Below are 57,671 nucleotides of genomic sequence, written 5' to 3'. Positions count from 1 at the left end.
TTGTTTGATCGAAACCAACACCATCATCAGAAATTTCGAAACAGATTTTATTATTTTCTTCGTACATAATAATCATCGCATTTCGAGCCTTGCTATGTTTTAATATATTATTTAAAAATTCTTGAATGATATTGTAAACTTTAATTTCGAAATTTTGATGATATCTTCGAAGTCCTGTAATATCTGCTTCGATATTTAATTGCGAATTCGAATACTTGTTTGCCAAATCTTTTACGGCGTAATTCAACCCGAATTTAAGTAATACAGAAGAAACCAATGTGTGTGATAAGTCTCTAATTTTTGTTGAAGCCTCTGTAATAATTTGTTGTGTTTTTTCTATTTCTGCAGGTACTTTTCCTTTAAAATTAGATTTTGTTGCCATTAAATGTAGGTTTGCAGAAGATAATAACGCACTTACGTTATCGTGTAAAGTTTCTGCAATTTCTTTTCTTTCGGTTTCTTTACCATCGATGGTAGCATTTAAAATTCTTGCTTGAGACTCCGATTTTATCTTCTCTATATTTTGGTTTTGAATAAGTTGCGTTTGAGATAATTTTAAACTTAAATTTTTTTGTTTTAGCTTATAAAAATTTACCCAATATAAAAGTGATAAAATAATTGCAAAACTAATCGCAACATACAGCCAAAAAGTAATTTGGTCTTTTTCTCGTTTACTTTCTTCTTCTCTTTTTATTCCTTCAACATCGTATTCCATCGATATTTTTTCTACCATGCTTCTAATGTTCTTGTCTCTAAGACCATCTTCTATTTCGTAAGACATTTCTTGAAAATCGTAGGCTTTGTAGTCTTTTAAATTACGCATTGCCCAAGCTAAATTGTAATATAAATTTGCTTTTTCTCGAACTGCATTTTGGCTGTTGTCGTTTTTTATCAACTCAATTCCTTCTAAATAGTTTTTTTTTGCTGTTTTAAAATTATCTAATACCAAATAAATATTCCCTAAATTATTTGTTGCTTTTGCTTGCCCTATTTTATTATTAATGTCTTTATTAATATTTATAGACTTTTTTGCATATTCAATGGCAGTGTCATACAATGAATCCATTTCATAAATTCCTGTCAAATTACTAAAGATAATTGCTTTATACCTTTTTACCTCTTTGTTTAGACTGGGTATTTGCTCTACCTTTTTGTAATAAAATTTTGCACTATCTTTTTGAAATTTTTTTTGAAAAGTACTGCCAAGCCTTAAATAAATTTTGGCTAAACTTTCACTAAAAAAATTGGCATCCTTACTTTCTGGAAAAGTATTCGTAGAATTATTTAAAATGGTTAACGATTGTTTGTAATATTTAAGCGCTCTTTTATGATTGTTGGTTTTATCGTAAATATCTGCAATTAATACAGAAACTGAAAATAAATTATTTCCATTAGCCGTTCTTTTTTCTGCATCAAAAAGTACCAACGCCTTATTAAGGGCTTTAATGAATTTTTCTTTTTCATACAGTTTTAAAACAGCATTGTATTTTTTTTTGAATATAGAATCTTGCTGTACAAGAAAAACTGAAGAAGTTTCAAGAATCGAAACTTCTTCAGCAGCATGTAAATTACTAGGGGCAGCTTTTAATAGGGTTGTACTATTTAAAATACCAATTATATAAATTAGTAGTTTTAATTTCTTTTTCAAAAGTAATATCTATTTTTTATAAGTGGTAAAAATTATTTATGATAATCAGGAAGGTTTTCTACACTTTCTCCATTACCTATGGAAACTCTTGGCTTTCTTCTCAAAACAGAAGCTTTAGAAGCATATTTTGCACTTGACTTATGGTTAACAAAGTCAATTTTTAAAGGTTTTCCATCTTTATTGTTTAATATTCTGCTATAAGCTTTACTTGAAGCTTTACCTCCTTCTAAATGTACTTCGTAAATATTTTTACTTTCGTTATAAACGAAATCTACAGTAACGTTATCATTCACTTTAAAATCTAAAGAAAATGTACCATCTTCATTTGATGCAATACTGTATTCAGAGAGCATTTCTTCGTTTTTCCCTTTTGCTAAAGCAATATTATCGTCTTCAATTAAAATATAAGGGTTGTTATTGGTGTTTGTATCTACAAAACCAACTTTTAATTCGTTTCCATCGACTATTAAATCTTGCGATTCTTTTCTACTGGCACCTTCATTTGAAGAGTATAAATAAACTTTACTAGAGTTTTTCTTTTCGTTTATAATTTTTTCTGTTCTAACGTTGTCTGGTAAATTATAATCTACGGAATAAGCTCCTTTTGCATCTCTTTTAATTTTAAAAGATTTTAAAAGACTGTTAGATGCTGGTTCTGGAGATAAATTTTCGTCGTTAGAGCAAGAAGTAAATACAAATGCTGTTGCTAATACGAAAGATAGTAATTTTAGAGATTTCATAATAATGTAATTAAATTAAAGATTGATATTAAAATATGTTTTTGGTTAAACTAAATTTATAATAAAATAGGGAAGCAATGTATACATTTATAGTATGTATTGGGGGATTACTTTTTAAGTCGTTTAGGGGTAGATAATATCTTTGACTTAAAAAATGGGGGTAGGTTTTATACTATTTTAAATTTTACGGCATACATTGCTAATCCTATTGATGATTTTACATTTAATTTTTTTAATAATTTTCTTCTATATGTTTCTACTGTGTGATGGCTAACATTTAACTGGTTGGCGATTTCACTGGTGTTATATTCTAAGGTTACTAATCTTAATACTTTTATTTCTCTTTCTGTTAATTTTTCAAATAAAAAATCTTCTGGTGCGTCTCCTATTGGAAGTCGCCCTCCTGTAATCTTTTGTAAAAGTAAACTCTGTATATCGTCGCTAAAATATTGCTCGCCAGCCGCTACTTTTTTTATTGCTTGTATAATGTGCCCTCCAGCATTTCCTTTAGAAATATATCCATATGCACCTAGCTTTAATACTTCGTCTACAATTTTAATATCGTCGTAACTAGATAAAATAATTACTTTTTGATCTATTTTTTGTTTACGAAAATGTTTTAAAACTTCAAAACCATCTAATTCTGGCATCGTAATATCTAAAACTAAAACATCTGCAGTATTTCCTTCTTTATCAAACCAGTCTACTACTTGTTTCCCAGTTAAAGAATATCCTTTGATATTTATTTTTTTTTCTGTCTTTATTACAGCAATTAAACCTTCAATTAATATTTTGTGATCATCTGCTATATGAACGTATATCTTTTTATTCATTTTTACATTACAAATTTAACTTACTATTACATACCAAACAATCCCTGAGCTCCGTATATTTTTCGTATCCCTGAGCTCAGGGATAACTATCCCTGAGCTCAGGGATAGTGGGTTTTTAAATTACTGTAAATCAGGTATTTAAAAATGGTATTTTTTTTACTTTTTGAAACCCTAAATTTACATTTTTAAAATTTTATCGATGGAGAAATGCGTAAAAAATCTTTTAAAATAAAAAAACCGAGAAAAATTTCTCGGTTTTTTTTCGCACTAAATATAACTAAGATGTTAGTTTTATCGCAATCGATCTACAGATTTTACAAGATCTTCATCCTTTTTAATCGCTTTATTTGCTAAAACAATAAGCAAAATAGCTAAAATAGGTATAAACATCCCAATACCTTTCTCGGAAACAGCTGTTTCTCCAGATAAATTTAGAGATAAATAAATCGATAATCCTAATAAAATAAGGTTTACCAAAATTGCTAAGCGACCTATAACAAATTGTAATTTTCTATTTTTATATAAGAAAATAGCTATAAATGTTAAGATGGCTGAAACTAGAAACAATATAGGTATAATTTTTAAACTAAGAGAATTAGAACTCAATAAATCGAATGCAAAAACTTCTCTTTTTAAATTTTCCCACAAATCAAATACAAAAATTAGTCCGCCAGAAATTGCAGATGCTAATAGTAAATATATGGTTTGTATTCTTTGAATCATATCGTTTTTTTACAGTCTCACAAAAGTAGAACATTCTTTTTTAAAAAGAAAATTGAGAACTAAAAAAAAAAGCATATATTTGTTATTACAATAAACCGCACAAAAGCTATTTTATAGTACTATATAGGTAGCCAAATTCAAAAAGAAACTCATACAAATCTTATTACAAATTTAAGATTCATTTTAACTTAATATATACATAATGTTCGAAATCTCGGAACTAAAAGCAAAAACTCTTGCCGATTTGCAAGTAATTGCAAAATCTATTGGACTTAAAAAAACAAGCCAACTTAAAAAATTAGATTTAGTGTATCAAATACTAGATACACAAGCCACTAACCCTACTTCTACAAAAACTGTTGCTACACCAACAAATAAAGATTCAGTAAAAACTGATAAACCTAAAAGAAAAAGAGTTAGCAAAAAACCACAAGCGGATCATAACAGCACAGATAACAAAACTGCTGAAGCAAAACCTCAAGAAACAAATGTTCCTGAAGTTAAAAATTCTGATACTAAAACAGAAGAAAGACCTAAAAAGGTAATTAGACCAAGAACTAAAACACCTCTTAAAAAGGAAAACACTTCTGATACGAAAAAAGAAAATGTTGTTAAGAATAATGATTCACAGGAGAAAAAAGCTCCAAATCATTCTCCAAAACAGCAAAAAAACCCAAATCAGAAAAACACCAATTCGAACCAAAAAAATAAAAACACCAATCAAAATAGAGATAAAAACAACTCTAACAGAGGTAATGGAAATAAATCTAGTAACAGATATAGAGATCCAGATTTCGAATTTGATGGAATTATAGAAAGTGAAGGTGTTTTAGAAATGATGCCAGATGGTTATGGTTTCTTACGCTCGTCTGACTATAACTATTTATCTTCTCCTGATGATATTTATGTTTCTCAATCTCAAATTAAATTATTCGGTTTAAAAACTGGAGATACTGTTAAAGGAAATGTTCGTCCGCCAAAAGAAGGTGAGAAATATTTTCCTTTAATTAGAGTTTCGAAAATTAATGGATTAAACCCTAATATTGTTAGAGATCGTGTTTCTTTTGAGCATTTAACGCCATTATTTCCTCAAGAAAAATTCAATTTAGCAGAAAAAGGAAGTTCTTTATCTACAAGAATTATCGATTTATTTTCTCCAATTGGAAAAGGACAACGTGGTATGATTGTAGCACAACCTAAAACTGGTAAAACCATGTTATTAAAGGATGTTGCGAAGGCAATTGCAACGAACCATCCAGAAGTATATCAAATTGTTTTATTAATTGACGAGCGTCCTGAAGAAGTTACAGATATGCAAAGAAGCGTTCGTGGAGAAGTAGTTGCTTCTACTTTCGACGAACCTGCAGACAAACACGTAAGAGTAGCCAATATTGTTTTAGAAAAAGCAAAACGTTTGGTAGAGTGTGGGCATGATGTTGTTATTCTTTTAGATTCTATAACTCGTTTGGCAAGAGCTTACAATACAGTTGCACCTGCTTCTGGAAAAATACTTTCTGGTGGTATAGATGCAAATGCTTTACACAAACCAAAGCGTTTCTTTGGAGCTGCTAGAAATATAGAAAATGGTGGTTCTTTAACCATTATTGCAACTGCACTTACAGAAACAGGTTCTAAAATGGACGAAGTAATTTTCGAAGAATTTAAAGGAACAGGTAATATGGAACTTCAGTTAGACAGAAATATTTCTAACCGTAGAATTTACCCAGCAATCGACTTAATTAAATCTTCTACAAGAAGAGACGATTTATTGTTAGATGCAAATAATGTGCAAAGAATGTGGGTTTTACGTAAGTATTTAGCAGATATGAACCCGATTGAAGCAATGGAATTTATAAATGAAAGAATTAAGTTCTCTAAAAATAACGAAGAGTTTTTAATTTCTATGAACGGATAATTTTTTTAACTTTTTAAATATAACAAAACCTTTTTGATTACTCGAAAAGGTTTTTTTGCGTGTATTTTTGAAAACAAAACCTATTTGGGTATACAGGTTTAAATTGAAAAACAGTTAGTTTTCAAGAAAATTAAAAGTGTTTGGCAAAATTTCTCTTGAAGTTGTGGATTTTACTAAACTAATATTTACCAACTATTTTAGTTTTAAAATACAGCATTCCTAAGACCATTTCTGCACTAAAATTACCATAATAAAACACGCTTTTTTCCTCTTTATTTCAAAATATCTTTTAACCAAAAAAAATCCGCTCACAATGTAAACGGATTTAATATTCTATAAAATGATTCTATTGTTTAGTTAGAAACATACATGTTTGCTCTATTATCTTCAATATCTGAAGCTTCTTTTAAAGCCTCATACATTTTAAATGTAAGTCTTTTTCTTGCTTCAGCAATTTTCTTTCTATTAGAATCGTAGTTTGGTAAAGCTGTTGGTAAGTTTCTTTCTGTAACTTTAAAGGCATACACTCCTCTGCTTCCTGCAATATTGTTATACATTTTATTTAATTCAGCATTATACATTGCTCCTACAACTTTAGGCTCTGCTCCAACACCACTTAAAGTTGGTGTTTTTAAGTTAATTCCGTTTGCAGTTCTAACAGTTACGTTATTGGCTTTGGCAATTTCTTGTAAATCGGCTCCATTAAATTTTTCTGAAAGTATAGCTGCTTTCTTTTCGTTTAACAAAATTGGTCTTACTCTATTGATAGCTTTATCTACAGGCATTAAACCTTTTTCTGTTTTTCCTGTTATAATTGCAACTACGTGACTACCTTCTATATCGAAACGCTTAAAATCTCCTGTTTTTAGGTGTTTCTCAAATGCCCAAGAAACAATTGGTCTTTGATTACCAATACCTGGTACACTCTCGTCTAAAACTTTTAAACCAACTGCAGATCTTAAATTGTAGTTGTTATCTTTTGCAACTTGTGCATAATCTTTATTATTAGAAATCGCCAATGCAAATTGCTCTGCTTTTTGGAATACTTCGTTTTCTGTTTTTTCTGAAGCAACAATTTTTCTGCTAAATGTAGCTAATTTTAAAACTTTTTGTTCGTTTTTAGTTTCATCTATTTTTACAATATGAAAACCAAAAGGAGTTTTTACAACATCTATAGTTCCTTTTTTGTTTGTAAAAGAAAAATCTCTAAAAGCAGGTGTCATTCTATTGTAATTAAACCAATCTAAATCTCCTCCTTTTTCTGCATTCGATTTATCTGAAGAAAATTCTTTTGCTAAATCTGCAAATTTGCTACTTCTTCTTTTTACAACAGTAAGAATGCTGTCTGCTAATTTCTTAGCTTCGTCTTCCGACCTTGTAACATCTGGAGTTGCTCTTTGTGCACCAACAAAAGGTATTAAAATATGGCTTGCTTTTACTGAATCTGGCATTTTAGAAATTTCTACAATTTTAGAAACTTTAAAATATCCTTGATCTTTATAAGGTCCAAATACATCTCCTTTATCTCCTGCAAAAATTTCGTTTGCAATGGTTTGGTTAATGTTTACATTGTACTTATAGTTTTCATCTAAAGGAGTTTCAGAACCATTTTCGTTTAAGAAATCTTTGTTGTTTGAAGTCTTTTTAAAGTCTTCGATTAAAGTGGCTAAATCTGCCTTTATTGCTTCTTCGTCTTCTGGAGTTGCAACAATATCGAACTTTACGTAAGAAATATCACGAGATGCATCCACTTGAAATTGAGCTTTGTGGTTTTTAATATATGCTTTTACATCCGACTTTTTAATTTTAACCAAACTATCTGCTACAGTAGAATAAGGAACATACACAAACTGGGCATTTACTTTCGTGTTCTCTATCATATACTCGTTTTCGCCTTCTTTTAAAGAAGCTCCTAAACCAGCAGTTATTAATTTGTTGTACGTACTTGTTTCTGCATTATCTTTAATTTGGTTCATGTAATTAGACCAAGCAGTCCATAATTGAGGGTTGTTCTCTTTTGTATCTGCTAAGAATTGTTTGAACTTTCCTTCGTCAAACAAACCAGCTTCATTTTGAAATTGAGGGCTATTACTTACAGAAGGAGAATTTATTACTTCGTTCCAAACATCTTGTTCTCCAACAGTAATACCAGCTTCTTCTAATTGGTTTTTGTAAATCTTTTTTCTAACAATGTTATCCCAAACAGATTTTGCTGCTTGCATTTCAGAAACTCTACCACCAGTTTGTTGTTTATATGCTTCTAAAGCGGTTGCAAATTCTTGTCTAGAAACTGTTTCGCCATTTATTTCTCCAACCTCATTTACTTTGCTAGAGTTAAAAAAATCTCCTAAAGTAGAAGGGTCTAGTACAAAAGCAAAAAGTGCTAAACCAATAATAATTATTAAGAACATCGAACGTTCTCTAATTTTTGATAAAATTGCCATACTTAATTTAATTTATTTTCAGTTGGCGAATATACGATTTGGGTTTTAATATTGCAACCCATTTTAAACATATTAATGGTAAGGTAGATAGCAATTTAAAGGAAAGATTTGCGAAAGTTTTTTTTAATCGTCTTCTAATTGAATTTTAAGAGAAACCTCGTCGATTTTAGCACTGCTTGTTTTTAAGATTCTAATATCAAAGCCCTCAATATCAACCACTTCGTTTTCTTGTGGAATATTTTCTGTATGGTTAATTATAAAACCTCCTAAGGTTTCGTAAGCTTCGGACTTTGGAATGTTTAAACCATATTCTTCATTTAAATAATCTACTTCTAATCGTGCCGAAAAATTAAATGTGCTTTCATTTACTTTTTCTTCTAAAAACTCTTGAGAGTCGTGCTCGTCTTCAATTTCTCCAAAAAGTTCTTCTACGATATCTTCTACAGTTATCATACCTGAAGTTCCTCCATATTCGTCTACTACAATTGCAACGCTTTTGCGTTTTTTCATTAAATTGTTTAAAACGTTATTAATCATCATAGATTCTGGTGCAAATTCAACAGGAAGCAAGATCGATTTTATGGTTTTTGGTCTTTTAAAAAGCTCGAATGCGTTTACATACCCAATAACATCGTCCATAGAAGTTTTATAAACTACTATTTTAGACAAACCAGTTTCTATAAATAACCTTTTTAAATTCGATACTTTTTCGTGAATTTCTACTGCAATAATCTCGGTTCTTGGCACCATAACCTCTCTTGCTTTTACATTATGGAACTCTAATGCATTCTGGAAAATTTGAATTTCGGAATCCATTTCTTCGTCTTCATTTCCAGTTTCTAACTGCTCTGTTATGTAGTTTCCTAATTCTTCTTTACTAAATTCCGTTTGTTGCTCATCTGCATTTGTTTTGAAGAAAATACGTAGAATAAAATCGGAAATTATGGTGATAAATTCTGAAAAATAATGAAATAATATATAGAATATATAGGCAGGAACTGCAAAAATCTTTAAGACTTCGTTTGCATAAATTCTAAAAATAGCTTTTGGTAAAAACTCTGCCGTAATTAAAATTACAATGGTAGAGATTATGGTTTGTATTAACAGAATTGTAAAGTCGTTATAACCTTCTATAGGAAGAATTCTTACCAGAAAAGCTCCCATATAATAACTATAAACCACCAAAGAAATATTATTACCTACTAACATTGTGGTAATAAATTTTGAAGATTTTTGGGTAATTCTATTTAAGATTTTAGGAATAAACCCCTCTCTTTTCTTTTCTAATTCTATGTGAAGTTTGTTAGCCGAGACAAACGCAATTTCCATTCCCGAAAAAAATGCGGAAAGAATTATGGATAAAAAAATAATAATCAGCTCAATTTCCATTCAGAAATTTTAAACTATTGTTGTTTGTTTTGGTTGTTTCTTTTTTCTACTTTTTTTCTAAAGTGTCTTTTAAAGAAAAATACTAAAATAATAAAAATAGCAAAGCCTAAAAATAAATAAGATCTATTTCTGTTTAGATTCCATTGCACATATGTTTCTACTAAACAAATAAAAGCCACCATTAAATAGCCATACTGAAAAAATTTCCAAAGTCTGTTCATAATTTTATTCTTCTTTAGTTTCTAATCTTCCTGTTGTTTTTTTGGCTAAATGTTTGGTTAAATCTTCTTTACACTCGAACCCAATTCCAACAATTGTATCTTTATTTTGATACATTGTAAAAGGGGCTTCAGAAACGAAATACTTTGTTTTTTGATCCCAAAAAAGCTGGTCTGTTTCTAATCTCGATTTATCTGTATGATTTATTACAACAACATTTCCTTTTATTTCCGAAATTTCGGTTTTCGAATATGTTAAAGCATAATCGCCAATAACTGTTACAGAATCTTTTCCTTTGTTTTCAAAGTTAATAATTTTTAATCCTTTTGGAAACTCGTTGTAAGGATGTTCTTTTCGATTGCTATAATCTAACAACAAAGGTGTAATTAATTTCGAGGTAATTCGTCCAGAATCTTTATAAACATGGTATGCATCTTTTGCTTTACCAATTGGAAGATTTTTTTCCTCTAAAAAGTTACGAACTTCTTCTGTAGAGTTAGAACAAGAAAAAAGCATTACTGTAAAAACGTATACAGTAATGCTTTTTAATGCTATTTGTAGGTAGTTTCTCACAAAACTATTTTTTTGGAATTGTAACTGTTTCTCCAATCCAACATTTTATTTTAAATTTACCTCCTGGAGTTGCACCAGCTGTAAAAATTACAGATTGATTTGGTGAGTTCGCTGTATAATTTCTAATATATTTCCCAGCAGTAGAAGAAATACTAGGATCTACAGCTGCTGCTCTTCTTGCTTTATTTAAAGCAGCAACATATACCATTCTTTTTTCGAATTCGTTACCACCACAATTGTTAACACTAGAAGCGTATAAACTTGCGATAAATAAATAAGCTCTACCAAAATTTGGATTGAAATTTAATGCTTCTCTAGCTAAGCTTCTTGCTTTGCTAAACTGACCTCTATCTTTTGCTGCATGTGCAAACTTTAATTTATACTTTGCTTTCTTTAAAGGATCTGTTTCTAAATTAAATGATTTCTCTCTCATTTCATTCGCTCCAGAAGAATCTCCATTATCTTCCAACACATTTGCCAAGAAAGCATAAGCCTCTGGAGATGGAGAAGCTTCTGCATACGCTCTTACTAATTTTTGATACAATGGGTCTTTTTGACAACCTTTATTAAACATTCTAGAAACAGCTCTCTTTAACCAAACTGCATTCGATTTATTTGCTTCAAATTCTCTTTCATATAAAGGTACTAAACGCTCGCAAGTAGCTATTTCTGAAATAATATGATCTAAACCACCTTCTACTTGACCTAAAGCTCTTGAATTTCTAGAATAAGCATGAATTAATTTTTTATTTGCAATTGTATCTACAGACAATTTCTTCAATTTAGCTGCATATATATCTAATTTCTTACTAATACTTTCCATTACATCATCATAGGTATCAAAAACTTTTTGTGGGTTTGTATCTTTGTTTCTATCTGTTACCCCTTGGAAATATAAATATAAGTTTTTAACTCCCATTTTTGATGGGTTGATATTGTATCCCTTTTCAAGAATTGCAAAAACCTCTGCCTCTGAAGCTAATTTATTATCTGCTAAATACGTAGCATAATCACTATGTACTTTTGCAGGGTTATCGTTAGGAAAATATTGTAAACGCTGTTCGTAAACTCTTTTTGCTAATGCTGGGTCTTTTCTAATATCTTCTGCTAGAGTAGATCCATACTTGTAAATATTTACAGACAAGTCTTTACATTCGTCCATTAATTTTATCCAATTTACATATGCTTCATCATATTTCTTAGATTTAAAATCACCTAAAAATAAATTGTATTTTTTTGTACATTCCATTTTTGCATCCTGTGCATTTGTTTTTACCATGTTTAAGAACAACATCGCTGCTAATAAAAACGTAATTTTCTTCATTTTAATAGTTTTATAATTAATCAATTTTTCTCTTTATAAACCAACTTTCCGATAACGACAAACTTAATCTAAGGTTAAAATAATTCTCTTGAATTAATTTGTTAGCTGTAGTACCTCTTTTGCCAAATTCAAATCCTAAATTAACATTAGAAAGTTGTTTCATTGGTAAACCTAAACCAAAAGATATGCCAAAGTCGTTAATTGTGGTAAAATTCGAACCTGTTCCAGAACCATCTACAGATAACCCAGTTTTTCCAAACCTAATCCCTGCTCTATAAGTAACTCTATCCCAGTAACTTGATATTGAGTTAATTCTAGGTAAATAGTAACCTCCTAAAGAAAATCTATTAGAGTCTTTATATCTATAAGCTGTATTTGTGTTGGATAGAGATCCTAAAACCTGTATTGCATCTTGGTTCTCGTACTCTAAACCAACATACCATTTGTCAAACCCACCAAAACCTATTCCTAAAATACTTTTTAAAGGCATTCTATATTTTCCTCTTACAGCTTTACTTGATAAGGTTTTTCTTGGAACATCTCCTCCATTAGCACCAATTGTAAGAGAATATAAATATTCGTTTCCTGTAACTCTTAAGTCGTTTCCTAATTTAAAAGTGGCACCAGCATTCCAATATAAATTCTTTTTAAGTATTTTTTGATATTGAGAACCAAATGTAACAGAACCTCCTCTTACAATATTGTCTTCTTTATACTTAGTAGCCAAACTTACATTAGCAATTTGATTTGTTATGTTGTTTTCTATACTTCCAAAACTATAATCTAATTCGATTCCAATAGAAAAATCTTTAAAAATTTTCATTCCAAAGCTTCCGTAAATTCTATTGATACCACCATCTCCTTCGTAAAGTGTAATTGCTTTTAAATCTCCATTTACATCAAAAGAATTATTTTTTAAAGAATATCCAACAGAAGAAACTGGTTGTAATCCTAAAGAGAAACCAGCCTTGCTGCCAATAGGAAATCCTAGAGCGATATATCTTAAACTTGTGGTCGTAGATTTTTGCTTTTCTCCATCACTTTTTATTGTTAAATCGTTATTTAAAACACCAAAAGCATATGTTGTATATCTTAAATATGCATTTGCTGCAGGATTTGTAAAATTTAAATATTTGTAGTGGTTATAAGCTACTCCTATACCTCCCATACTACTTTGTTCTACAGTTCTTGGACTAAACTCGTCTCCTATTCCAAAGAAAGAATATGGTGATGAATTTGTTTTTTGTGCCAATAAAGTTGTAGAAGTTATGAGTAAAAATACTACTAAAATCTTTCTAATCATTTGTATCCGTTAAATATCAATATTTCATTTAATCCTTTATGGAGCAAATTTTGAGTGGCAAATATGCTACTTTTTAATTGTTTTGACAAGAATTTTATGTCTCCTCCTGTTAAAAGTATTGTTAAATCCACATATTTATTATTATAATCTGCAATAATACCATCTATCTCTTTTACAACTCCGTGTAAAACTCCAGAAATTATACTTTCTTTCGTGTCTTTTCCAACAAATTCTTTTAATTCAACAACATCTATTAAAGGCAAATTGGCTGTAAAAGTATGCAAAGCTTTATATCTTAAATGAATTCCTGGAGAAATTGCGCCTCCTAAATATTCCGATTTCTCATTTACAAAATCGAAAGTAATACACGTTCCTGCATCGATAATTAAAACGTTTTTATTTGGAAATTGTTTTACAGCTCCAGAAACTAAAGCAATTCTATCTACTCCTAAAGTAAGTGGAGTTTTATATAAATTGATAAAAGGAAGTTTCATTTTAGAGGAAACGACTTGTAAATTGACGATTTCTTGTAATTTTTTCATCTTTTTTTCTGAAATTGTCGCAACATTTGAGATAATTCCATTAGAAATTGAATGTTTTTTTAAAATTTTTTGAATTTCTGAAATTATTTTTTTTTTGTCAAAAAACATTGTTTCCACGAGGTTATTTCGCTTAAAAACAGCTGTTTTAACTCTTGTATTTCCGACATCTATTGTTAGGTTCATTTGGATGTTTTAGATAAAAATCAAAAGTACAACAGAAATTTTTTAAATTTTCTTTAGTAGATGTAAAAAAACATTTTATATTTGCATCCGCTAAGGCAATGGTACCTTAGCTCAGTTGGTAGAGCAAAGGACTGAAAATCCTTGTGTCCCTGGTTCGATTCCTGGAGGTACCACTTAAAAACCCTGTAAACTTAATGTTTATAGGGTTTTCTGTTTTTAGTTACCCAATCGTTGCCAAAAAATTAAAATTTCAACTGCCTTATACCTTCATTCTAAATCAACTTTAAAAAGTCATTCAATATTAAATTTCCATTTTTTTTATTCCAAATTACGGAAAGCGTTGTTTTCTGAGAAATCATATCTAACTCAATAAACTTTATTTTATAACCTCTTTTCTGTGCTAAAGATTTGGGTACAATTGAAATTCCAAAATTATTTTCCACCAATTTATAGATAGAATCCGAATGAATTGTATTGTGAGAAACAATGGGGGTAAAACCATAATCATCAAAAATTTGCATTACTTTTTCGTAATAAGATGTACTGTATTTAGAATCGAAAAGAATAAATTGCTCGTCTTTAAATTGTGCTAAACTTTTAAAATTTTCTTTATTTATAGCATGATTTTCAGGCAACACCAAACAGAAAAATTCTTTTAAGATGGTTTTTATCTCTAAAGTCCTTGGCACTCTTTCTAAACGAACAAAACCAACATCAATAGAAAAAGATAGTAAATCATCAATTTGTTTTTGATTGTCTAATTCCTTTAAATCGAATAAAATATCAGGATGATTTTTCTCGAAAATCAATAATAAATTAGGAATTACGTCTTGCATGGCAGAACCAACATAGCCAATTCTTAATTTGCCTTTTTTCCCTTGATGCAACAATTTAGCGTTTGTAAATGTATTGGATAACTCTTTTAATTGCAATGATAACTCTTCCTTTAAATACAATCCTGCATTGGTTAAACTCACATTTCTATTATTTCTTTCAAACAAAATCACACCCAACTCTTCTTCCAAATGTTTTATCTGTGTACTTAAACCTGGTTGCGAAATAAATAATTTTTCAGCCGCTTTTCTAAAATGTAATTCTTCTGCAACTGCTAAAAAATATTTAATGTGTCTTAATTCTATTTGATAACTCATAATTATTAATTAACTTAATAAATAGTATTATTAGTTATCAAAAGTAACCATAACTTTGTAAAACACAAACTATACATAACGATGTTTAAATACGGAATAGATACACTTACCACAGATAAAGTAATTGCCATTTCTAATGGTAAATTAAAAGGTTTTATTAATGATGAAGCAAAAGAAAGAATAATTTCTTGTAGAAAAAAGGTAGAAACCATCACTAAAAACAACAAAGCTGTTTATGGAATAAACACTGGTTTTGGCCCTTTATGTGATGTGCAGATTTCTCCTAAGCAAACAAACCAACTTCAAACCAATTTATTAATTACACACGCAGTTGGTGTTGGTGAAAATATTGACAAAAACATCTCTAAAATAATGATGATTTGCAAAGTTCATGCTTTGTGCCAAGGGTATTCTGGTATTCGATTAAAACTGATTGAACGTATTATTTATTTTATTGAAAACGACTTATTGCCAACCGTTCCAAAACAAGGTTCTGTAGGCGCATCAGGTGATTTAGCGCCACTTTCTCATTTATTTTTACCATTAATTGGTGAAGGCGATTTTTGGATTGATAATAAAATTATTCCTGCAAAAGAAGTATTAAAAAACCACAATTTAAAACCTTTAGAATTACATGCAAAAGAGGGTTTAGGTTTGATAAATGGAACGCAATTTATTTTAGCACACACCATAATCGGACTCAAAAAAATGGAATATTTGTTAGATTTAGCCGATGTTTCTGGAGCAATGAGTATCGAAGGTTACAAAGGAAGCGCCTCTCCATTTAAAGAAGAGTTACACAAGATACGCCCTTTTAAAGGCAGTTTAAAAGTAGCAGAAAGAATGAGAATGTTGTTCGAAAATTCTCAAAACATTACTTCTCATGAAAATTGCGAACGTGTACAAGACCCTTATTCGATGCGTTGTATTCCGCAAGTTCACGGGGCGAGTAGAAACGCTTTTTATCATTTACAAGAATTGGCAGAAATAGAAATGAATTCTGTGACAGACAACCCAATTGTTTTAAGTGAAACTGAAGCAATTTCTGGAGGAAATTTTCATGGACAGCCTTTGGCAATGGCGTTAGATTATTGCTCCATTGCAGCATCCGAATTAGGAAATATTGCAGACAGACGTTGTTATTTATTATTAGAAGGCAAATATGGTTTGCCAAGATTATTAACCAAAAGTGGTGGCTTAAATTCTGGTTTTATGATTCCTCAATACACCACTGCAGCTTTAGTTACAGAGAATAAATCGTTGTGCTTCCCTCCTTCTGCAGATAGCATTCCAACTTCTTTAGGGCAAGAAGACCATGTTTCTATGGGAAGTATTTCTGGGAGACAATTCAATGAAATTTTAGAAAATTTAGAGAAAATAGTAGCGATTGAATTAATGTACGCTGCACAAGCATTAGAATTTAGAAGACCCAATACTTTTTCTTCGATTATTGAAAAAAATCATGCAATTATTAGAGAAAAAGTTGATAAATTAGAAGACGATAGGCTTTTAAAAGACGACATCAATCACATGATTCTGTTAGTAAAAACACAAAAATTAATTGTAAAATAGTATTAAGATGACATTTAAAGAACTAATTTTACAAGGAATTCCAGCAAAACTTCCAACTAAAAAAAACTATCCAAAAGACGCAAATAGAGCCCCAAAAAGGAAGGATATTTTGTCGTTAAAAGAAAAACAATTAGCACTAAAAAATGCGCTGCGCTATTTTCCAAAAGATTGGCACAAAGAATTATCTGTGGAATTTGCGGATGAATTAAAGGAATTTGGTAGAATTTATATGTACAGATTTAAACCAGATTACAAAATATTTGCACGAGATATTTCAGAATATCCTGCAAAAACCCAACAAGCAGCAGCAATTATGTTAATGATTCAAAATAATTTGAATCCTGATGTTGCACAACATCCAGAAGAATTAATTACCTATGGAGGAAATGGTGCCGTTTTTCAAAATTGGGCACAATATCTTTTAGTGATGCAATATTTAGCGGAAATGACGGACGAACAAACTTTGCATTTGTATTCTGGACACCCAATGGGTTTATTTCCATCTTCTAAAAACGCACCAAGAGTTGTGGTTACAAACGGAATGGTAATCCCAAATTACTCAAAACCAAATGATTGGGAAAAAATGAATGCATTAGGCGTTTCTCAATATGGACAAATGACAGCTGGTTCTTTTATGTATATTGGCCCACAAGGAATTGTGCATGGAACTACGATTACAGTGATGAATGCTTTCAGAAAAATTTTAAAAAAGGGTGAAAACCCGAATGGAAAAATCTTTTTAACTGCTGGTTTAGGAGGTATGAGTGGGGCACAGCCAAAAGCTGGAAATATTGCTGGCTGTATTACAATTTGCGCGGAAGTAAACCCAAAAGCAGCTACAAAAAGACACGAACAAGGTTGGGTAGATGTTTTAATTAATGATATTGATTTGTTAGTTGAAAGAACTTTAAAAGCACAACAAAATAAAGAAGTCGTTTCCATCGCATTTATTGGAAATATAATTGATGTTTGGGAACGTTTCGACGAAGAAAATATTTTTATTCATATTGGCTCGGACCAAACATCGCTTCATATTCCTTGGACTGGTGGTTATTATCCTGCTGATGTATCTTACGAAGAATCGAATATTCTAATCAAGGAAAACCCAGAACTTTTTAAAGAAAAAGTGCAAGCATCTTTACGAAGACATGCAAAATCCATTAACAATCATACGAAAAAAGGAACCTACTTTTTCGATTATGGAAACGCTTTTTTATTGGAAGCTTCCAGAGCTGGAGCAGCTGTAATGGCAAAAAATAATATCGATTTTAAATATCCTTCTTACGTGCAAGATATTTTAGGACCTATGTGTTTCGATTATGGTTTTGGACCTTTTAGATGGGTTTGTGCGTCTGGAAAACCAGAAGATTTAGACAAAACAGACGAAATCGCTGCCAATGTTTTGCAAGAAATTATGGAGAATTCTCCTGAAGAAATTCAATTGCAAATGCAAGACAACATCACTTGGATACAAAATGCGAAAAACAATAAAATGGTTGTCGGTTCGCAAGCAAGAATTTTATATGCAGATGCAGAAGGTCGTGTAAAAATAGCCACAGCTTTTAACAATGCTATTAAAAATGGCAAAATTGGCTCAATAATTTTAGGAAGAGATCATCATGATGTAAGTGGAACAGATTCTCCTTTTAGAGAAACTTCCAATATTTATGACGGAAGTAAATTCACAGCAGACATGGCAATACACAATGTTATTGGCGACAGTTTTAGAGGCGCAACTTGGGTTTCCATCCATAATGGTGGTGGTGTTGGTTGGGGAGAAGTAATTAATGGTGGTTTTGGAATGTTGTTAGATGGTACAAAAGAAGCCGAAGAAAAATTAAAAAACATGCTTTTTTATGATGTAAATAACGGAATCGCAAGAAGAAGTTGGGCAAGAAACAATGAAGCTATTTTCGCCATTAAAAGAGAAATGGAAAGAACACCAAATTTAAAAATTACTTTGCCTAACTTCGTGGAAGAAAATCTTTTAAAAGAATTATTTTAATGAACCTCCTTTTTAAAAATATCAAAGAATTAATTCAGGTAAGAAAAACACATGTTAATTTTCTCTCAGGAAAAGAAATGAGCATTTTACCCACCATAAAAAACGCTTTTTTATTGGTTGAAAACGGACTGATTTCAGATTTTGGTGATATGAAAGATTGCCCAAAAATTAATATAAAAACGATTGATGCAACAGGAAAAATGATTTTACCTTCTTGGTGCGATTCACATACGCATTTAGTTTTTGCTGGCAATAGAGAAAATGAATTTGTCGATAGAATAAATGGACTTTCATACGAAAAAATCGCTAAAAATGGTGGTGGCATTTTAAATTCAGCAAAAAGACTACAACAAACTTCGGAAGAAGATGTATACAACCAAAGTAAAGTTCGTTTGGAAGAAATTATCCAATTAGGAACTGGTGCTGTCGAAATTAAATCGGGTTATGGTTTAACGAAAGACGCCGAATTAAAAATGCTGAGAGTCATTAAAAAACTAAAAGAAAATTATCCAATTGAAATAAAAGCTACTTTTTTAGGTGCACACGCTGTTCCTGCCGAATATAAAAAAAACAAAAGGGGTTATTTACAAATGTTAATTAACGACATTCTACCAACCATTCAAAAAGAAAATTTGGCAGATTTTATAGATATTTTTTGTGAAACTGGTTATTTTTCTGTGGAAGACACTCAACAAATTTTAGAAGCTGGAAAAAAATATGGATTGACTGGGAAAATTCATGTCAATCAGTTTACAGCTATTGGAGGCATACAAGTTGGCGTGGAAAATAAAGCGCTTTCTGTAGATCATTTAGAAGAAATGAGAGCAGAAGATATTGCAGTTTTAAAAAACACCAAAACAATGCCAGTCGCTTTACCTGCTTGTTCTTATTTTTTAAGCATTCCTTATACACCTGCAAGAAAAATGATAGATACTGGTTTGCCTTTAGCCTTGGCAACAGATTACAATCCTGGTTCTTCGCCTTCTGGAAACATGAATTTTGTTGTTGCTACTGCCTGCGTAAAGATGAATATGACTCCAAAAGAAGCCATAAATGCTGCAACAATTAATGGTGCTTATGCTATGAATTCTCAAAATGAAGTGGGTTCTATTACCAAAGGAAAATTGGCAAATCTAATATTAACAAAAGAAATTAATTCTTATAACTTTATTCCTTATTCTTTTGGAAATCATCAAATTGAAAAAGTATTTTTAAAAGGAAAAGAAATTTTAAAATCTTAATTATGAGTTTTTTCAATAACTTAAAAGTTGATTATTCTGCTGGTAATATAAAAGATTGGACTGGTAGAAAAACAGCTCTTGAAAATCAATATTGGTATCAAAATATTCAAGTTTCAAATATTAAAAATGAAAATTTTAATGATGAAATACATATTGGATTAATAGGATATTCTTGTGATGAAGGTGTTCGAAGAAACCAAGGTAGAGTTGGTGCAAAAAAAGGTCCTGCAAGTGTTCGAAATAAATTAGGAAAAATTCCAATTCATTTCAACAATAGAAATATCGTAGATTTTGGAGACATCATTTGTGTTGATAATCATTTAGAAGATTGCCAAAAAGCGCTTTCAAAAACCATTAGCAAACTAATTTCTAACAATGTTTTGCCAATTGCAATTGGTGGTGGTCATGATATTGCTTATGCTAATTTTTCAGGAATTAAAGATGTTTTAAAAAACTCAACAAAAAATAACATAGGAATTATAAATTTTGATGCGCATTTCGATTTAAGAACTGTTGAAACGCAACCAAATTCAGGCACTCCTTTCAATCAAATTTTATCAGAATATAAAGATGTTTCTTATTTTGCTATTGGAATTCAGCAACAATCTAATACCAAAGAATTATTTGAAATTGCTACTAAAAACAACGTTTCTTATGTTTCTAATTTTGAATGCGAAATGTTTTCCGAGGATTTAAAAAACAAACTGAATTCATTTATCAAAACAGTAGATTATTTATACATCACCATCGATTTAGATGGTTTTTCATCAGCATTTGCAACTGGCGTAAGTGCTCCTTCTCCACTTGGTTTTAGCCCAAACTTTGTGTGCAAAGCTTTAGAATTTTTATTCGAAAGTAAAAAAATAATTTCTTGCGATATTGCAGAGTTAAATCCAGCTTTTGATGTTGACAACAATACTGCCAATTTAGCCGCAAAATTGTTGGATTTTATGGTTTTAAACGCATAAAAAACCTTTTAGAATATCATTTCTAAAAGGTTTTATTATGTATTCTCGACTTTAGCCTGTCTTGAGCGAAGACGAAAGGCTCGAACGGACAATCGTTTAATTATTTTAACATTTGAAGATTACTAACTTCTTGGTTTGTTAATTCTCTCCATCTTCCTCTTGGCAAGTTTTTCTTTGTTAATTCAGCAAAAATTACTCGGTCTAATTTATTTACTTTGTAACCTACATGTTCGAAAATTTTACGAACAATTCTGTTTCTACCTGAATGAATTTCGATTCCGACTTCACTTTTCGATTCTCCATCTACGTAAGAAACAGCATCAATAAATACTTTTCTTCCCTCAATAACCACATCTCCTCTAAGTTTTTCTAAATCTTTTAAATCTAACTTTCTATCTAAGGAAGCGTGGTATAATTTACGAACATTGTGTTTTGGATGCGTTAATTTCTTTGCCAAATCTCCATCATTTGTAAACAACAATAAACCTGTAGTGTTTCTATCCAAACGTCCAACAGGATAAATTCTTTCTTTGGATGCATTTGCTATCAATTCCATAACCGTTTTTCTTCCTCGATCATCATCCATTGTTGTAATGTAATTCTTTGGCTTGTTTAAAAGTACGTACTTTTTTTGCTCTGGAGTAATGGAAGTTCCATCGAATTTTACAATGTCATTCGGTTGAACTTTGTACCCCATTTCCGTTACTAATTTTCCATTTACCTCTACACTTCCATGCTCGATATAGGTATCCGCTTCACGACGTGAGCAAATTCCTGAGTTCGCAATGTATTTGTTTAAACGAATTCCTGCAGATTCATTAGCTTTTGGAGCTTCTTTCATCTTTTTAAATTCTTTTCTTGGAGCACCTGACTCCTTAGAAGTTGTAGTTTTTTTTCTTTTACGACTTAGAGGCACACTTTTCTTGCCTTCTTGTCGTCCTCTCGACGAGTTTCTATCTGATTTCATTATAAAAAATTTTTGCAAAGTTAGTGAAACTTAATTTTTAAAAGTTGCTTTGCAACGCATTAAAAATTATTAGTTGAACGAATTTCGTTTTTTAAAGAGATCTCAAGAAAATATTAAGAAATTTATAGTTGTATTCGTTAATTTTATTAAAACAAAAATCTTAATTCAATCGATTAATAACCTTTTCTAAAAGTAAAGAAGTATCAATAAAAATTAAACATAAAACCCCAATTAATAAAAGCAATTTTAAAGTATTATGTAGTATTCTATATTGATTTTTTGAATTTGATTTCCACAAGTAAAAACCAACGAAAATTAAAATAATTAATGCGAAATAAAAATAATATTGCATATAACTTAATGAGGCATAATTCAATAAAATTGCGATCGGAAATACAGTAAAAATTAACAATAGAATAGAAAATTGTTTTGTTTTTTTTTCTCCATAAACCACTGGAAATGTTGCATAATTGTTTGCTAAGGCTCCTTTTAAGTTTTCTAAATCTTTAATTAGTTCTCGTACCATAATCACTAAAAACAAAAAAATTGCATGCAAGAAAATTATTTTTGAAAAATTACCATAATAAACAAATACTGCAAAAAATGGTAGTATTGTTAGAATAGTCGCAGAAATTACGCCAATAAAAGGGTGTTTTTTTAACTTGTGAGAATACAACCAAATTCCAAAAATATAAATTGAAAAAAACAATGCTGCTCTCCAAGAAATTAAAATTCCAAAAGCAAAACCTGTAAAATTTAATAAGAAATAAAGCCTTAATTTTGTAGACTGTTTTACATAACTATCTAAACCTGCTTTTAGAGGTCTGTTAATTTTATCGACCTTTGCATCGTAAAAATTATTAATAATATAGCCACCAGCAATTACAAAAACGCAAGCCAATACTAAATATAATAGGTGTAAATCGAAAACAACTTCTCTTAAGGATTTTGATGGCGAGAAAATAAAAATAGCTGCTAAATATTGTGCTAAAACTAAAACTAAAATATTATAACCTCTTACAGCCGAAAATAAACTAAAGAATTTAAATGTAATTTGTTTTGCTTTTGAGATACTCATAAAGACTTTATTTAGAACCTATAAACTAATTCTAATTTGTAGTCTTTTAAACTTTTTTGAGCTTTTTCATAATCTTCAGTAAAACCTAAAATATAACCTCCACCACCAGAACCACACAATTTTAAGTAGTAATCGTTTGTTGCAATTCCATTTTCCCAAACTTTATGAAAAGCAGCAGGAATCATAGGTTTAAAGTTTTTAAGTACTAATTTAGATAATAATTTTACATTGCCAAACAAAGATTTTACATTTCCATGTAAAAAATCTTCGATACAAGCATCTGTAGTAGTTGCAAAATCTTCACTTATCATTTTTCTAAAACCTTCGTTTTTCATCTTATTCATAAAGATGTTTACCATCGGCTCTGTTTCTCCAATTTGCTCTGAATCTAATAAGAAAACCGCTCCTTTTCCTTCTTTTTGAGATGGAATTCCTGCAGGTTCTATATTTTCTTTAGAATTGATTAATATTGGTAAGCTTAAGTAACTGTTTAAAGGGTCTAAACCAGAACTTTTTCCATGAAAAAAAGATTCCATCAAAGAAAAAATCTGTTTTAATTTTAACAATTTATCTCTTGTTAAATTTTCTAAAACTGTAATTTTATCAATGGCGTATTTATCGTAAATAGAGGCAACTAAAGCACCAGAACTTCCAACCCCATATCCTTGTGGAATGGAAGAGTCGAAATACATTCCGTTATCGATATCGGTTTTAAATTCTTTTAAATTAAAAGAAACAATATCCGTTTTTAAAGAAGCTAAATACTCATAAAAACGTTCTAAATTTCCATTAGAAACTTTTGCTTTTCCTCTAAGGTTTTTAGAAGATTTTAATGCACCTCTGTAGGTGTTAAACGGAATTGCTAAACCTTTAGAATCTTTTATAATTCCATATTCTCCAAAAAGAAGAATTTTAGCATAAAATAATGGTCCTTTCATTTTTCTTTAAATAGTATTGCAAAAATACGAATTAAAATCTTAACAGTAAATTAGTTAGTTGTTTTTATAATAAATCTTCCAAACGCCCACTTTTTTACCTTTTTTATATCGTCCTTTTTCTTTAATTTTTCCGTTTTTATAATAGGTTTTCCATGTTCCATCCTTTAAACCTTCTTCAAATTTTCCAGTGGTTTTTAGTTCTCCAGAATCGTAGTATTCAGAATATTTTCCATCTGGTTTTCCACTAACATAATAAACTTCTTTTACTTTTTTACCAGAAATATAGTAATCTATAACTCGTTCTTTTTCGGTTTTATTTTCTGAAGTAACTCTGTAATAAACAGCTTTATCTCTGGTTGTTATATTCCAGTTTACATCGAACCAAATTTTTTCTTGTGCAGAAAAATCTGTCGCAAAAAAACTAAATAATAAAAAAAATAAGATATAAGTAATTTTCATAAACCGATTTTATAAAATTGATTAAAGTTGTTTTGATCCAAAACCAACGGAATCATAAATATACTGTTTTTTTTGACAATAATTTGCCAACTCACTCTCAATAAAACAATTAACAGCTTCTTTTTCTAAAAAAGGATATAAAACATGTACATTCGCACCAGCATCTAAAGTAAAACAAATATTGCTGTTATTTTCTTCGCGATAACTCCAAATTTTATTGATAATTTCCAAGGTATTTGGTTTCATTAAAATGAAGTAAGGGTTGCTGGTCATCATCATTGCATGCAAGGTTAATGCTTCACTTTCTACCAAATTTACAAATGCTTTTATATCTCCATTTTGTAGTATTTCTGATAGTTTTCCTAAATTATCATTGGCTTGCACAAACCTGTTTTCTGCATACGGATGATCGGTCATTAAATTATGACCAACTGTACTCGAAACCTGTTTTTCTCCTTTATCTACCAACAAAATAGTGTCTTGATAGTTCTCAAAAACCGAATGTACTTTATGTGGAAATTTTACACCAAATAAATCTGAGCTTCCTTCAATTTCCGGATGATTTCCCCAAACAACCAAAGGCCCTTCTACACTTCTACTTGCACTTCCAGAGCCTAATCTTGCTAAAAACGAAGCTTTTTTATTGATGTATTCTAATGATAAACCCGAACTCAATTCATTTTCTAAACTCATTAAACACATTGCAATGGCGCTTAAACCACTCGCTGAAGATGCAATTCCGCTTGAATGAGGGAAAGAATTCTCTGAATTTATTATCATTTTATACTCAAAAATATACGGACAATATTCTGCTACTCTTTTAAAAAATTCTGCAATTTTAGGTTTAAATTCGTCTTTTTGTTTTCCTTCGAAAAAAAGATTGAAATCTACCAATTTATCAGATTCTGAAACAAGTTCAGAATTTCGCTTGCGTTCAAATTCGATGGTTGTAATTGTGTGACAATTATCTAGCGTAAAACTAATGGATGCATTTTTAGGAATTTGCGGATTGCTTTTCCCCCAATATTTTACCAAAGCAATATTACTTGGTGTTTGCCACGTAAAAGTTGCTTTTTCAATATTTTTTAAAGCTGATTTTGGAATGAATTGTGCTGTGCTCAAAAGTCTTAAATTTGGGGTAAAGATAAAACTATTTCTCAGAATTTTTAACCAACTTTTTAAGTACATTTTCTTTGTAACTTCTACTAATTGAAATTACACTTTTACCAATTTCAACAAATTCGTTTGTGTACGAATTTATGTATTTAATATTTACAATAAAAAACGATAAATTCTCTCGGTTTATTTGCTTTGGTGTTGGGCTTTTTAGGAATTATAATTGGTTTTATTAGTGTTTTTGGTGCCACTTCTAATGCAACAGGCGTTTCTCAATCGGTTTAATTTTGAAGAAAAATAAATACCCAAACAATTTATGAACACCCATATCATTAATTTTGAAATGGGTATTTTTGTTACAATGAAACCTACAAAAGTTTTTTTATTATTAAATGGTGAAGCTCCAAAAGAGCTTCCGAATTTATCTAATTACAGTATTATTTGCGCCACAGATGGTGCTTACCAATTTTTGAAAGAAAACAAAATTACACCTTACTTTATTAGTGGTGATTTTGATTCTCTTACAGATATTCCTAAACATATTAAAGTAATTTCAACTCCAAATCAAGATTTTACAGATTTCGATAAAATATTGCAAATTCTTTTTGACAAGGGTTTTTATACTATTGATGTTTTTGGGGCAAGTGGAAAAGAACAAGACCATTTTTTAGGAAATTTACACACCGCTCTTCAATGGAAAGAAAAATTAAAACTTACTTTTTTTGATAATTATGGATATTATTTTTTAGCTGAAACAACAACAAAAATTGATGATTGTTTAGATAAAACAGTTTCATTATTTCCTTTTCCAACCGCTACAAATATTACTACAAAAGGACTTCAATACCCTTTAAATAATGAAGATTTAGATTTTAGTAAAAGAATTGGCACACGAAACAAAGCAATTGAAAACAATGTAAACATCACTTTTAATAGTGGAGATTTGTTTATTTTTATCAATAATAAAGACATTAATAATGAACAGAAAAATAAAATTACTGTGGGATTTTAGAGGACAAGATGCCAAAGAAACCGCAAAACATCATACCATTCATTTAAAAGATTTTGCGGAAGCAGAAAAACTTCCTTTCTTTGAAATTGACATAATTGAAAAAAATCCAATGTTTTCTTCAGCATTTATAATTGTAGATGAAAGTAATATGAAAATCTACAGAGATGCACTAAAACCACATCGTGGAGAAATTGCTGAGTAATTAAGAAGAACTTGGTTTGTTTGTAATCTAAAAAAACTACTAAAAAAACCTTAAAGAAACAACAGTTTCAATAATTTATAACTGTTGTTTTTTTAATGCGTTTAGCCTAGCTTTGAAGAAAAGTCCAGTTCTTTGTTAGGTGTCTTATTTTTGTATTAAACTTTCAATTGTTTTTTCTATATCATTAATTGTTGTTGAGCCTAAACCAGTGGTTGAGTATACAATTTTAGAGTTTTTATCTATAATAATATGAGTTGGATAGCCTGACACCTTATAATCTATAGCAATCTTTTCGCTATTTGGAATTATAGTATAATAAAAGTCCTTTTTCTTTAAAAAAGAATCAATTCTTGATTTACTATTCGTAGCAAAGCCTAAAAAAACAATGTCTTTATTTTTATATTTTTTTACTAACTCATTTAATTCAGGCATTTCCATAACACAAGGTTTACATTCTATAAACCAAAAATTCATAACAATAATTTTTCCCTTTAGGCTATTTAATGAAAATTCATTTCCATTAATGTCAGTTGCAGAAAAGACAGAAGCATCTGTTCCAATTAAATCACTTTGACTATTTATTTGAGCCTGCATTTCTTTCATCATTTTTTTCTCGTCTTCTGTTGCTATTCTTAAAACAGCAACTTTAATCTCTTTATTACTATCTATATAAAAATCAGGAGTATAATTTCCTGACATCATAGCTTCCATCATTTCATTTCCTCTTATTCTTTTTCCTTTAATATTGTAAACAGGAATGCTTTCTCCATCAAACATAATTTGTTTGTCAGATAGGTCTTTTTCACTAGCCTTGGTTAAGCCTTTTAAATACTCCTTTTTCTCAACTTTATCAGTCTCTTTATTTTGAGCTATTAAGTTTATTGAGCAAAAACAAGTTAATAAAATCGTTAAGACACTAATTTTCAAGATACTAATTTGTCTAATTTTCATACTGTTATATATTTTTATTTACAACAAAGAAACAATGTTATTTTGTTAATGTATATTATGTTAAGTTAATTAATGTTAATGTGTGTTAACTACACCAAAGTTTTTTGTATAAAATTAGTTGCGTTTTTTAAGCATCTAATTTAGTAAATAATAGGCTAAAGGCGTTAAAATTCCCTTGAAAACAAATCATTTTGTTGATATTTTAATCCGAAATTATGCTTTTGGTTTAAAATAATAACAATGCACTGTATTCTAACTCCTTATTTTAAGAAACAGTACACTAAAAAACTGAATACTTTTTCTCAAAAAAAAACTATTCAAAATTTATTAAACTAATAATCTCAACAAATTTTATAATACCTTTGTCGCTAGAAAGAAGTTCTTTTATTTAATTTCATCGTACGATAAGGTTTTACTTAGCTGTAGATTAATAGGGAATCTGGTGCAAATCCAGAGCTGTCGCGCAACTGTAAGTAACATTTAAAGATTTTTATCCTTGTGTTCCACTGTTTTTACTAAAATGGGAAGGACGATAAAAATTGTTACAAGTCAGGAGACCTGCCTTTATCGATATGACTTTGCTTTCGCGATTTGAAGTGATTTGTCTATTTTGATGCCTTTTAAACATTTGGATGCTATTTTTAGCTATCTATATGTATTCACGCGCCATTATTTCAACTCATCATTTTATTTTTCGATAAGCAAAAAGAAGTTTTTAATTGAGCTTTTAAGTAATTATTAATTCATTATTTAAAAGTAAAAAAATGAAAACACACATTTTAGGCTATCCGCGAATTGGTAGCAAAAGAGAGTTAAAGAAAGCTTGCGAGCAGTATTGGGCTGGCAAAATTTCCGAAAAAGAGTTAAAAGAGGTTGGTAATCGTATTAAAAGCCACAATTGGAATCTTCAAAAAGAGGCAGGAATAGACCTAATTTCTAGCAACGATTTTTCTTTTTACGATCAAGTTTTAGATATGTCGCTTACCGTTAACGCCATACCTGAAAGGTATAAGAAACTTGATTTTAAATCGAATTTAGATTTATATTTCGCAATGGCTCGAGGACATCAAAAAAACAATATAGATGTACCTGCAATGGAAATGACAAAATGGTTTGATACCAACTACCACTTTATTGTTCCAGAATTCAAAAAAGACCAACAATTTAATCTTTTTTCAACAAAAATTATTAACGAATACAAAGAAGCAAAAAAACAAGGAATCGATACAAAACCTGTCTTAATTTCGCCTGTTTCTTATTTACTTTTGGGAAAAGAAAAAGAGGAAGGTTTTAATAGAATCGATTTAATTAGCAACTTATTACCTGTTTACTTTAAAGTTTTAAATGAACTGGAAGAAGCTGGAGCAAAATGGGTTCAGTTTGATGAACCTCTTTTAGCTTTAGATTTAACCGAAAAAGAAAAATATACAATAAAACAAGTCTATAAACAAATACAAAAAAAATTTCCAAAACTTAAAATTATTGTAGCTACTTATTTTGAAGGATTACAAGATAATTTAAAATTAGCGGTAAACCTTCCTATCCATACCTTACATTTAGATTTGGTTAGAAACCCTAATCAATTACAAGATGTATTAAACAATACTCCCAAAAATTTATCTATTTCTTTGGGTATTGTAGATGGTAGAAACGTTTGGAAAAACGATTACCAGCAATCTTTAGCTACAGTACAAAAAGCTGTAGAAGTGTTAGGGAAAAATCGCGTTTTAATAAGCACAAGTTGTTCTTTGCTTCATGTTCCTTGTGATTTAGATAGTGAAAATAATGAGGCTATTTTAAATTTAGAAATAAAAAATTGGCTTGCCTTTGCCAAACAAAAAGTAAATGAGGTTGTTATTTTAAAGCAGTTATTTTTAGATGATACAACTGAAAAAAGTAAAAATATCATTTTAAAAAATCGTAAAGACATCAGTAGTAAAAAAACATCTACTTTAATAAACAACCCAAAAGTTAAAGCTAGAGTTGCTACTATTTCTAATGAACATACCAAGAGAGACAACCCATTTTCAACTCGAAAGATACTGCAAAAAAAAGCGCTGCACCTTCCACTCTACCCAACAACAACTATTGGCTCTTTTCCCCAAACCAAAGAAGTCCGTTCTTGGAGAAATAAATTTAAAAAAGGTGAAATTAGCCAAAATGAATATGAAGAATTACTAGAACTAGAAACTAGAAAAGCCATAAATTGGCAAGAAGAAATTGGACTTGATGTTTTGGTTCACGGGGAATTTGAACGTAACGACATGGTAGAATATTTTGGCGAACAATTAAATGGATTTGTTTTTACAAAATTTGGTTGGGTGCAAAGTTACGGGAGCAGATGTGTAAAACCTCCTATTATTTTTGGAGATGTTTCTCGACCAAACCCTATGACTGTAAAATGGACAAAATTTGCACAAAGTTTAACTTCTAAATTAGTAAAAGGAATGTTAACAGGACCAGTAACTATATTACAATGGAGTTTTGTAAGAAACGACCAAGACCGTTCCGTTACTTGTAACCAAATTGCATTAGCCATAAGAGATGAAGTTAAGGACTTAGAAAAAGCCGGTATTCAAATAATTCAAATTGATGAGCCAGCTATTAGAGAAGGTTTACCTTTACGAAAAACCGACTGGCAAAATTATTTAAAATGGGCAATAGACGCTTTTAAAATAGCATCTTCTGGCATTCATGACGAAACCCAAATTCACACTCATATGTGTTATTCCGAATTTAATGATATCATACAAAATATTGCAGACATGGATGCAGATGTAATAACCATTGAATGTTCTCGTTCTCAAATGGAATTGTTAGATGCTTTTGCCGATTTTAAATATCCGAATGAAATTGGTCCTGGTGTTTACGATATTCATTCTCCAAGAGTGCCAAATAAAGATGAAATGGTTTTATTATTAAAAAAAGCAAAAAAAGTAATTCCAGAAAACTTACTTTGGGTAAACCCAGATTGTGGTTTAAAAACTAGAGGCTGGGATGAAACAAAAAAAGCTTTAACAGAAATGGTAACAGCTGCAAAAATTTTAAGAGAAAAAACACTTAGTAATAGTATTTAATTTTATAAAATCCACTTTACAATATTTTTTTGTAAAGTGGATTATTTTAATAATTCGAAAACATCATGACAATAAAAGAGAGAATTGAAGAATCTGAAACACGCCAATTTAAAGCCGTTTTTCCAAATACAACAAATCATTACGACACACTTTTTGGAGGTACTGCCTTGTCTTTAATGGATGAAGTTGCTTTTATAACTGCAACAAGGTTTAGTAGACAAAGAATGGTTACTGTAAGTAGCAACAAGATCGATTTTACAAAACCGATTCCTGCAGGAACCATAGTAGAATTGATTGGTAGAGTATCGCACATTGGAACCACAAGTCTAAAAGTAGAAGTTAATATTTACATAGAACAAATGTATAATTACCAAAAAGAACACGCTATTTTTGGAGAGTTTACCTTTGTAGCCATTGATAAAAACAAAGATCCTGTAAAAATTACTCAGTAATTTTATAAAGACTTAAAGTGTTTTATAAAGTCGTAGAACTTTTAAAAAATTCAATTTAAAAACGTACAAACTTCATTATAAAACTGCTTTGGGTTTTCGGCATGTGCCCAATGACCAGCATTTTTTAATTCCACAATTTTAGAATTTGGAAAATGAGCTTCGATAATTGGTGCTTCGTTTTCTGTAATGTAATTCGATTTTTCACCTTTTAAAAACAACGTTTCTTTTTCAAAAACAGTAAATGGTGGTAATGCTTCCCCAACTTCAGGATTATTTTTTGTGAGCGATTGTAAATTAAATCGATATGCCAATTGTTCTTTTTCTTTCCAATAAATATTTTTCATTAGAAACTGTCGCACGCCAAATTCTGGAATTAATTCTGAAAGCTTCTTCTCCACTAATTTTCTTGTATTTTGAATAGAAAAATCAATCGAATTTAAACCTGCTAAAATAGCATTATGATGTGGTTCGTACATCCTTGGAGAAATATCTACTACCACCAATTTATCAACTAAACCTGGATAGGTAACTGCAAATAGCATTGCCGTTTTTCCTCCCATAGAATGCCCAATTAAATAAATGTTTTCTAATTTATAATGTTGTATATAATTGTGTAAGTCTTTCACTAAAACTTCATAATTAAATGCGTCTTCATGAAAGCTTCGTCCGTGATTTCTTTGATCTATTAAATGTACTTGAAAATCTTCCGAAAACTGATTTCCCAACGTTTTCCAGTTATCGCTCATTCCGAAATAACCATGTAGAATTAATAATGGTTTTCCTTCCCCTTTTATGGATGAATGTAATATTGGATTGTTTTCCATTTTTTTATTTTTCTCGCAAAGTCGCATTTTTTTCTGCTACTGCCACTAAATATTATTCATTTTTAACCACATAAAAATCATAGGTTTGCTACGAACTTTTACTAAAAACTTATTTCAATCGGTGCAAATACATATTCACTACATTTTCCAAGCCTAAATACAAGCTTTCTGCAATTAAAGCGTGTCCTATAGAAACCTCGGCTAAATGCGGAATATTTTCTTTGAAAAATTTAATATTATCTAAACTTAAATCATGCCCAGCATTAATTCCTAAACCTAATTGATGAGCTAAAATCGCAGCTTCTGTATATGGTTTTACAGCGTTTTTATTTCCAATCTCGAACTGAGATGCAAATTCTTCTGTGTACAATTCAATTCTATCTGTTCCCGTTTTTGCAGCAGCTTCAATCAGTTTTAAATCGGTATCAATAAAAATAGAAGTTCTAATGCCATTTTGTTGAAACTCTTTAATTACTTCCTGCAAAAAATCTTGATGTTTTATAGTATCCCAACCTGCATTCGATGTAATAGCATCTACAGCATCTGGCACCAAAGTAACTTGCGTAGGTTTTGTTTCCAAGACCAAATCCATAAAACTTTTTATAGGATTTCCTTCTATATTAAATTCTGTAGTTACTATTTTTTTTAAATCTCTTGCGTCTTTATAACGAATATGTCGTTCATCTGGTCTTGGGTGAATTGTAATTCCTTCCGCTCCAAAACTTTCGATATCTTTAGCAACTTTTAATAAATTCGGTACATTTCCACCACGAGAATTTCTTAAAGTTGCAATTTTGTTAATATTTACGCTTAACTTTGTCATTGTATAAAATTAGGTTGCAAAGATAAACCATTAAATCATTTTATCCTATATTCGTGACGTATGAACATTACAGATTACATATTAAATGAGATAAAAGCGTTGAGCTTAAAGAATAGTGTAAAACAAGCAAAAAATTTGTTTGATAATTTTCCAATTACACATTTCCCTGTAATAGAAAATGGCAAATTACTAGGTTCTCTTGCGGAAGATGATATACATACCATCGAAAATAAAAACGACGAATTAGTCGCATACAGTTATTTATTAAATTCTTTTTTTGTTGATGAAAAAGCGACTGTTTTAGAACTTTTAAAGATTTTTGCAGATAATAATAGCAATATTATACCTGTTTTAAACGAAGAAAAAGAATATATTGGTTATTACGATTTATGCGATGTTTTAGACGTTTTTTCCACGAGTCCGTTTATGATGGAAGACAGCGAAACTTTAATTATAGAAAAAATTGAAAATGATTATTCTATGAGTAAAGTTTGCCAGATTGTAGAATCGAATGGAGGAAAATTATTAGGCATTTACATCTCTGAAAGAAAAGATGATTTGGTGCAACTAACCTTAAAAATTATTACAGAAGACATTAACGAAATTATGCACACGTTTAGAAGATACGATTACAAAATAGTTTCCACGCACGAGAATGATATTTACTTGGAAGACTTAAAAAACAGGTCAGATTACCTCCAGAAATATTTGGAAATGTAACTTTGGAAGTTGGAAGTTGGAAGTTGGAAGTTGGAATAATAAAAATTTTAGGAATTCAAGAAATAAAACAATTATAAAGTTTGAAAAAAGTAGCAGTTTACGGACAATCATATTCAATTTCAGCAGAGAAAGAAATTCAGATTTTACTGGAAGTTCTTGAGGAAAATAATATTGTTTGTTTTATTGAGAAGAAATTTTACGATTTATTAATTGAAGGAGGTATTTTGGATAAGAAATACCCTACTTTTTCTCATTTTTCTGATTTAAACAGTTCTTTCGAAACCATGTTTACTTTAGGTGGAGATGGAACCATATTAAGAGCAGTTACTTACATTAGAGATTTAGGGATTCCGCTTTTAGGAATAAATACTGGTAGACTGGGTTTCTTAGCCACCATTAACAAAAAAAACATTAAAGAAAGTGTAGAGTTAATTATAAGAGGCGAATATTCGTTGCAAGAAAGAACACTTTTATCTGTTAGAACAGTACCCAAAACAGAAGAGTTTACTGAATTAAATTTTGCCCTAAATGAAGTAACAATCGCAAGAAAAAACACAACTTCTATGATCGGTGTAACCACCAATTTAAATAACGAATATTTAACCAATTATTGGGCAGATGGTTTAATAATTGCTACACCAACAGGTTCTACAGGATACTCTTTAAGTTGTAATGGACCTGTAATTTCGCCAGATTCTAAAAATTTAGTCATTACACCTATTGCACCTCATAATTTAAATGCAAGACCCATGGTTATTTCTGACGGAACCTCCATTCAATTAGAAGTAGATTCCAGAGAAAAAGAGTTTTTAATTTCTTTAGATTCTAGAATTACCACAGTTCCAAAAAACACAAATGTTTTTATTGAAAAAGCCGCATTTACCATACAAAGTATAATTCCTAAAAATCAATCTTTTTTACAAACTTTACGCAGTAAATTATTATGGGGAGAAGATACCAGAAACGAAACCAATCTTTAACGATTTTACCACAATAAATTTTTAAAATAGTTGTTATTCAAAAAAGACTGAATATTAACTTTATAAAGCAAATTGATTTTCCTATATTTGCTCGCTATTTTTTAGAATGAAAAACAGTATATTATTTATCGTATTTGTAAGCTTTTCTTCGATATTATTGGGGCAAGTGTACGAAATTGGAGTTTCTGTAGGAGGCTCTAATTATGTGGGTGACATTGGTAGAACAAACTACATTTACCCTAATAGACCAGCTGGAGCTGTGTTTTTTAAGTACAATTGGAACCCAAGAATGGCCTTAAGAGCTACTTACAGCTATTTACCAATACAAGGAGATGATGTAAATGCAGATACTGATTTTAAACAAAACAGAGAATTAAATTTTAAAAACACAATTCACGAATTGGCAGCAGGTATGGAATACAATTTTTATGAATTTGACATGTCGTCAAAAGATAAAACTTGGACGCCTTACATTTTAGTTGAATTGGCTGCATTTAGGTATAAAAGTGCGCAAGCAGAACCACAGCCAGGAGAATATGTGTTTACAAACAAAACATCTTATGCAGTTCCAATAGGAGTTGGTTTTAAATCTAAATTATATGATGCTTTAGCCTTTTCTGTTGAAGCAAAATTTAGATATACTTTTGTAGACGATTTAGATTATTCTACACCAAGTATACCATCTTTAAATTTTGGAGGAACTGGAAATGATTGGTATATGTTTACAGGTTTTTCTTTAATATATACATTTGGGAGACCCGCTTGTTATACAGAAGGTTTATAAATATGGATAAAAAACTACGCATTAACTTACAAAGAGTACCAAAACACGTTGCCATTATTATGGATGGTAATGGACGCTGGGCTAAAAGTAAAGGAATGAATAGGATTTTTGGACACAGAAATGCCCTAACAGCTGTAAGAGAATCCGTAAAAGGTGCTTCACAAATTGGTGTAGACGCAATTACTTTGTATGCATTTTCTACTGAAAACTGGAAAAGACCAAAGATGGAAGTAGATGCATTAATGAGTTTATTAATTAACTCGTTAAAAAAAGAATTGCCAGATTTTCAAGAAAATGGTGTAAAAGTAAACGCCATTGGAAATATAGAAACACTTCCTAAAAAAGCTCAAAAAGTATTAAAAGATGTTATTTTTGAAACCAGAAATAACACCAAAATTGTCTTAACCTTCGCTTTAAGCTATGGCTCAAGAGAAGAAATTGTTAATACTATCAAAAACATATCTAAAAAAGTTGTTAATAAAGAACTTTTAATTGAAGAAATTGACGAAAATACTATTAATAACCATTTATATACGTTTAATTTGCCAGAGGTAGATTTAATGATACGTACAAGTGGTGAACAACGTATTAGTAATTTCTTATTATGGCAAATGGCCTATGCCGAATTATATTTTACAGATATACTTTGGCCAGATTTTAGAAAAGAGCATTTTTACGATGCAATTATAGAATATCAGAATAGAGAACGAAGATTTGGAAAAACAAGCGAACAAATTACAGAATAAATTTTTTATGAAATTACTTTCTGCCACAATAGTGTTTACAGCACTATTTTTTACTTATAGCACAACTGCACAAGTTAAAAAAGATAGTTTATCCGTAGTTAAAAAAGATACGATATCTACCAATAAATTAAGTTACGAAAAAGGTAAGGAATACATTTTAGGTGGTGTTTCTGTAACTGGTCTTCAAAAATTTAGCGAAGAAACTGTACGTGTTTTTACAGGCTTAAGGTATGGGCAACCCATTAAACTTCCTGGAGACAAATTAACAAGTGCTATTAAAAAATTATACGAAAGTAAACAATTTAGCGACGTAGATGTTTATCTAGCAAAAGTAGATGGAAACACGGTTTACCTTCAGTTCGATGTGCAAGAACTTCCTCAATTAAATCAAGTAAAAATAAATGGAATTAAGCGTTCCAAAGCAAAAGAACTTATTAAAGAAACCGATTTAAAATTAGGTGTAATGGTTACAGACAATTTACTTGTAACTACTAAAAATTACTTCGCAAAAAAATATACAGATAAAGGTTTCTTAAAAACAAAAGTTTCTATAGATGTAAAAAAAGACACTTCCGACATTAATAGTGTTAATATGTCTGTTTTTATCGACAAAGGAAAAAGAATTAAAATAAAAGACATCATTTTTACTGGTAACAAAGCACTTTCTGGAAGACAGTTAAGAAAAGCGATGAAAAACACCAAAGAGAAGTTTTTTGGTCGTTTCTGGAAAACCTCTAAATATATAGAAGAAGATTACCAAGAAGATTTAGAAAGTATTGTAGACAAATACAGTAGATTAGGATATAGAGATGCTCGTATTTTAAGTGAAAACATTACATGGAACGACGATAATACCATTAATATAAATATCGATTTAGAAGAAGGTAGGCAATATCGTTTTGCAGAAATTTTATTTGTTGGTAACAAAGAATATACAGACGAGCAATTGCATCAAATTTTAAGAATCGATAAAGGAGACATATATAATGGAGCCGTTTTAAAAGAACGTGTTAAAGGAGATGGAACTCCAACCTCTTTCGACATCTCTACAACATACCAAGACAATGGCTTCTTGTTTTCTCAAGTAAATGCTGTTGAAACAAAGGTAGAAAACGACTCTATTACTGTAGAAATTAGAATTAGAGAAGACGAAAAAGCACGTATTAAAAAAGTAACTGTTTCTGGAAATGACAAAACAAACGACCATGTACTTTTTAGAGAATTACGTGTAAAGCCAGGGAGTTTATTTAGTAGAAAAGAAATTATTAGATCTATTAGAGAAGTTGGTCAATTAGGTTTCTTCGACCAAAACGTGGTTCCAGATGTTAATCCCAATTATCAAAACAAAACAACAGATATTAATTTTAATGTTGTAGAAAAAGGTGGTAGCCAAATCGAATTGCAAGGAGGTTATGGTGGTGGTTCTTTTATTGGAACGCTAGGATTGTCTTTTAACAATTTCTCTATCAGAAATATTTTTAAAAAAGAAGCCTACAAGCCATTACCTATGGGAGATGGTCAAAAACTATCTTTAAGATTACAATCTAGTAGAACTTATAACACTTACAGTTTCTCTTTTACAGAACCATGGTTAGGTGGTAGAAAACCAAGATCTTTATCCTTCTCTATTTATTCTTCAAACCAATATCAATTAAACCCACAAACTTTTGATGTAGATAAAAGTAGAAGTTTAGGAATTATTGGAGCTTCTTTAGGTTTAGGTGAACGTTTAAAGTGGCCAGATGATTATTTCCAGTTATCGCAAACTATTTCTTACCAAAGTTTTAAATTGAATAACTACGGCTTTAGAGTTGGAGCAGATGTATTAAATAATGGTACCTTAAACAATTTATCTTATAGTGCTACATTGGCTAGAAATTCTGCTGGACCAAGTTTAATTTTTCCAACTTATGGATCTGAATTCTCTTTTGGTGTAAAAGCAACATTACCTTATTCTCTTTTAAATAATAAAGATTATTCTGGTTTAGCTCCTGCAGAAAAATACAAATGGTTAGAATATTATAAACTAAATGCAAAAGGAAAATGGTATACTTCTTTTACAGATAAATTAGTATTAATGTCTAACGCAGAAATGGGGTATTTAGGATTTTATAACGATGAGTTAGGACAGTCTCCATTCGAAAGATATTTTGTTGGTGGAGATGGAATTGCCGTTTTTCAATTAGATGGTAGAGAAGTTGTTGGTTTAAGAGGATATCAAAACAACAGATTATCTTCTATCGAAGGTGGTACCATTTACAATAAATTTCAGCTAGAATTAAGATATTCGATTACAGATTCGCCATCAGCATCTATTTATACCTTAGGTTTTTTAGAAGCAGGTAATTCTTATGACAATTTTAAAGATTTTAATCCGTTTAAAGTAAAACGTTCAGCTGGTTTAGGTATAAGAATTTTTATGCCTGCATTTGGTTTATTAGGAATCGACTTTGCACATGGATTTGATCCATTACCTGGACAATCTGAAAAATCTGGCTGGCAAACACATTTTATTATCGGAAGACAATTCTAAGAAAACTGTACATTTGTAATGTCGAAGTTTTTTTGGCACGGTTTTTTCTAACACTTTATACAAATGAAAAAAATATTTTTATCAATCGTTCTTTTACTTAGTGTAAGTATTTCCTGGTCTCAAAGAAGCCAAATAATTGCTTATATAGATATGGAGTACATTCTAGAAAATGTTCCAGAGTATTTAGAAGCTCAAAATACTTTAGACGAAAAAGTTGTAAAGTGGAGACAAACACTAGATAAAGAAGCGAGACATATAGAAGTATTAAAAAGCGACCTAGCAAACGAGAAAGCAATACTTACCAAAGATTTAATCGAAGAAAGAGAAGAAGAAATTGCTTTAAAACAAGACGAACTTAGAAGATTAGAATCTTTGTACTTTGGTCCTAGAGGAGATATGTTTTTACTAAGAAAGCAATTAGTAAAGCCAATTCAAGACCAAGTTTACAATGCAATACAAAGCATTTCTGCAAGAAAAAAATATGACTTTGTTTTTGATAAATCTAGCGACTTAGTAATGCTATATTCAAATAAAAAATACGATATTAGCGACCTCGTTTTAGCAACTATAGATAGAACAAGATTAGTAGATAAAAAAAACGCAAAAAGAGAACAAAGAAAAAACGCAACAAAAGAGTTAACACCTCAACAAAAAGAAGCAATAGCTAAGAAAAAAGCAATTGTAGCAAAAAAACTTTCGAAAAAAGAAGCAAAGAAAAAAGCGTTATTAGATCGTAGAAACGAATTACTAAAAAAAAGAGCAGAAAAAAGAGAAAAATTACGAAAGAAAAAAGAAGCGCTAAAAAAGAAGAAAGAAAATCAAAAGAAAGAACAAGAAAAAAAAGACGAGAATAATAATTAAATTAAAACAAGAATGAAAAATTTAAAAACGTTACTATTAATTGCTGTATTTACTTTAGGGGTAGCTGGTGTTGCAAATGCACAAAAAATAGCTCATGTAGATTACCAAAGAGTAATCGATAATATGCCAGAAACTAGAGCCTTAAGTGTTACTTTAGAAAAATTAGGTAAGTCTTACCAAAGTGAAATTGAAGGAATGAAAAAGAAATTGGAAGCAAAATACCAAAAGTATACTGCAGAACAAGAAACCCAAACTCCAGATACTAACAAAAAAAGAGCAGAAGAAGTTCAGTTAGAAAGAGCAAGATACGAGCAAGCACAACAAACTGCTTATCAAGAAATGCAAAAGAAGCAAGCAGAAGAGTTACAGCCTATCGTAAAAAAAGCGGAAAAAGCTATTGAAGAAGTAGCTGCTGCAAAAGGAATATTATATGTTTTTGATGCAAAATCTTTAATCGTAAAAAAAGGTGAAGATATTTATGATGCAGTAAAAGCTAAATTAGGTTTATTAAAAGACAAACCAAAAACGCAAACAAAAAATTAATAACATCTATTTTTGTTGCGCATATTTTACAAACGCAACAAAATATAGTAAAGCAACAAGAGGTAGTAATTTAAAATTGCTACCTTTTGCTTTATATAAAATTTTAAGATACTAGCATCTCTATTTTTAGAGGCTCTTTTATTTTGAACAAGTTTAGAAAATAAGTACCTTTATTTTTATGAAAACAGCAACGCATTTTTTATATAAAACTGTTGAAAACAAAACCATTGTTTGGTTCGAAAAAAACAACGAATATTTAGTCTTAGAGAATACCACTGCAGATATTTTAAAAAGAATAAGCAAAGGAATTCCTGTAAATGAAATCGCATCTGTATTAAGCAAAAAACTATCTGTTCCTTTAGAAAAAGCCATTGATTTTGTTTTGGATTTGGAAAATAAAATTTATGCAACAAAAACAGTTATAGACCCAAGTTTAATAAACGATTACAGAGATATTAGAAAACCAAAAGAATTCGAATTTACAAAATTTTATAAAATAAATAACGTTGTTTTTAAAGTCGATTTTTCTACTGAATACGAATTATATCTTGTTCACCCAAAATTTGAGCATTTAGAAATTAAAAACACCTTAGATTACAACCATAATTTTATTGTTTTTATAAATAATAATTTTGTCTTCTTTTATAATGATAAAGAATTTATTGGAGCCTGGTCTAAAAAAGAAACTCATTTCTTTCAAGGAAAATTTTCGATGGAACTCATCCAAAAAATTCATCAAAAAGAAGAAAAAGAATGGTTGGGAGTTTTCCATGCTTCTGCAGTTTCTAATGGCGATAAAAGCATTTTATTTTGTGGCGATTCTGGCAATGGAAAAAGTACTTCTTTAGCGCTTTTACAAGCAAATAGTTTTACTTGTTTGGCAGACGATTTTGTTCCTATTGATGCAGAAAACAAAGAAGTGTATAGTTTTCCTGCTTCTATATCAATCAAAAAGAATAGTGTAGAAACATTACTTCCAATATATCCTGAACTAGAAACGTCTGCAGAATATCACTTTAAAAGATTAAATAAAATAGTACGTTATTTAAAACCCAATAACACTAATTTTTCAGCTCATAAACCTTGTAAAGACTTGGTTTTTATTAAATATGAAGAAAATGCAGATTTACAGCATCAAAAAATATCTAAAATTGAAGCTTTTCAGCAATTAGTACCAGATGCTTGGTTGTCGCCAATAAAAGAAAATGCAGACGCTTTTTTAAATTGGTTTTCAGCTTTAAACTGCCATCAAATAACCTATTCTAATAATAATAAAATGATAGCAACTGTCTCTGAAATATTTAACAATGAATCATAAAGAAACCCTATTTTTTGTAGCCAAATGTTTAACAATTTCATTGGAAGAAAAAAACAAACAAGAAGTTGAGCAACAACTAAAAACGCAAACCGTAGATTGGGATGCTGTTGTAAGAATAAGTACGGCTCATTATGTTTTCCCTGCTTTATATTGTAATTTAAAACGCGCTAATTTTCTTTCGTATTTACCAAAAGAATTGGTCGAATATATGCAACATATTACCGAGTTAAATAGAGAAAGAAACCAACAAATAATAGAACAAGCAAAAGAAATAAACGAGCTTCTACTATCACATAACATTACTCCTATTTTCTTAAAAGGAACTGGAAATTTATTGGAAAATCTATATGAAGATGTAGCTGAGAGAATGGTGGGAGATATCGATTTTATTTTTTCAAAGGAAAATTATCCTAAAGCAATTAAGGTTTTAACTGAAAATAATTATTCTAAAGTAGTTAAAATTAACTACATTTTTCCAAATTTTAAACATTACCCAAGACTACAAAAAGAAAATAAGATTGCAGCTGTAGAAATCCATAAAGAATTATTAATTGAAAAATATGCCAAGGAATTTAATTATCGTTTAATTGCAAAAGACGCTCAAAAAATTAACGGAGTAACTGTTATGAGTTTCAGTAATCAGTTAGCATTATCCATCATCGCAAAACAAATTAATGATGCTGGTTTTCATTATAAAAATATTGCTTTAAGAAATGCATATGATCTTTTTTTACTGTCTAAAAAAACAGTTGCAAAAGAAGCATTTAAAAAATTTGACACTTTACAAAACCCGTTAAATTGCTTTTTAGCAATCTGTTATGTTACATTTAACAATATTAATTCTTTAGCATATACAAAGACTGTGGAAACTGAAAAATATGTAGCTGTTTATAACAACTATCTTTTAAATGAATCTAAAAGAAATTCTGTTTATAAAAGGAAATCGACAGAGCTTTTTATCAAAAATAGAATGTCTATTATTTACAAATCTCTTTTTGATAAAGAACATAGACAATGGTTGCTAAAAAGAATTACCGACAAAAATTGGCAACAAGAAAAACTAATTCAATTAGGAATTAAGAAGTCTAAACCAAGTTCTTAACCTCCTCGAAATCTAAACCGCCATAATTACCAGAACTCATTAAAACAACTGCAGTATTTTCTAAATCTCTATTAAAAAGAAACGCTTTAAATTCTTGCGGATTCGTGTAAATAATTAAATCGTCTCGCTCGAAAGCTTTTGCAATTTGCTCTTTGGTAACTTCTTCTAATTGCTTAATTTTTACTGCATCTGGCGAATAAAAAACCACAGCAACATCTGCTTTATCCAATGCTCCTTTGTATTCTGATAAAAACTCAGCATTTAAACTAGAATACGTATGTAATTCTAAACATGCCAAAACAGTTCTATTATTATATTGATTTTTAATAGCATTTGTAGTTGCAGAAACCTTGCTTGGAGAATGTGCAAAATCTTTAAAAATTACAGTTGCATTACTTTCTGCAATTTTCTCTAAACGTTTACTAGCTCCTGTAAAACTAGCAATTGCTTCATAAAAATCGTCTTCATCTATTCCTATGTGTTGGCAAATCCATTTTGCACCCGCCAAATTCTGAAGATTGTGTTTTCCAAAAATTTCCAATGGTAAATTTCCTTCTGGAGTTTCTAAATACGTAATGCCGTTTTCAATAAAATATTGTGGAGTTGTATATGGGTATTTTTTAATATGATTAGTAGAAGATTCCACCACATTTTTCACTTCTAGATCTTCTTCATTATACACCATACTTCCACCATTTACCATAGAATCTGTAAAGATTTTAAACTGCTCCACATAGTTTTCAAAAGTTGGAAAAACATTAATATGATCCCAAGCAATACCACTTAACAAAGCAATATTTGGTTTGTATAAGTGAAATTTAGGACGCATATCTATAGGCGAACTCAAATATTCATCTCCTTCTAAAACAATAAATTCGTTTTCTTGTGTTAAATGAACCATGGTTTCAAAACCTTCCAATTGCGCACCAACCATATAATCTACCTTTTTATCGTGGTAATTTAACACGTGTAAAATCATAGAAGTAATGGTTGTTTTTCCATGAGAACCACCAATAACAACCCTTGTTTTGTCTTTCGATTGCTCATATAAAAACTCAGGATATGAATAAATCTTCAACCCCAATTCTTGTGCTTTTAACAATTCTGGATTGCCCTTTTTAGCGTGCATTCCTAAAACAATAACATCTATATTGGAGTCTATTTTTTCTGGAAACCAACCAAACTCTTTTGGTAACAAACCATATTTTTCTAAACGAGATTTAGAAGGGTTGTGTATGGTGTCGTCACTTCCAGAAACTTGGTATCCTTTTTGGTGTAAAGCAATGGCAAGGTTGTGCATTGCGCTTCCGCCAATCGCAATAAAATGAATGTTCATCTAACAAAATTTTAAAAAGTAAAAATACAAAAGCTTTCAACAAAAAATCATTATTTTAGAGCGAAACTCAAGTAAATATTGGTTTTACTAGCTAAAAAGTAACATTCCCTAATTTATAGTTGTTTTAAAACCTTATTTATGTTTGCTTTGTTACATAAAATATTTTGATTATGAAAAACACAACAATAACTTTTTTATTAATGATATTATTTTCTCTAACCGCAAATTCTCAAAATAATTTTGACAAACTTTGGGCAGAAGTTGAGAAGTTTGAGGTGGACAACCTACCAAAATCAGCATTAAAAATTGTAGAAAAAATCTACGATGCAGCAACAAAAGAAAATAATGCTCCACAAATTATAAAGTCGCTTTTTTACAAAAGCAAATTTGCTTTAACCTTAGAAGAAGATGCACAATTAAAAGTAATTAATAATTTAAAAGAGCATATTTCTAAAAGCAGTTTTCCTACAAAAAATGTCTTGCAAAACGTTTTAGCAAATTTATATTGGCAATATTACACTCGAAATAGATACAAGTTTTATAACCGAACAAATGTTTCTTCAAAATCTGAATTAGATAAAAATGATTTTAGAACTTGGGATTTAAACACACTTTTCGAAGAAATTCACACCTATTATAAGGCTTCACTTTTAAATGAAAAAGAGTTGCAAAAAATAAAAGTAACTGAGTTTGCAGACATTCTTCAAATTCAGAATGATGCAAAAACGATTAGGCCAACATTGTTCGATTTCTTAGCAAATAATGCATTAGAATTTTACAAAACTTCAGAAAACTCCATCACCAAACCTGCCTACCAATTTAAAATTGATGCTCCCTCCTATTTGAGTGATCTTAATGCTTTTTCTAATTTAAAAATTGTTTCTAAAGATAGTTTATCGCTTCAAATGAATGCTCTAAAAATCTATCAAAAATTAATTGTTTTTCATCTAACGGAAAACAACACAAATGCTTTGGCAGATATAGATATTCAAAGGCTTCATTTTGTGAATAATAATGCTACTTTCGATAATAAGGAAGCACTATTATTATCAACATTAAAAACATCCAAAGAAAAATTTAAAAATGTTGAAGCTAGTGGTTTATATGGATTTGAAATCGCGAATATTTATAAAAATCAAGCGAATAGTTTTTATTCAACTAAAGAAAATAGATTCAAAAATAAAGATGCCATTGCTATTTGTAATGATATTATTAAAAAATTTCCAGAAAGTTTAGGTGCAAAAAAATGCAAAGTTTTAAAAGCTCAAATTGAGCAAAAATCAGTTAATATTCGTACTGAAAAATACATTCCTATTGATAAGAATTCAAAATTAGAAATCAATTATAAAAATATTGATACACTTTATTTTTCTGTTTACAAAGTAAGTAAAAATGATATTCTTACATTAAATAAAACCTATAAAAGCGAAGATAAAATAGCCTTTATTAGTAAATTAAATTCTTCTAAAAATTGGAATCATAAGCTAAGAAACGAAAACGATTATTTACAACATACTACAGAAGTAATTGTACCGAAATTAAAAAACGGCTTGTATTTAATAGTCGCTTCCGAAGAAAAAAAACTGAGTGAAAAAACTATTTTTGGAACAACTTCTATTCAAGTTACGGATTTAACACTGATTCAGAATACGTTTAACAACACTTATAACTACCAAGTTGTAAACAGAAATAATGGAAAACCTATAAAAAAAGCACATCTTCATATAACAAATCCAAAAAGACCAAATAGCGCTTTTATCGATAAAAAATTAATTACCAATAAAAATGGTTTTACAACATTTAAGAGTACATACACGTATTACAATTGCGACATAACCGTTAAGACAAAAAATGATAACGCTTATTTTGGACAACATTCTCTTTATCAAAATAACAGAAATTACAATAACCAAACAGAAAAAACACTTATAAAACCCTTTATTTTTACAGATAGAAGCATTTACAGACCAGGGCAAACTGTTTATTTTAAAGCGATTGTAATTAGAAAACGAGGAGAAAAATCTGAAGTTTTTAAAAATGAGTTTGTAAAGATTGTGCTAAAAGATGTAAATAATCAACAAATAAAAGAATTAAATTTAAAACTGAATGAATTTGGTTCTATTGCTGGTGAATTTATCTTACCAAATAATGGTTTAACAGGAAATTTTAGTATTTCAGTTGATGAAAGTTTAGAAGAAGATAGCAGTGAATATTACAGATTTGATTATAATAATTCTGTTACTATTTCTGTTGAAGAATACAAAAGACCAAAATTCGAAACCGATTTTAAACCCATTACAGAAACCTTTAAAATAAACGATTCTGTAACAGTTAAAGGATTTACCAAAGCTTTTTCGGGAGCTACAATTACAGATGCAAAAGTAGTGTATAGAGTGCATAGAAAAGTGCAATATCCAAGTTGGTATTATTGGTACAGACCAAGACCCACTTCGTCTGCACAAGAAATTACAAATGGAGAAACTACCACAGATGCTTCTGGAAATTTTACGATAAAATTTAAAGCTTTGGCAGACGAAAGTGTTTCCAAAAAAAATCTACCGATTTTTACTTACGAAATTACAGCAGATGTTACTGACGTAAATGGTGAGACTCGAAGTGCTACAAACACTGTAAAGATTGGATATCATGCTTTATTAGCAACCATTTCTATGGAAAATACTATTGATAAAAATTCTGATGAAAACAAGGTAAGAATCGATACAAAAAATTTAAACGGCGAGTTTGCGCCTGCAAAAGGAACCATTAAAATATATAAATTACAAGCACCCAAAAACCCACAAAGAAAAAGACCTTGGAGTGTTCCTTTTTATCAAGATATTTCTGAAAATACGTTTCGTAAACTTTTTCCAAATGAAGCGTATTCTAAAGAAGAAATGGAAGAGAAAAACTGGAAAAAAGGAAAACTTGTTTTTAGCACCAATTTTAATACTGAAAACGAGAAAGAAATCAGCTTAAAAAATATTAAAAATTGGATTTCAGGAAAATATATTGCTGTTTTAGAAAGTGAAGACAAATTCGGGCAAGCTGTAAAAGACGAAAAGCAATTTTCGGTATTTTCTACGAATGATAGAAAAGTGCCTGACAATAAATTATTTGTTATCAAAACCGATAAAACCATCTATAAAATCGGAGATGAAGTATTGCTACAAATAGGTTCTGCTTCCAAAAATATTACAGTGGTTGTTCAAATTGAAAAGAATCATAAAATTGTAAAAACGCATTTAATTCAGTTAAATAATAAAATAAAAACGTTAAAAATTCCTATTGAAAAAGAAGATCTTGGTGGTTTTGCAATTAAATACCATTTTGTAAATTATAATTATTTCGAGAGTGGAAACCTAATTATTAACGTTCCTGAGAGGATAGAAAACATAAAAATTGAAACCAATATTTTTAGAGACAAATTACAACCTGGAGCAGCACAAACTTGGAGTTTTACCATTAAAGACGATAAGAATGATGCAGTCGCATCCGAAGTTTTGGCTTCTATGTACGATGCTTCTTTAGATCAATTTAAAAGTCACAACTGGTCTTTTACTCCAATTTCTCCAAAACACGCTTATTATTCATATCAAACAAGTGATGCGAATTATAGTTTTGGAACGAAAAACTTTAATATTCAGAATAATAACAGGCAATATTATAATTTTCCGAACACTAATTACACGAGTTATAATTGGTTTGGGTTTAACTTGAACACCAATAAATGGCTAAATAGAAACTATTTAAGACAAATAGAACGAAAATTAAATAACACTCGAAAAGATTTCGATGGAACTGTAAGTGGTTTTGTTGGAGATGAAAATGGAGAATCTTTACCAGGTGTTTCAATTGTAATAAAAGATACGAATTTTGGCACAGAAACCGATTTTGATGGAAATTATTCCATAAAAGTAAAAAATGGAGATGTTTTGGTCTTTAATTATTTAGGTTATAAAAGTGAAGAAAAAATCATTAAAAATTATACCAACTTAGATGTAAAGCTAACTGCAAACGAGAGTGTTTTAGATGAAGTGGTTATTACAGCTTATGAGACTCAAGAGAGAAAAGCTATAACTGGTTCTGCATTAGGTTTGGAAACTGAATCTGAAATAGCTAGTTTTGGTAATGATGATAATTTAAGTATTTATATTAAAGATGCAACTAGCCTTTCTGACGCAAAAACACCTCTATATATTGTTGATGGTAAAGAAATATCTGCAGAAAATGTTGAGAAATTAAATCTAGCTGATATTGCAAAACTAAAAGTCTTAAAAGATGCTGAAGCAACTTCTATTTATGGAAAAAAAGGAATAAATGGAGTACTAATAATTACCACTAAAAAAGGAATTGACAATAAATTATCGCAAGTAAAAGCTAGAACAAACTTTAATGAAACTGCTTTCTTTTATCCGCAATTAAGAACCAATAAAAACGGAAAAGTAAGTTTTACGTTTACAATGCCAGAAGCTTTAACTCGATGGAAATTACAATTATTGGCACATACAAAAGGGTTAAAATCGGCCACAAAAACGTTGCAAACAGTTACTCAAAAAGAGTTAATGGTTTTGCCAAATACGCCGCGTTTTTTAAGAGAAGGAGATAAAATTACTTTATCTGCAAAAATTACAAACCTTACGAATAACAACTTGTCTGGTTTTGCAAAATTAATTTTAACAAATGCGATTACTGGAAAGGAAATAAATACAGAATTAGAAAATACAAATTCTAACAAAAATTTTTCGGTTGATAAAGATGGAAATACAAATATTTCTTGGAATTTGTCAATTCCTGAAACTGTGCAAGCCGTACAATATAAAATTGTGGCAAAAGCTGGCGATTTTTCTGATGGAGAACAAAATGTTTTACCTGTTTTATCCAACAGAATGTTGGTTACAGAAACGCTTCCAATGTGGGTTCGTTCCAACCAAACTAAAACCTTTACATTAAATAAATTGAAAAACTCGAACTCTTCAACCTTAAAAAACCACAAATTAACCTTAGAGTTTACTTCGAATCCTGTTTGGTATGCAATTCAATCTTTGCCCTATTTAATGGAATATCCGTATGAATGTGCAGAGCAAACATTTTCGAGATATTATGCAAATACCTTGGCAAGTTTTGTGGCAAATTCTAATCCAAGAATTCAAGAAGTTTTTAATGCCTGGAAAAGTTCGGACGCTTTATTGTCTAATTTGGAGAAAAATCAGGAATTAAAATCGTTAATTATTCAAGAAACGCCTTGGTTACGAGATGCACAATCCGAATCTGAACAAAAGAAAAGAATTGCATTATTATTCGATTTAAATAAAATGAAAAATGAGCAGGAAAAAGCCATCAATAAATTAAAAGATATTCAAATAAATTCTGGCGGATTTCCTTGGTTTAAAGGAAGTAGATACGAAAACATTTATATAACACAACATATTGCTTCAGGCTTTGGGCATTTGCAAAAATTAGGTGTTACCAATTTTAATGCTTCCACAAAAAAAATGATTGAAAAAGCGGTTCAATTTTTAGATAAAGAACTACTAGAAAATTACCAAAAATTGTTAGAAAGAGCAGATATTATTAAACAGAAAGCTAAAACAAAAAAAGAAGGAGAAAAAAAATACAATACCTATTTAGCAAAGAATCATTTGAGTTATTTTACAATTCAGTATTTGTATATGCGAAGTTTTTATGATGCTATTTCTATGAATTCGAATACTAAAAAAGCAAACGATTATTATATGAATCAGTCTGCAACATATTGGAAAGACTACAATTTGTATGCGAAAGGACAAATTGCGTTATCACTTTTTAGAAATGATAAAAAAGTAACATCCAACAAAATTTTAGCTTCTTTAAAAGAAACGAGTATTACTTCAAATGAGTTAGGAATGTATTGGAAAGAAAATACAGCTGGATACTACTACTATCAAGCTCCTGTAGAAACTCAAGCATTAATGATTGAGGTTTTCTCTGAAATTGATAAAGATATTTCAACAATAGATAATTTAAAAATTTGGCTATTAAAAAACAAGCAAACAAATCGTTGGAAAACCACAAAAGCGACTACAGAAGCTGTTTATGCTTTGCTGTTAAATGGAAGCGATTGGGTGTCAGTTACAGAAATGGCTACGATTAAAGTTGGTAAAAAAACAATCGACCCTACTAAAATAGAAGATGTAAAAGTAGAAGCTGGCACTGGTTATTTTAAAACTTCGTGGAATGGTGCAGAGATCACTTCTGAAATGAGCGAAATTACTATCAACAAAAAAGAAAATGGAATTGCTTGGGGAGGTTTGTATTGGCAGTATTTCGAGGATTTAGACAAAATTACTTCCGCTGAAACTCCACTGAAATTGAATAAGAAATTATTTAAAAAAGTGAATTCAGATACTGGAAAAAAACTGGAAGAAATTACGAAAAACACCAATTTAAATGTAGGAGATTTGGTAACTGTAAGAATAGAATTACGTTCGGATAGAAATATGGAATTTATTCACATGAAAGACATGAGAGCCTCTGGTTTAGAACCAATAAACGTACTTTCTAAGTACAAATGGCAAGATAATTTAGGGTATTATGAAAGCACAAAAGATGCATCTACCAATTTCTTTTTTGATCGATTGCCAAAAGGAGTGTATGTTTTCGAATACGATTTAAGAGTAAACAATGCTGGTAATTTTAGCAACGGAATTACCACCATACAAAGTATGTATGCTCCAGAATTTAGTAGTCATTCTAAAGGTGTTCGTGTAAGTGTTAAAAAATAAAATTCATTTGTATTAATCTATATTGCAAATAAGTTCATTTCAATAAAATAATAGCACTAACTTTGTCGTTTAATCACGCATAAAATATAAATTATGAAAAAAACACTTTTAATTATTGGTCTTTTAGTAGCTGGAGCATTTTCGGCAAATGCGCAAAGTATTTCTGATAACGCAATTGGTTTGCGTTTTAGTGGTGGTAATGGAATTGGTGGAGAAATTTCTTATCAAAAATCTTTAAAAAGCAATAACCGATTAGAAATTAATTTGGGTTTGTCTAATGAATTTTCCAATTTTAAAGCTACAGGCTTGTATGAATGGGTTTGGCAATTAGAAGACCAGTTTAATTGGTATGCTGGTGCTGGTGGTGGAGTTATTTCTGCTGGTGGAACAGGGATTTATGGAGCTGGTGTTATTGGTATCGAATATAATTTTGATGCTCCTATTTTAATCTCCTTAGATTACAGACCTGAAATTGGTATTAGTGGTGGATTAAGTGGCTTAAATTCTGAGTTTGCCTTATCTGCTAGATATCAATTTTAAGAAATATAAATATTATCATAAAATTAAAAATCCTCTAAAATTAATTTTAGAGGATTTTTTTTATAAGTGAACTTTTCAATTTTAAAAATCTAAAAGACATAAACACACCATTAATTTTTCACTTTTGGTGGATATTTTTTAAGAATTTTCTGAATTACTGTTCTCAAATATGCCTCTCTTTCTGCTGGTTTTCTCTTTTCTTTTATTGTCGAAATTAAAGAACCTTCCCAAAAAAGCTCATTGGTTTTTGCGTTTACAAATTCAATAATAAGCGCTTCATTTAATTTTTTTCCTCCAATTGGTATGCCACCAGAAATACCAAAACCACCATTTCTACCTCCACTTCCAACACCAATGCCAATCGTATTTCTATTTTGTGTTTCTGTTACTTTTGCCTTTATATTAATGAAAAAATCTGGATTCTTAACTTTCACAAAACCAGATTTCGATAATTCGTTTTCTAAAATTGTTATCGTTCTTTTTACATCAAACTCATTAAAACCTTTGCCTACATCTTCAAAAAAATGAAAAGTTTTAAATTTTGAAAAATTGGTTGTATCATCATAATCATAGATAACTTTAGGGGTTCCACAACTGATTAATATCAATAAAAGAGAAAAAATTATAGTTTGTTTCATCTTTTTATTTCTTAAAAAACAATAATTATTGTACCGCTTTTAAGGCATTAATATTACCATAACCAAATTCTGAATTTTTGTTCGGGTAGAAATCTGCTGATTGACGCATTTTTTCTAAAACCTGTTCTCGCGTCCAAGTTGGGTGTTTGGCCCAAACCAACGCTGCAATTCCTGCTGTAGTTGCTGTTGCCACAGAAGAACCACCTACATAATTTTCTTTTTTATTGTAATAACTTAATACAGGAACCGTATTATTCGTACTATTTGAACGTTGCATTTGAACTGTAAAATCTATCTTAGAACCAGAATGACACACATCACAATTAGAATAACTACCTTCTTTTACGCCTGTTACTGCAACAGTTTCATTCATATTTGCTGGAAAAATAACACCATACCATCTTGTGTATTTGGTAGAAGTTCCGCCTGCAGCAACAATCATTTTTCCTTTACTATATGCATATTTTATAGCATCTTTTATTTTTCCAATACTAAAAAGAGTTCCAATAGACATCGAAATTACTTTTACATCTCTTCTATTTCCTAAAGCTGTTAATGCTTCAGATATTCCTCTTATTTCATGATAATCATCAATAAAAACATTCTCCACAGCTCTGTACGTTACTAAATTTGCGTTGTATGCCACACCAACAGGTAAATTATCGTTATTTCTAGGTGCTGTGGCTATAGAAGCCATACTTGTTCCATGAGCACATTTGTCGTTTACACCATCGTAATTATTAGACCAAAACCACCAAGAATCTACAAAAGTTCCATATTTCTGAACTGTTCTTCCAGAAGAATATCCATCATTAAAATATTGATTCATCCATTTTTGTTCTGGAGACAAACCTGTGTCTATAATCGCCACTGTAACTCCTTGCCCTGTGCTATAATTCCATGCAGCAGGTATATTGTGCGCACTAAACGACCAAGGTACTTTTGCGCCAGGTGCAACAGTTGTGTAATCTGTTAGCGCCAATGTTTTCTCTTCAAAACCACAGCCAGAAGATGATAAACTGCTAGAACGTTCTTGAAAATTTTTACGTTTGCTATAAAAATGGTAATCTGCAGGCTCTATATAACGTACTTTCTTATCTTTTAAAAGTGCTTTTACTGTTGCTATACTTTTTACAGAAATATCTATAATGTTAATATTTTCATCTACATAGAACTCTTTTTTAGAGCTTTTAGCAGCATTATTTTTTCTTTCATATTTATAAACTAGTTGCAATACTTCTTCTTTTATATTTTTTGATATGGCACTTTTTTTAAAGTGTTTTTTTGAAGTTCCATATCCAATGGTAAGAATATTGTTACCATGTTCTAATGCACTCCAAATAGTATAGGCATCAGTATCTGTCCATTTAAAATCTCCTGTGGTTTTAAGAGATTTCTCTATTTTAGCATTAATTTCTTCTTTTGTTAATATTTCTTGTTGTTCTTCTTGTATAGAAAAATTTTCTTCTTTAGAACACGCAAAAAAAGCGGTTATAAGAATACAGCTAATAATAATTTTTTTCATTTTTTTTAGGGGTTTAATTGGTTTTAAGGGATTATATTTTTATGATGTATTGTTTTTTAAATAAAATATTTACATAAATTATTATTTTATTCTTCCACAATTACTCTTGTGGGAGTATCTCTACCATCTATAATACTTTCAGTTCCTTTTGCAACTGCTTGAATGGTTTGTGTAATAACTGTCATGTTCAAAGTTTCTGCTTCATCTGAAACTTTATGGTAATCTTTATCTACATCAATAGGAGTTGTCGAAAAAGTATGAGATGGAACTCCCAAGCGTGCCAAAGATGCATTGTCGGATCTAAAAAACAAATTAAAATTCTTATACGGATCTGGAAATAATTGGTATCCAGTTCCTACTAAATTTTTCTGAATTATTTTACCAAAATCAGAACGCTCAAAACCACTTAACCAAGCAGTATTAGGGCCAAAACTGGATGTTTTTCCAATCATTTCTAAGTTAATGCCTGCAACAAATTTGTTAGCATCGATACCTTTTCCAAAATGTGTAGAACCAATTAAGCCCATTTCTTCTGCAGTAAAAGCAGCAAAAACAATCGTTCTTTCGTTACCAACTTCTTTAAAGTATTTCGCCAAAGCTAAAACTCCTGTAACTCCAGAAGCATCGTCGTTTGCACCATTATAAATCAAGTCTCCTTCTCCGCTCTTTTTCATTCCTAAATGATCGTAATGTGCAGAAATAATTACATATTCTCCCTTTTTACTTTTTCCTTCTAAAACACCAATAATATTACTAGATGTAATATCTTCTCCAGTCCTTCTATTTTTAAAAGTAAAAGTTTGTCTGTAATCTTCTAATTCTCCAAAAGTAGATAAACCTATTTTTTTAAACTCATTTTCTATGTAAACAGCTGCTTTTTCAATTCCTGCTGTTCCAGATTTTCTTCCTTCCATATCGTCAGAAGCTAAAGTATATAAGTGTTTTCTAACCAAATTAGAATCTATTAAAACACTTGCATCTAAAGTTTTAGAACTATTGGAGGTTGACTTCTTAGAAACATTACAAGAAATAAAAAATGTTAAAGCTAATATTAAGGTTACTATTTTTTTCATTTTATTGGGTTTTAAAAGCATAAATATAGCGAATTTAATTAGAAAAAAAGTTTCTAAACTGTCTCTAGAAAACAGTAGGTTTATAACATAAATTTGCTTCTTTTTTTTACTATGAATTCACAAATAAAAATAAAAATTTTTAGATTTAAAAAAATAGTAGCTATTCTTTTTAAAGTTTATTTGAAACAAAAATTCGTGAATTTGTAGTCATTTTACAACAATGGGTATTTAAAACAATAAAATTCCTTGCTTTAAACAACTATTAACTCTGCAAATTAAAGTATTTCACCATCTAAAAACATCTCGTTTCAAAACGCTTAATTTTTACGTATTTTTGTCAAAAAATTATACAAAATGGATTTATCTCTTATACCAAACATAAAAAACCTAAATTCTAACAACTTCTTTTTATTAGCTGGACCTTGTGCAATTGAAGGCGAAGAAATGGCTTTACGTATTGCAGAAAAAGTAATTACAATTACGAATAAGTTAGAGATTCCTTACATTTTTAAAGGTAGTTTTAAAAAAGCAAACAGAAGTAGAATTGATAGTTTTACAGGTATTGGAGACGAAAAAGCACTAAAAATTCTAAGAAAAGTTTCAGAAACCTTTCATGTACCAACAGTTACAGACATTCACGAGGTTTCGGATGCAGCAAAAGCTGCTGCATATGTAGATGTATTACAAATTCCTGCTTTTTTGGTACGTCAAACAGATTTGGTGTTTGCAGCTGCAAAAACGGGTAAGGTTGTTAACTTAAAAAAAGGACAATTTATGAGTCCTGCTGCTATGAAACACGCCGTTAAAAAAGTAAAAGATGCAGGTTCTAACAAAGCGTGGATTACAGATAGAGGAACCATGTTTGGCTACCAAGACATGATTGTAGATTTTCGAGGAATCCCAGAAATGCGTGAATTTGCTCCAACAATTTTAGATGTTACACATTCATTACAGCAACCCAACCAAACTACTGGTGTTACAGGTGGAAGACCAGAAATGATTGAAACGATTGCCAGAGCTGGAGTGGTAAACAATGTAGATGGTTTGTTTATAGAAACACATTTCGATCCTGCAAACGCAAAATCTGATGGTGCAAATATGTTACACTTAGACAATTTAGAAAGTTTGTTAACGAATTTAGTGGCTATTCGTAAAACAATAAATAATTTATAAAAGATTATTTTTTATTATTTTTTTGGCGTTTTAACGGGCTGGAGTTTATCTTGAGCGAAGTCGAAAGACTACTTGCTTTTAAAAAAAAAGAGCTCAAACAAGTCGCTCTATCCCTAACGCACTTACTCAATTCCAATAAGAAACACTATTTTCAGACCCTTCAGATTTAAAAACTTGAAGGGTCTTTTCGCTGTAAAACAACTAATTAAAAACCAATTTCTACCCAGTTTATCGTGCTATAAGTATTCCACGCAATCTGGAAAAGATCTTTGCAGGATGACAAACTGAATGGGAATTGAATGAAAATTTAATAGAAACCATGAAACAAACAAATAAAGGCACAATAATTGTTTCTACAAAGTTGTTTACATTTTACAAATATGAAATACCTTCTTACTCTCTTTTTATTGATTTCTATCTCTGTAAATTCTCAAGATTTTGCTGAAGTAGATGCTAAAGTCACGAAATACCCACGCTTTTCTAAAGTAGAAGATTTAGCTACTAAAATAGATAACGATTTTTCTAAAGATGAAGAAAAAGCAAGAGCTGCGTTTTTTTGGTTGGCAAAAAATATTCGCTATAATTTAAAAGAATTTTACAATCCAAAACAAAGAAGTATTCGTTTTAGTTATGCTTCCGAAGCTGAAAAGCTACAAAAATTACAAGCTGCAAAAAACAATTTAGTGAATGCCACTTTTAAAACAAAACAAGGTGTTTGCGAAGAATATGCACAATCTTTTAAGAGAATCTGCGATTTATTAGGTTTAAATTCGAAGGTTATAAAAGGATATGCAAGAAATACACCCAATGAAATTGGAATACCTGCAAACACCACAAACCACGCTTGGAACGCCATACAACTAAATGAAAAATGGATTATTCTGGACGCAACTTGGGCTGCTGGTTACGAATACAATGGTAAATGGATTCGAAAATTTAACAATTACTTTTACAATATTCCCAAAGAAAAAATATTTAAAACTCATTTTCCTGATGACTCTTTGTGGGTTTTGCGTTTTGGTAGAATGTCTTTATCTGAATTTTACAATCAGCCTATTTATGGACACAATTTTTTAAACTCGAATATCGAATTGCTTTCTCCACAAAATGGAATTATTAAAGCTGAAAATGGTAAAAACATTATTTTAAAATTTAAGAACTTGGCCTTAAATTCTGCTATTATTTATAATTTTAAAGGGTATAGGTATGCACAAAAACCTGTTTTAAAAATGGAAAATGGAATTACTATTGTATCAATTCCTAACCCTAAAAAAAATTCTGAATTGTACTTATACTTTAATAATGAGGTTGCACTTCAGTTTAAGACGAAATAGTTTAGGTTTCTCGCAAAGACTTTTAGGTTCAAGGTTTTTGGTTTAAGGTTTATTTATAGTTCGTTTCAAAATTCTCTTTTTAAATTTGTTATTTCATAGAAATCTCAACACAATCGTTTTCACTCTTGCCTGAGACGCTTGCAGCGTGACAAACTATGAAGAGAAGACTGTTTTATAAAACCGAGTGGATAAACTCAGCTTCTTTTATAAAAACCTTTGTCTTTTAGTTGATGCGCTTCTTCTAAAACCGATAATAAAACTTCCTCATTTACATCTTCAACCTTAAAATATCTTAAAGATTTTATTACTTTTCTGTTTTCTGTAATTAGAAGTTCATTGAATTTTGTTAAGTGCGCAGATGCCCAAAATGCAACATCCACATAACCTTTGTTTTTAGATGCATTTAAATAACAGAAAGGATTTTCATTCAAATAATAAAAAGGTATTTTCCATTTAAATTGTAAATCGACTTCAGGAAAACTAGTTTCAATTAAAATTTGCAAATGCAATAGAATGGATTTAAAAGGTTCTGGTTGGTTTAAAATGTATTCTTCTGCTGGCTTCATAATTATGCAAGTAAATATTCATTTTGTATATTTACGAAAGTTATAAAAATTTTGAATATAATTCTCTTATGCACGATAATTTCTCTGTAAACTTTTCTCTAAAAGGAATCACAAGTATTTTAATTGGTTTTTATTTTTTAGGAGCTGCATATGCCATTGAATATATTTTAGAGGGTTTCCTTGTTGAAAATAATGTTTTAGGAATGTTATCGCCACAATTGGTCGAGTTTTTAATTATAGGAATTGCATTTTTTGTCTTTCTATTTTCTTCTTTGGCATTCTTTTTTAAAGGCAGAAGATTGGCGAAAAGATTTCAATATATATTATGGAATCGTAAAACAAAGACTGTTTTCTGGAAATATTTTACATCCATTTGTATTATTTTTTTGGTTTTATTTCTTCTAAAAGAAAAAGGGTATATCGATTTTATTACGCCCGTTTTTTTAATTATGTATGGGGTTTTGCT

The 57,671-nt window shown here is 30.0% G+C and carries 48 protein-coding genes, 1 tRNA gene and 1 riboswitch (2 of these 50 cut by a window edge); of the genes, 24 read left to right on the top strand and 25 right to left on the bottom strand.

The genetic code is table 11. From position 1 onward, the window contains the following. From J3359_RS15995 to J3359_RS15980, 4 genes are all read right to left on the bottom strand, one after another. Nucleotides 1-1,648, bottom strand: partial view of a tetratricopeptide repeat-containing sensor histidine kinase gene (locus J3359_RS15995; RefSeq protein ID WP_208078042.1) — the 5' portion only. 167 nt of this gene lie to the left of the window's left edge; 1,648 of the gene's 1,815 nt are visible here — the first part of the coding sequence; its start codon is at nucleotides 1,646-1,648; its stop codon lies beyond the left edge, outside the window. Between the two features lie 32 nt (nucleotides 1,649-1,680). Then, entirely contained in the window at nucleotides 1,681-2,388 is a 708-nt protein-coding gene (locus J3359_RS15990) for a hypothetical protein (protein WP_208078041.1), read from the bottom strand. A 167-nt stretch (nucleotides 2,389-2,555) separates the two neighbouring features. After that, nucleotides 2,556-3,221 carry a response regulator gene (locus J3359_RS15985; RefSeq protein ID WP_208078040.1) on the bottom strand — a complete coding sequence of 222 codons (666 nt, stop codon included), beginning with the start codon at nucleotides 3,219-3,221 and terminating at the stop codon, nucleotides 2,556-2,558. A gap of 291 nt (nucleotides 3,222-3,512) precedes the next feature. Continuing rightward, nucleotides 3,513-3,944, bottom strand: coding sequence for a DUF4293 domain-containing protein (locus J3359_RS15980; RefSeq protein ID WP_208078039.1), 432 nt, complete (start codon nucleotides 3,942-3,944; stop codon nucleotides 3,513-3,515). Between the two features lie 202 nt (nucleotides 3,945-4,146). On the opposite strand from J3359_RS15980, the gene rho reads away from it, so the two are divergent. Then, nucleotides 4,147-5,859, top strand: a complete 1,713-nt coding sequence (rho, locus tag J3359_RS15975) for a transcription termination factor Rho (protein WP_208078038.1) — start codon at nucleotides 4,147-4,149, stop codon at nucleotides 5,857-5,859. A gap of 353 nt (nucleotides 5,860-6,212) precedes the next feature. Here rho and J3359_RS15970 read toward each other — a convergent pair whose 3' ends face one another. The 7 genes from J3359_RS15970 to J3359_RS15940 all read right to left on the bottom strand — a co-directional run bounded on the left by J3359_RS15970 (nucleotide 6,213) and on the right by J3359_RS15940 (nucleotide 13,836). After that, nucleotides 6,213-8,303, bottom strand: coding sequence for a peptidylprolyl isomerase (locus J3359_RS15970; protein WP_208078037.1), 2,091 nt, complete (start codon nucleotides 8,301-8,303; stop codon nucleotides 6,213-6,215). Between the two features lie 123 nt (nucleotides 8,304-8,426). Then, nucleotides 8,427-9,692, bottom strand: coding sequence for a hemolysin family protein (locus J3359_RS15965; RefSeq protein WP_208078036.1), 1,266 nt, complete (start codon nucleotides 9,690-9,692; stop codon nucleotides 8,427-8,429). A gap of 14 nt (nucleotides 9,693-9,706) precedes the next feature. Further along, entirely contained in the window at nucleotides 9,707-9,913 is a 207-nt protein-coding gene (locus J3359_RS15960; RefSeq protein ID WP_208078035.1) for a hypothetical protein, read from the bottom strand. Between the two features lie 4 nt (nucleotides 9,914-9,917). Continuing rightward, entirely contained in the window at nucleotides 9,918-10,484 is a 567-nt protein-coding gene (gene lptC, locus J3359_RS15955; RefSeq protein ID WP_208078034.1) for an LPS export ABC transporter periplasmic protein LptC, read from the bottom strand. A gap of 4 nt (nucleotides 10,485-10,488) precedes the next feature. Next, on the bottom strand, nucleotides 10,489-11,808 hold the full coding sequence (locus J3359_RS15950) for a tetratricopeptide repeat protein (protein WP_208078032.1): 1,320 nt from the start codon (nucleotides 11,806-11,808) through the stop codon (nucleotides 10,489-10,491). Between the two features lie 16 nt (nucleotides 11,809-11,824). Continuing rightward, nucleotides 11,825-13,111 carry a BamG family beta-barrel-assembly machinery protein gene (bamG, locus tag J3359_RS15945; protein ID WP_208078031.1) on the bottom strand — a complete coding sequence of 429 codons (1,287 nt, stop codon included), beginning with the start codon at nucleotides 13,109-13,111 and terminating at the stop codon, nucleotides 11,825-11,827. Then, nucleotides 13,108-13,836, bottom strand: coding sequence for a type III pantothenate kinase (locus J3359_RS15940; RefSeq protein ID WP_208078029.1), 729 nt, complete (start codon nucleotides 13,834-13,836; stop codon nucleotides 13,108-13,110). Before J3359_RS15940 ends, bamG begins: the two co-directional genes overlap by 4 nt. 100 nt (nucleotides 13,837-13,936) lie before the next feature. Between J3359_RS15940 and J3359_RS15935 the strand changes: the two genes are divergently transcribed. Beyond that, nucleotides 13,937-14,009 (top strand) — tRNA-Phe (locus J3359_RS15935). A gap of 99 nt (nucleotides 14,010-14,108) precedes the next feature. Here J3359_RS15935 and J3359_RS15930 read toward each other — a convergent pair. Further along, nucleotides 14,109-14,987 carry a LysR family transcriptional regulator gene (locus J3359_RS15930; protein WP_208078028.1) on the bottom strand — a complete coding sequence of 293 codons (879 nt, stop codon included), beginning with the start codon at nucleotides 14,985-14,987 and terminating at the stop codon, nucleotides 14,109-14,111. Between the two features lie 81 nt (nucleotides 14,988-15,068). On the opposite strand from J3359_RS15930, the gene hutH reads away from it, so the two are divergent. Genes hutH through hutG form a run of 4 tightly spaced genes read left to right on the top strand, consistent with a single transcriptional unit; the run spans nucleotide 15,069 to nucleotide 20,773 of the window. Next, the gene (hutH, locus tag J3359_RS15925) at nucleotides 15,069-16,559 is read left to right on the top strand and encodes a histidine ammonia-lyase (protein WP_208078027.1); all 1,491 of its coding nucleotides are present in this window, start codon (nucleotides 15,069-15,071) and stop codon (nucleotides 16,557-16,559) included. A gap of 7 nt (nucleotides 16,560-16,566) precedes the next feature. After that, nucleotides 16,567-18,564, top strand: coding sequence for a urocanate hydratase (hutU, locus tag J3359_RS15920; RefSeq protein WP_208078026.1), 1,998 nt, complete (start codon nucleotides 16,567-16,569; stop codon nucleotides 18,562-18,564). Next, nucleotides 18,564-19,805, top strand: coding sequence for an imidazolonepropionase (gene hutI, locus J3359_RS15915; RefSeq protein WP_208078025.1), 1,242 nt, complete (start codon nucleotides 18,564-18,566; stop codon nucleotides 19,803-19,805). The genes hutU and hutI overlap by 1 nt, the downstream gene beginning before the upstream one ends. A 2-nt stretch (nucleotides 19,806-19,807) precedes the next feature. Then, on the top strand, nucleotides 19,808-20,773 hold the full coding sequence (hutG, locus tag J3359_RS15910; protein WP_208078024.1) for a formimidoylglutamase: 966 nt from the start codon (nucleotides 19,808-19,810) through the stop codon (nucleotides 20,771-20,773). Nucleotides 20,774-20,873: 100 nt separating this feature from the next. On the opposite strand, the gene J3359_RS15905 is transcribed toward hutG, so the two are convergent. The 5 genes from J3359_RS15905 to J3359_RS15885 all read right to left on the bottom strand — a co-directional run bounded on the left by J3359_RS15905 (nucleotide 20,874) and on the right by J3359_RS15885 (nucleotide 25,337). Further along, a complete protein-coding gene (locus J3359_RS15905; protein ID WP_208078023.1) occupies nucleotides 20,874-21,740 on the bottom strand; it encodes a pseudouridine synthase in 867 nt (288 codons plus the stop codon). A 160-nt stretch (nucleotides 21,741-21,900) separates the two neighbouring features. After that, nucleotides 21,901-22,818, bottom strand: a complete 918-nt coding sequence (locus J3359_RS15900) for a geranylgeranylglycerol-phosphate geranylgeranyltransferase (RefSeq protein WP_208078022.1) — start codon at nucleotides 22,816-22,818, stop codon at nucleotides 21,901-21,903. 11 nt (nucleotides 22,819-22,829) lie between these two features. Then, complete coding sequence (locus J3359_RS15895) at nucleotides 22,830-23,756, bottom strand: mevalonate kinase family protein (RefSeq protein WP_208078021.1); 927 nt, start codon at nucleotides 23,754-23,756, stop codon at nucleotides 22,830-22,832. 54 nt (nucleotides 23,757-23,810) lie between these two features. Next, the gene (locus J3359_RS15890) at nucleotides 23,811-24,215 is read right to left on the bottom strand and encodes a toxin-antitoxin system YwqK family antitoxin (protein WP_208078019.1); all 405 of its coding nucleotides are present in this window, start codon (nucleotides 24,213-24,215) and stop codon (nucleotides 23,811-23,813) included. Nucleotides 24,216-24,236: 21 nt separating this feature from the next. Continuing rightward, nucleotides 24,237-25,337 (bottom strand): diphosphomevalonate decarboxylase, encoded by a 1,101-nt coding sequence (locus tag J3359_RS15885; protein ID WP_208078018.1) that lies wholly within the window; start codon nucleotides 25,335-25,337, stop codon nucleotides 24,237-24,239. A gap of 310 nt (nucleotides 25,338-25,647) precedes the next feature. Between J3359_RS15885 and J3359_RS15880 the strand changes: the two genes are divergently transcribed. Both J3359_RS15880 and J3359_RS15875 read left to right on the top strand, forming a co-directional pair. Continuing rightward, entirely contained in the window at nucleotides 25,648-26,343 is a 696-nt protein-coding gene (locus J3359_RS15880; protein WP_437440104.1) for a thiamine diphosphokinase, read from the top strand. After that, nucleotides 26,309-26,545, top strand: a complete 237-nt coding sequence (locus J3359_RS15875; protein WP_208078016.1) for a hypothetical protein — start codon at nucleotides 26,309-26,311, stop codon at nucleotides 26,543-26,545. Before J3359_RS15880 ends, J3359_RS15875 begins: the two co-directional genes overlap by 35 nt. Before the next feature lie 144 nt (nucleotides 26,546-26,689). On the opposite strand, the gene J3359_RS15870 is transcribed toward J3359_RS15875, so the two are convergent. After that, on the bottom strand, nucleotides 26,690-27,496 hold the full coding sequence (locus tag J3359_RS15870; RefSeq protein WP_208078014.1) for a TlpA family protein disulfide reductase: 807 nt from the start codon (nucleotides 27,494-27,496) through the stop codon (nucleotides 26,690-26,692). 390 nt (nucleotides 27,497-27,886) lie between these two features. Then, nucleotides 27,887-28,076: riboswitch (cobalamin riboswitch) on the top strand. A gap of 184 nt (nucleotides 28,077-28,260) precedes the next feature. On the opposite strand from J3359_RS15870, the gene metE reads away from it, so the two are divergent. Together metE and J3359_RS15860 are read left to right on the top strand one after the other, a co-directional pair. Then, nucleotides 28,261-30,573: a 5-methyltetrahydropteroyltriglutamate--homocysteine S-methyltransferase gene (metE, locus tag J3359_RS15865; protein ID WP_208078012.1), complete on the top strand. Its 2,313-nt coding sequence runs from the start codon at nucleotides 28,261-28,263 to the stop codon at nucleotides 30,571-30,573. A 65-nt stretch (nucleotides 30,574-30,638) separates the two neighbouring features. After that, on the top strand, nucleotides 30,639-31,025 hold the full coding sequence (locus J3359_RS15860; RefSeq protein WP_208078006.1) for an acyl-CoA thioesterase: 387 nt from the start codon (nucleotides 30,639-30,641) through the stop codon (nucleotides 31,023-31,025). 50 nt (nucleotides 31,026-31,075) lie between these two features. On the opposite strand, the gene J3359_RS15855 is transcribed toward J3359_RS15860, so the two are convergent. Then, a complete protein-coding gene (locus tag J3359_RS15855; RefSeq protein ID WP_208078005.1) occupies nucleotides 31,076-31,849 on the bottom strand; it encodes an alpha/beta fold hydrolase in 774 nt (257 codons plus the stop codon). Nucleotides 31,850-31,958: 109 nt separating this feature from the next. After that, on the bottom strand, nucleotides 31,959-32,672 hold the full coding sequence (locus J3359_RS15850; RefSeq protein WP_208078004.1) for a pyridoxine 5'-phosphate synthase: 714 nt from the start codon (nucleotides 32,670-32,672) through the stop codon (nucleotides 31,959-31,961). A gap of 60 nt (nucleotides 32,673-32,732) precedes the next feature. Between J3359_RS15850 and J3359_RS15845 the strand changes: the two genes are divergently transcribed. The 9 genes from J3359_RS15845 to J3359_RS15805 all read left to right on the top strand — a co-directional run bounded on the left by J3359_RS15845 (nucleotide 32,733) and on the right by J3359_RS15805 (nucleotide 42,259). Beyond that, nucleotides 32,733-33,392, top strand: coding sequence for a CBS domain-containing protein (locus tag J3359_RS15845; RefSeq protein WP_208078002.1), 660 nt, complete (start codon nucleotides 32,733-32,735; stop codon nucleotides 33,390-33,392). An 80-nt stretch (nucleotides 33,393-33,472) separates the two neighbouring features. Then, the gene (locus J3359_RS15840) at nucleotides 33,473-34,372 is read left to right on the top strand and encodes an NAD kinase (RefSeq protein WP_208078000.1); all 900 of its coding nucleotides are present in this window, start codon (nucleotides 33,473-33,475) and stop codon (nucleotides 34,370-34,372) included. A gap of 106 nt (nucleotides 34,373-34,478) precedes the next feature. Further along, nucleotides 34,479-35,156 (top strand): type IX secretion system protein PorG, encoded by a 678-nt coding sequence (porG, locus tag J3359_RS15835; RefSeq protein ID WP_208077999.1) that lies wholly within the window; start codon nucleotides 34,479-34,481, stop codon nucleotides 35,154-35,156. Between the two features lie 2 nt (nucleotides 35,157-35,158). Next, nucleotides 35,159-35,902, top strand: a complete 744-nt coding sequence (gene uppS / locus J3359_RS15830; RefSeq protein WP_208077997.1) for an undecaprenyl pyrophosphate synthase — start codon at nucleotides 35,159-35,161, stop codon at nucleotides 35,900-35,902. 7 nt (nucleotides 35,903-35,909) lie between these two features. Next, a complete protein-coding gene (gene bamA / locus J3359_RS15825; protein ID WP_208077995.1) occupies nucleotides 35,910-38,435 on the top strand; it encodes an outer membrane protein assembly factor BamA in 2,526 nt (841 codons plus the stop codon). Nucleotides 38,436-38,498: 63 nt separating this feature from the next. Further along, on the top strand, nucleotides 38,499-39,296 hold the full coding sequence (locus tag J3359_RS15820) for an OmpH/Skp family outer membrane protein (RefSeq protein ID WP_208077993.1): 798 nt from the start codon (nucleotides 38,499-38,501) through the stop codon (nucleotides 39,294-39,296). Nucleotides 39,297-39,308: 12 nt separating this feature from the next. Continuing rightward, nucleotides 39,309-39,839 carry an OmpH/Skp family outer membrane protein gene (locus J3359_RS15815; RefSeq protein ID WP_208077991.1) on the top strand — a complete coding sequence of 177 codons (531 nt, stop codon included), beginning with the start codon at nucleotides 39,309-39,311 and terminating at the stop codon, nucleotides 39,837-39,839. Nucleotides 39,840-40,017: 178 nt separating this feature from the next. Further along, entirely contained in the window at nucleotides 40,018-41,157 is a 1,140-nt protein-coding gene (locus tag J3359_RS15810; protein ID WP_208077989.1) for a phosphoenolpyruvate carboxykinase (ATP), read from the top strand. Continuing rightward, on the top strand, nucleotides 41,147-42,259 hold the full coding sequence (locus J3359_RS15805; RefSeq protein ID WP_208077986.1) for a nucleotidyltransferase domain-containing protein: 1,113 nt from the start codon (nucleotides 41,147-41,149) through the stop codon (nucleotides 42,257-42,259). Before J3359_RS15810 ends, J3359_RS15805 begins: the two co-directional genes overlap by 11 nt. Here the strand turns inward: J3359_RS15805 and J3359_RS15800 are convergent. Beyond that, nucleotides 42,243-43,595, bottom strand: coding sequence for a UDP-N-acetylmuramate--L-alanine ligase (locus tag J3359_RS15800; RefSeq protein WP_208077984.1), 1,353 nt, complete (start codon nucleotides 43,593-43,595; stop codon nucleotides 42,243-42,245). The two genes, J3359_RS15805 and J3359_RS15800, sit on opposite strands and share 17 nt — an antisense overlap. A gap of 170 nt (nucleotides 43,596-43,765) precedes the next feature. Here J3359_RS15800 and J3359_RS15795 point away from each other — a divergent pair, with 170 nt between their 5' ends. Both J3359_RS15795 and J3359_RS15790 read left to right on the top strand, forming a co-directional pair. Then, nucleotides 43,766-50,356 carry an alpha-2-macroglobulin family protein gene (locus J3359_RS15795; RefSeq protein WP_208077982.1) on the top strand — a complete coding sequence of 2,197 codons (6,591 nt, stop codon included), beginning with the start codon at nucleotides 43,766-43,768 and terminating at the stop codon, nucleotides 50,354-50,356. A gap of 93 nt (nucleotides 50,357-50,449) precedes the next feature. After that, complete coding sequence (locus tag J3359_RS15790; RefSeq protein WP_208077980.1) at nucleotides 50,450-50,896, top strand: hypothetical protein; 447 nt, start codon at nucleotides 50,450-50,452, stop codon at nucleotides 50,894-50,896. A 110-nt stretch (nucleotides 50,897-51,006) separates the two neighbouring features. Here J3359_RS15790 and J3359_RS15785 read toward each other — a convergent pair whose 3' ends face one another. The 3 genes from J3359_RS15785 to J3359_RS15775 all read right to left on the bottom strand — a co-directional run bounded on the left by J3359_RS15785 (nucleotide 51,007) and on the right by J3359_RS15775 (nucleotide 54,132). Beyond that, nucleotides 51,007-51,534: a DUF4136 domain-containing protein gene (locus J3359_RS15785; protein WP_208077978.1), complete on the bottom strand. Its 528-nt coding sequence runs from the start codon at nucleotides 51,532-51,534 to the stop codon at nucleotides 51,007-51,009. Nucleotides 51,535-51,559: 25 nt separating this feature from the next. After that, nucleotides 51,560-53,059, bottom strand: a complete 1,500-nt coding sequence (locus tag J3359_RS15780) for a S8 family peptidase (protein ID WP_208077976.1) — start codon at nucleotides 53,057-53,059, stop codon at nucleotides 51,560-51,562. Nucleotides 53,060-53,145: 86 nt separating this feature from the next. Continuing rightward, nucleotides 53,146-54,132, bottom strand: coding sequence for a M28 family peptidase (locus J3359_RS15775; protein ID WP_208077974.1), 987 nt, complete (start codon nucleotides 54,130-54,132; stop codon nucleotides 53,146-53,148). Nucleotides 54,133-54,486: 354 nt separating this feature from the next. On the opposite strand from J3359_RS15775, the gene kdsA reads away from it, so the two are divergent. Both kdsA and J3359_RS15765 read left to right on the top strand, forming a co-directional pair. Beyond that, nucleotides 54,487-55,305, top strand: a complete 819-nt coding sequence (gene kdsA, locus J3359_RS15770; RefSeq protein WP_208077972.1) for a 3-deoxy-8-phosphooctulonate synthase — start codon at nucleotides 54,487-54,489, stop codon at nucleotides 55,303-55,305. A 380-nt stretch (nucleotides 55,306-55,685) separates the two neighbouring features. Further along, nucleotides 55,686-56,639, top strand: a complete 954-nt coding sequence (locus tag J3359_RS15765) for a transglutaminase domain-containing protein (protein WP_208077970.1) — start codon at nucleotides 55,686-55,688, stop codon at nucleotides 56,637-56,639. A 194-nt stretch (nucleotides 56,640-56,833) separates the two neighbouring features. Here the strand turns inward: J3359_RS15765 and J3359_RS15760 are convergent, their stop codons facing one another. After that, nucleotides 56,834-57,205, bottom strand: coding sequence for a DUF1801 domain-containing protein (locus tag J3359_RS15760; RefSeq protein WP_208077969.1), 372 nt, complete (start codon nucleotides 57,203-57,205; stop codon nucleotides 56,834-56,836). Nucleotides 57,206-57,273: 68 nt separating this feature from the next. Here J3359_RS15760 and J3359_RS15755 point away from each other — a divergent pair, with 68 nt between their 5' ends. Next, on the top strand, nucleotides 57,274-57,671 hold the 5' portion of the coding sequence (locus J3359_RS15755) for a hypothetical protein (protein WP_208077967.1). The gene runs 160 nt beyond the window's last position; 398 of the gene's 558 nt are visible here — the first part of the coding sequence; it begins with the start codon at nucleotides 57,274-57,276; its stop codon lies beyond the right edge, outside the window.

The sequence above is a fragment of the Polaribacter cellanae genome, from assembly GCF_017569185.1.
GTDB lineage: Bacteria > Bacteroidota > Bacteroidia > Flavobacteriales > Flavobacteriaceae > Polaribacter > Polaribacter cellanae.
Note: the sequence above shows the minus strand (reverse complement) of the source record. Positions and strands in the feature narration are given on the sequence as shown.

Bases quoted from the DNA above. Each gene is read 5' to 3' on its own strand.
- J3359_RS15850 (WP_208078004.1), bottom strand. From the start codon at position 32,672: ATGACAAAGTTAAGCGTAAATATTAACAAAATTGCAACTTTAAGAAAT.
- J3359_RS15985 (WP_208078040.1), bottom strand. From the start codon at position 3,221: ATGAATAAAAAGATATACGTTCATATAGCAGATGATCACAAAATATTA.
- J3359_RS15960 (WP_208078035.1), bottom strand. From the start codon at position 9,913: ATGAACAGACTTTGGAAATTTTTTCAGTATGGCTATTTAATGGTGGCT.
- uppS (WP_208077997.1), top strand. From the start codon at position 35,159: ATGGATAAAAAACTACGCATTAACTTACAAAGAGTACCAAAACACGTT.
- J3359_RS15895 (WP_208078021.1), bottom strand. From the start codon at position 23,756: ATGAAAGGACCATTATTTTATGCTAAAATTCTTCTTTTTGGAGAATAT.
- J3359_RS15880 (WP_437440104.1), top strand. From the start codon at position 25,648: ATGAACACCCATATCATTAATTTTGAAATGGGTATTTTTGTTACAATG.
- J3359_RS15775 (WP_208077974.1), bottom strand. From the start codon at position 54,132: ATGAAAAAAATAGTAACCTTAATATTAGCTTTAACATTTTTTATTTCT.
- J3359_RS15875 (WP_208078016.1), top strand. From the start codon at position 26,309: ATGAACAGAAAAATAAAATTACTGTGGGATTTTAGAGGACAAGATGCC.
- J3359_RS15790 (WP_208077980.1), top strand. From the start codon at position 50,450: ATGAAAAAAACACTTTTAATTATTGGTCTTTTAGTAGCTGGAGCATTT.
- metE (WP_208078012.1), top strand. From the start codon at position 28,261: ATGAAAACACACATTTTAGGCTATCCGCGAATTGGTAGCAAAAGAGAG.
- J3359_RS15780 (WP_208077976.1), bottom strand. From the start codon at position 53,059: ATGAAAAAAATTATTATTAGCTGTATTCTTATAACCGCTTTTTTTGCG.
- J3359_RS15890 (WP_208078019.1), bottom strand. From the start codon at position 24,215: ATGAAAATTACTTATATCTTATTTTTTTTATTATTTAGTTTTTTTGCG.
- J3359_RS15855 (WP_208078005.1), bottom strand. From the start codon at position 31,849: ATGGAAAACAATCCAATATTACATTCATCCATAAAAGGGGAAGGAAAA.
- J3359_RS15760 (WP_208077969.1), bottom strand. From the start codon at position 57,205: ATGAAGCCAGCAGAAGAATACATTTTAAACCAACCAGAACCTTTTAAA.
- J3359_RS15785 (WP_208077978.1), bottom strand. From the start codon at position 51,534: ATGAAACAAACTATAATTTTTTCTCTTTTATTGATATTAATCAGTTGT.
- bamG (WP_208078031.1), bottom strand. From the start codon at position 13,111: ATGATTAGAAAGATTTTAGTAGTATTTTTACTCATAACTTCTACAACT.
- J3359_RS15815 (WP_208077991.1), top strand. From the start codon at position 39,309: ATGAAAAATTTAAAAACGTTACTATTAATTGCTGTATTTACTTTAGGG.
- J3359_RS15970 (WP_208078037.1), bottom strand. From the start codon at position 8,303: ATGGCAATTTTATCAAAAATTAGAGAACGTTCGATGTTCTTAATAATT.
- J3359_RS15940 (WP_208078029.1), bottom strand. From the start codon at position 13,836: ATGAACCTAACAATAGATGTCGGAAATACAAGAGTTAAAACAGCTGTT.
- hutU (WP_208078026.1), top strand. From the start codon at position 16,567: ATGACATTTAAAGAACTAATTTTACAAGGAATTCCAGCAAAACTTCCA.
- J3359_RS15980 (WP_208078039.1), bottom strand. From the start codon at position 3,944: ATGATTCAAAGAATACAAACCATATATTTACTATTAGCATCTGCAATT.
- J3359_RS15950 (WP_208078032.1), bottom strand. From the start codon at position 11,808: ATGAAGAAAATTACGTTTTTATTAGCAGCGATGTTGTTCTTAAACATG.
- hutH (WP_208078027.1), top strand. From the start codon at position 15,069: ATGTTTAAATACGGAATAGATACACTTACCACAGATAAAGTAATTGCC.
- J3359_RS15810 (WP_208077989.1), top strand. From the start codon at position 40,018: ATGAAAACAGCAACGCATTTTTTATATAAAACTGTTGAAAACAAAACC.
- J3359_RS15930 (WP_208078028.1), bottom strand. From the start codon at position 14,987: ATGAGTTATCAAATAGAATTAAGACACATTAAATATTTTTTAGCAGTT.
- J3359_RS15870 (WP_208078014.1), bottom strand. From the start codon at position 27,496: ATGAAAATTAGACAAATTAGTATCTTGAAAATTAGTGTCTTAACGATT.
- J3359_RS15805 (WP_208077986.1), top strand. From the start codon at position 41,147: ATGAATCATAAAGAAACCCTATTTTTTGTAGCCAAATGTTTAACAATT.
- hutI (WP_208078025.1), top strand. From the start codon at position 18,564: ATGAACCTCCTTTTTAAAAATATCAAAGAATTAATTCAGGTAAGAAAA.
- J3359_RS15905 (WP_208078023.1), bottom strand. From the start codon at position 21,740: ATGAAATCAGATAGAAACTCGTCGAGAGGACGACAAGAAGGCAAGAAA.
- J3359_RS15990 (WP_208078041.1), bottom strand. From the start codon at position 2,388: ATGAAATCTCTAAAATTACTATCTTTCGTATTAGCAACAGCATTTGTA.
- J3359_RS15965 (WP_208078036.1), bottom strand. From the start codon at position 9,692: ATGGAAATTGAGCTGATTATTATTTTTTTATCCATAATTCTTTCCGCA.
- J3359_RS15820 (WP_208077993.1), top strand. From the start codon at position 38,499: ATGAAAAAAATATTTTTATCAATCGTTCTTTTACTTAGTGTAAGTATT.
- porG (WP_208077999.1), top strand. From the start codon at position 34,479: ATGAAAAACAGTATATTATTTATCGTATTTGTAAGCTTTTCTTCGATA.
- J3359_RS15845 (WP_208078002.1), top strand. From the start codon at position 32,733: ATGAACATTACAGATTACATATTAAATGAGATAAAAGCGTTGAGCTTA.
- J3359_RS15795 (WP_208077982.1), top strand. From the start codon at position 43,766: ATGAAAAACACAACAATAACTTTTTTATTAATGATATTATTTTCTCTA.
- rho (WP_208078038.1), top strand. From the start codon at position 4,147: ATGTTCGAAATCTCGGAACTAAAAGCAAAAACTCTTGCCGATTTGCAA.
- bamA (WP_208077995.1), top strand. From the start codon at position 35,910: ATGAAATTACTTTCTGCCACAATAGTGTTTACAGCACTATTTTTTACT.
- kdsA (WP_208077972.1), top strand. From the start codon at position 54,487: ATGGATTTATCTCTTATACCAAACATAAAAAACCTAAATTCTAACAAC.
- J3359_RS15860 (WP_208078006.1), top strand. From the start codon at position 30,639: ATGACAATAAAAGAGAGAATTGAAGAATCTGAAACACGCCAATTTAAA.
- J3359_RS15800 (WP_208077984.1), bottom strand. From the start codon at position 43,595: ATGAACATTCATTTTATTGCGATTGGCGGAAGCGCAATGCACAACCTT.
- J3359_RS15900 (WP_208078022.1), bottom strand. From the start codon at position 22,818: ATGAGTATCTCAAAAGCAAAACAAATTACATTTAAATTCTTTAGTTTA.
- hutG (WP_208078024.1), top strand. From the start codon at position 19,808: ATGAGTTTTTTCAATAACTTAAAAGTTGATTATTCTGCTGGTAATATA.
- J3359_RS15765 (WP_208077970.1), top strand. From the start codon at position 55,686: ATGAAATACCTTCTTACTCTCTTTTTATTGATTTCTATCTCTGTAAAT.